This is a genomic window from Paenibacillus sp. KACC 21273, assembly GCF_028736095.1.
Taxonomy (GTDB): domain Bacteria; phylum Bacillota; class Bacilli; order Paenibacillales; family Paenibacillaceae; genus Saccharibacillus; species Saccharibacillus kyungheensis.
In genome coordinates, this window is record NZ_CP117876.1 from 4,527,960 (window position 1) to 4,585,630 (window position 57,671).

Here is a 57,671-nt window from a genome sequence, read left to right on the forward strand (position 1 = left end):
CTATATGAAAATCATCAAAAAAAGAACAGCCCTTTGATCGGGCTGTTCTTTTTGTTGTAGACATATCATCTTTTATCGTAAATCTTCCCAATCGCTAAGCGCTTCTTCAATCACTCTTTTTCGCAAAGGTTTACTGATATAGGCGTTCATTTTAGATTCTGAAAGTAAATCTACATTCAGAAGATCTGTAGAACAAGCAATAATATAAGGCTGTTTCTCATGTTCTGAAATAGAAGATCGAATTTGTTGTACAGCTTCGATCCCACCCAATTCGGGCATACGCAAATCCATAAATATCATATCATATGAATATTGAGTAGCAAGTTGTACAGCTTCTTTACCATGCTTTGCCCCTTTGACTTTATGCCCTAATTTTCTCAACATTTCCATTAACACATATCGGTTAATGTCATTGTCATCAGCAATCAAAATCTCAAGGTTTTTTGTTTTCATATATTCGGAAGAATATACCACCTCTCTCGTAAACCTGGTGATGCATCTATCCGATCATTAGCCTGCTTTTTGCTGTTGTTTTTTGTTTTTGACTTTAAGCGAAGTATCAATATCTTTGAATCCGATAAATTTCTTCGTATCTTCGTTCCAAATACGGAAACGTAATGATTGCAAGCTAGTTAATAATGTAATCGTCTGTACATCTTGCAACACCGGACTTGTATTGTGCGCGGACTCCAAGAAATAATTGGGTACACGAGAACTTAAATGATGAATATGATGGAAACCGATATTACCGGTAATCCAGTGCAAGATTTTAGGAAGTTTGTAGAACGAGCTACCATGCATAGCCGCTTTGACATAATTCCAATTTTCTTCTTCTTCAAAGTAACTTTCTTCAAACTGATGCTGTACATAAAATAACCAGATACCGCCTACACCAGACATAAAGAAGATAGGGCCTTGAATCATTAGAAATGCTTGCCAGCCAATAGCCCAGCAAAGTAAACCGATAATAGCAACAAGTGCTACATTGACCATATATGTGTTCATACGCTCTTTTTTCGGAGCGCCTTTACGGTTAAAACGGTAAATTAATAAAAACGTATAAATCGGACCGATTGTAAACATAATCATTGGATTACGATACATACGGTACACCCAACGGCGTAATGGAGATAATGCTAAATACTCATTTACAGTTAGTGTCCAGATATCGCCTGTTCCACGTTTATCCAGATTACCATTTGTTGCGTGATGCATAGAGTGGCTATAGCGCCATTGATCATAAGAACATAAAGTCATAATACCTGTAATATTACCTACAATTGTATTTGCTTTACGGTTTTTGAAAAAGGAACGGTGACAACAATCATGAAAAATAATAAAAGTGCGGACAAGGAATCCACCAGCAAGTACCATAATAGGAATGGTTAACCAGTAGGATACGGATAAACTAAGGTATGCAAGATACCAGAGGCCGAAAAAGGGGACAAGTGTATTAATCAGTTGCCATACACTGTACTTCGTATTTGATTTCTCATAAGGAGCTAAACTTTTGCGCCAATTATCTTGGTCTTTCGTCACACGCGTAGTGGACATATTTAGGTAATTCCTCTCTTGGGATCGATTCGTAACCTACTTCACAATGATTCCACAGTAGTCACTCATGGAATCCCCGAGAAAGATTAAGTTATCACATAGGGCATTTTGGACAATTTTTGAAAACTTAGTACCTGCCTATAACTCTATTGTATTACGTTCTATAGGTGCTTGTAAACCAAGCTAGCTCTTTTCACATGATATCCATACAATATGTCTAAAAACCAAACTTTTCCATATAACCATATATACATAACAAAAAGATTATTCTAAAATGATAGCTATTTTGCCTATCTTCAGAATAATCTTTTTGTTTCATCGGCGAGCTTTTTATTGATTATCTATCAGGGAAATTACCTGGGAAATAATTGATACAACGTTGGTTGAAAATCAAAATAGAATAGCCAAACCAAAACCTGATGTTATCATCTTTTGGTTTTTACCTATCAAATATTTATCTCTGTATTTTCCCACTTACTTTTATAATGTTCATTTCATAAAAAAGTAAATTTAATGCTAATTTTACAATTTTTAATCTCCTAAATACGATATAACGCTTCGCTTTCCTTATTTAATCTTAAATGTATAACCTTACATATTCTTAACTTGACTATTCAAATTTAAGACTCTATAGTTATTTATTGTAATTAAATACATAATTTTTACATTTACTCTCAGCTTCATTTTAACTACTTGTTTTCTTTTTGTAGTGGCTCAATATGCAAGTATTCGAATTCAACATGACAGCCATCTCCTTGCGGGCTACATGCGTACACACCACATTGAAAAGGTGTCTGATCATCTTGATCTTCGAATAAATGAGCGATTCGTATCTGGTTCCATTGGGGCTGTTCAGATTCATCTTTTTCTTGCTCTGCATACTCAATCGTATAATCACCAGCTTCACGACGAATACGGAATAACAATTCAGTCTCACCTGCAACAAAATTTTGCGTAGACCAATCCGAGTAGCCGTTGTTGGTAACAACCGCACCTAACTTGGCATGACCATCCGTTTCGAATTCAACAGACGTTTTGAGCCAGCAATGTTCTGAAAAACGAATCATCAATCCAGCTTGATCATATTGATGAACTGGATATGTACGCACTTTCGTTGTCATAATGATGTCACCTGTCATTTCAGCAAATAAAAAATGTCCATTGTCCACTCGAAAGTCATAATGCGTTTTTTGCCAGAAATCTGTTTTGGCGAGTGGCTTAAACGTAAGCACCTGTTTGTCGGAAGATACTTCCCATTCTTCTGGTGGGCAATGCCATTGTAATCGTTCATCCATTGCTTTACCTTGAAAATTTTCTAATAACTGACTCATTCACTATCACTCCTTATAGGCTAAATACATAGATGGCAGTCACTGTACAACGTCTGCCTTCATTCATTATGTTGATCATAGATGGAAATTTCAAGTGTATTTGATTATTTATGGAAGGGTGATGATGTTGAAAAGGATTTTTGGATTAAGTTGTGGCTTTTATTTTTTGATCGGAATTACCAGTGTTTTGTTAGGTGCTCTGCTCCCTGTTATATTGCCGCATTACGGTAAAGATTACAGCGATGGAGGCACACTGTTATTTCTACAGTTTATGGGCTTTCTTGTAGGGGTAATTGTATCGCCATCTTTATCCGCAGGGGTAGGACGTAAGTATATGTTATTGATTGCACTTGGTGCGATTACGATTGCTTATGCGTTGATGGGAACATTGCCTGTATGGGGTTGGATGGTCACTATGACGATTTTTGTTGGTTTTGGTTCAGGAATTATCGAATCTTCGATTGGAGCATTTACTATCGAATTTGCTGAAGCGCAAAAAGCGGTCGCGATGACCAAGTTAGATGTTTATTTTGGCGTAGGTTCATTATTGATTCCTGCTCTTGCTAGTCTGTATATTTTCTTAAATGTATGGCAGCTGTCTTTCTATACGGTTGCATTAGCTACATTATTGCTATTGATATTCTGGATGACGATGCCAGCAGATAGTTCTGCACAGCTTCGCCGTATTCAAGAGCATGATGCTGATCATACCGGCGCTGTCGTGAAACGAAAATACAGTGGCAAACAATTACAATTTCTCAGTATTTTTATTTTGTTCTTCTTCGTATATATGGGTCTTGAATTAGGCGTAATGAATTTTTTACCTTCTATTCTGATCGAAAGTATCTCTATTAGTGATTCAGCGGCTTCGCTCAGTGTCACTTTTTTCTGGGCAGCTATGACGATTGGTCGATTATTTGTCGGACGTATAGCAGAATCGATTCGTTATGTTCCTTTTCTAATAGGTAGTTCACTTGGCATGATGCTAATGATTATTGGACTTGCTCTGGTTTCTCATCCTGTCGCTATGTATATTCTGATTTTTGGTATCGGATTATTTATGTCAGGTCTATTCTCTATCGCTCTTGTATTTGCGAACGTGCTGATTCCGGGCATGACTGAACGTACAACCAGTATTCTGATTGCTGCTGGCGGTATCGGTGGCTCTGTATTGCAATACGTGATCGGTTGGAGCATGGCGAATTGGTCAGTCGGGCCTACCTTGTGGGTATTTGCTGGATTTGCACTGGTGTTGTTAATAAGTATTGCTTTTACTTCTCAATGGAGTTCTTCTCAAGCCAAATTAACATCAAGAGTACAATCATAGAAATCACTCTGTAAAGGAGGTGAGGAACAGCGTTCCAGTAATCGATTGTAGTTGTAGTGCTGACAGTCTATTTTGGCAGATCAAGTCTATTTGAACTTAAAATCAGGAGGCAAAACATGCAAACTTTAACTGAGAATCGGTTTCGTTATGGTAGAGGTATTAAATTAATTGACGATACAGGCACAGAATATATAGACGGTGTATCCGGTACATTCAACCTTTCTCTAGGATATAATCACCCTTATGTTGTAGAAAAAGTACAAGAGCAAGTTGGTAATCTAACGCATATGTCGTCTACTTTTACAGAGCCTTATGTAGATGAAGTGTTATCGCATTTGTTAGAATATGCACCTAATGGGATCGATGCAGGCTGGATGCGTGACATCACGGGTTCCACTGCAAACGAATGCGCAACTAAAATCGCTCAAAAATACACCGGTGATACTGATATTGTCAGCCTTTTCTACTCTCATCATGGACAGACTCAATTTGCTACAGGTATTTCGGGTAATGCTTTCCGTCGTAAAGGATTCCCTAATTCATCTGTTCCCAATTCTCTGCATGTCCCTGCACCTTACTGCTATCGTTGCCCGTTCGATGCGAACCCTTCCAATTGCGGAATGAAATGTGTAGAAGCACTAGCCGATCAGCTTGAATACGGTGGTTCTGGTTCTACCGCTTGCATGATTATCGAACCGATTCTAGGTAACGGCGGTAATATTATACCTCCACCTGAATATTTCAAAGGCATTCGTCAGTTATGTGATGAGCAAAATATCATCTTAATCGCAGACGAAGTACAGACAGGTATCGGTCGTACCGGTTATATGTTCGCAAGTACATTATTCGATATCAAACCTGATATTATTACGCTAGCTAAAGGGCTTGGTGGAATCGGCGTTCCTGTTGCTGCCGTATTAATGCAATCTCGTCTAAATGTACTTGAAAAACATGAACATTCATTTACGTCTGGTAGCAATCTGATCTCTGTCACCGCAGCTAAATCAACATTGGAAGTTGTGTCTGAACCTGGATTTATGGAAGAAGTACAACGCAAAGGCAAATTGCTTGGCGATTTACTTTTAGATTTGGAAGAGAAATATAGCTGTATCGGTGAAGCTCGTGGTGTTGGTCTTATGTGGGGTCTAGAAATTGTAGATGAATACAATGCTCCAGATACCAACAAAATGAATGCGATTATCAATTTCGCTTTTGCTGATCAACAATTAATTCTACGTGGTTCTCGTTATGGATTTGGTAATGTCGTGAAAGTTCGTCCATCCCTTACAGTTACTGATGAAGAAATTGTAGAGATTATTCGCCGATTGGATCTCGTTTTGTCGTCTTTGGATTAAAGCGCTTTTACTTAATTGCGAATAAATTATGTATATACGTTGTTAGATGAATATAAAAGAATACGCTTATAGTTAATATGAGGAGGAATATTATGTTATCACTTGTCTACAAATCAGCGTGGGATGTTGCTCTGGAAGAAAGACCTCAACCACAAATCACGCAAGACAATCAAGTATTGGTACGGATTCATGCAACAGGTGTATGTGGAACAGACCTCGGTATTGTGAGTGGCAAATATCATGCCAAATCTTCAATCATTCTAGGGCATGAATCGGCTGGAGAAGTCGTACAAGTGGGCGACAGAGTCACTACTCTACAAGTCGGTGATCGAGTTGTGATCGATCCTACCTACTATTGCGGTCAATGTAATATGTGCCGGACAGGAAGGCAGAACCATTGTTTACATAAAAGCACGACCGAGACAGGGGTAAGTAGTGACGGTACATTTACCGACTACTATGTGACTGAGGATCGGTTTCTTTACAAATTAGCAGATCATGTTAGTTATGCAGAAGCGACGCTAACAGAACCGTTGAGCTGTATGCTCACAGGTATCAACCAAATTCAACTACTGCCTAATTTCCGTACGATTATTTTGGGTGCAGGCCCGATCGGAATGTTATACAGCTATGCTCTAGCTTCCAAAGGAGTATCCGGTAGCATTGTTGATATCTCACAAGATCGCTTGCATATTGCGGATGCGATAGCCCCGGAACGTTGGGATACACATAACTCATTTGAGAGTGCTCTAGAACACATCTCTCCTTCTGATCGTCAGGTTGATCTGATTGTGGATACAACCGGTGCAGTCGGCACAACCGTATTATCGAACCTTGCTCATGGTGGTTATATGATGCTGGTTGGTTTGCGTGATGGAGTCAGTTCTTTTAATCCTAAAGAAATCGTGGATCGTAGTCTCAAAATTATCGGTTCGATCGATTCTCTAGGTACATTTGCGACAGCTCATTATATGATCGAACGCAATCTGATCCCAGCAAGCAAATTGATTACCCATACTTTTGCACTGCAAGATTATGAAGAAGCGTTCCAGACGCTAGGTTGTAATATCAGCAGTGGAACATTGACACCATCTTCAAATGCGATTAAAGTCGTTTTACAATCTACTTAATAGATCTGAGGAATGGAGGTCAATACCATATGGCATCAAAGCATCTGAATAACGCTTCATCTTCTTTGTGGCAGAACCCACCGATTCAAGCCGTTATTTTTGATATGGATGGCGTTCTGATCGACAGTGAACCGATTTATTTTGAAATTGAAAAAAGTTCTTTTCAGCATCTGGGTGCTACAGTAGAAGAAACAGAACATCATACGTATGTAGGTGTTACGTTGGAATCGATGTTTCAGCAAGTGATGGATAAACACAAGCTGGATCATGTGATGGAGGAAGTTCTGGCTTTTCATAAAGACAATGTGATGAAAGTAATGCAAGATCACAAGGAATTGCAAGCATTTGACCATGTAGAACAATGGATCGAATGGTTATCTGCATCAGGGATAAAGCTTGCGGTCGCTTCGTCTTCTCCACGTTCCTTGATCGAATTGATTTTAGAGCGTACAGGATTACGCCGCTTTTTCACAGTCATGGTTAGTGGTGAAGAAGTAGCACATGGTAAGCCTGCACCGGATATCTTTTTGCATGCGGCATCATTATTACAAGTAGAACCACAACACTGTGTAGTAATCGAAGATTCTCGTAATGGTGTACGTGCAGCTAAACTTGCAGGTATGCGTTGTATCGGTCATCAGAATCCAGGTTCAGGTAATCAAGATTTGAGTGAAGCAGATATGATCGTGGATCATTATGCAGAACTACTGGAATTACGTGATTCTTTGCATATCGGTGTCCGTCTATAACAGTTATGCATTAATGTAGAAATATCAAAAGCCTTATTCCTGTATATGGAGTAAGGCTTTTGTTTTGCAAAAATAAATAGACCATTTAGTCAATGAAATTCTGTATGTGCTTCTGTAATCACTTCTGTATGGACTACTTTATAGACTACAAATAAAAATCCTGCGCTTGCGGACTCAATGTACGAATATGTTCTAAGTAGACACTCACCTGCTGGTCTTGTACCCTATCATATTCAAAATGTAATTGTGTTGCTACATCTAAAGCGACATTTCGGAACAAATCACCTGTTTGGTGTAGAGCTTGCCAGATCTGTTCATTATCTGCTTGAGGATATGTTGCTAACAATTGTGTCCATATAGCTGGATCTACATATTGTTGTAAATACTTATGATTTTTGCCTACGCTTACTTGAAAGTCTGTATGAATTCCGACTTGCCAGGTGATCATTTGTAGTAACATAGGACGAACATACGTATTGAGATGATCGATCGCATATAGAATTTCTTGTCGCCATAATCCTTTTGCAATATAAGTCGATACCCACCACAATTCATTACAGCAATCTGCATACTGTTGCGCTGTCGGGCATTCAATATGGTAATCTTTATCTGTGGGTGGCGACAGTTCAGACATTCGCTGATCTTTATCCAGTAATACTTTAATCAACCGATCTTCAGCAATATAAGTCGCTTGAAGAGATAATGGAAATAATCTTAGATCGATCCGATTGCCATCAGCAAGCAACATCAGATAAGCATATCGTCCATCATTATTTTCAAGCGAATCTGCCATAGCGTCTGGCATTTGCATAATAATCTTCTCACCGAAATAATCTGTCCAATTCGAATCTTCCACAAAAGATGACACATCCGTCACCAGATACACGATATCGTAATCTTGAAATATATCAGTCTGTATATTGCTATTCACACGCGAACCATTCATCGCTACTACTCGCACCCGTTCATCCTGCTTGGCAAAGTTCAAAATCAAATCCATCATCTGTTGCTGATTACGTATCGCACATCATCCTTTCTTTAGAAAAGTAAAATGTCTTCGCACTATAGGAACTCTTTTGAGTACAAGCTACTTGTGATGGGATATCCAAATAATGTTGGTCTATTTATCTTTTATACTCTTGCTCATAGATTCTATGCACCTTCTCACTAATTACAGGTGCAATCTGTTTAAACTTCAATAGAGCCGATTTCCCTTTCACAATATAATCACCTGCTGCAAATAACGAACGATCCTCTCCTAAAGCCGCTTCATATAATAAAGATGCTCCACGAGTTGGTGCTGGAAAAAATAATCTAGTCAGAATTTTGATGAAAAATGGAATGCCTGATCGTTTACCCGAACGTAGCGTATTATTGCCCCCGGGATCCACACTTAACAACTTGATTCCTTTCTGATGTTCAAATTCAGAAGCACGTTCAAAAGTCCAAAGCGATAAAGCTAACTTAGCGGTTGCATAGGCTCCGAATAACGGTTTAAATTTTGTCGGATGTTCTAACTGATCAGGATCGAATGTTAACAGTGTAGCAAATACAGCACTGGATGTATTGATCACTGTGCGTAGGGTTCCCTGCTGAATTAATTGCTCAAGTTCTTTCAGAATAATATATGGAGCTACAGTCTGCGTATCAAAGTGAAGCTCACGCCCTTGCGGGGAAAAGCTTAATTCAGGATAACTTCCACCTGCATTATTATATAATATATCAATATGGGTTTCTTGGGCTTGAATCTGTGTGAGTGCTGTTCGTAACTGCTCAAAATCAGATACATCAGCCACATAAATACGTAAGCGCTGATCTTGTATAGCTTGCTGAATTTGTATATCATCAGTAGCAAATGAAGATCGAATAATCGCTATCACCTGCCATTGTTGCTCTAGTAATTGTTGAGTCAAAGCAAGACCGATTCCGTGATTAGCTCCAGTAATACATGCAATACGTGCTAAAGATGTAGTATTCATTCTATTTCCTCCTATTTACAAGTGAACAATTGGAACCCCCGTAATAAAGGGTTGAGTTCACTCTACAACTTGGAGTCGAATCGAAGTCAACAGTAAACCTAATTCAGCTATTCTATAAAGCAATCGCTATAGGGAGATTACAGATAAGTACGTAGATTGACTTGGAGTCGACTCCAAGTTATAAAATAACATTACAGTCTTAAAGGAGTGATAGGATATGTATTCATCTGAAGAATTTTCAATCAAAGAAGCAGCCAGCCAAAGTGGCTTATCTGAAGATACGATTCGTTACTATGAAAAAATTAAATTACTTCCTTACGCTCAGCGCAAATCTAATCGTCATCGTATATACCATACAATGGATATTGAAAAAATGAAATTAGTGGTATGTTTGAAAAAGACGGGTTTATCTTTAGAAGAAATGAAACCCTATCTAAACCTATCATTTGATAGTGATCTGACTGATTATCCTGATCTCTACGAAATGCTCCAACAGCATCAACAAACGATTGATAAACATATTCAATCGCTACAACAGATATCTCATTTTATTGATATCGTGTTAGAACGTACACCCTCTTTGCGTCCTCCTGCAACATCTTGTACAGATGATGCTCAAGACCACCGTGTTCCTTTGAACAGACACAACCTTTTAAAAAGTTCTGTCTCTTAATTATTATAAACTAAAAAGAACAAGTCCAAGGCATTACGCCTAGACTTGTTCTTTTTAGTTTACAGCCTTTTATATACTTTTCAAAAACTGATTAAAGCATGGTTCAGTTCTTCTAAAACAGCAATTTTTTCTTCTGTTGTTGAACTGCTTGTTAATGCATTTTTGCGATTTAGAGCCGTTTGTAATGCAGTGATATCTTGTCCAGCCGTAGCAGTATTGATCTTGGATTGAGCTTCTACAGACGCTTGCTCGATCCACGTATCTATAGTAGGAACTTTAACTAAAACAGTCATTTCCAAATCTGCCTCACCTAGAGATAAATGTAATGTCACATTATAATCTGCCGCATAAGCACTTCCATTATATTGAGCTAATCGTATCGTATCTTCTGTATCGGAAGTGGTTAAATACGTATCACCTGTTACACCTACTGGATGACCATCCACAATATGAGGTAATAATTCAATATCAGAAACAAACGTATTGATATTACTATTAATTGAATTGGATAAGCGCAATGATATATCCTCATCTACTTTGGTATCATAAGACAATTCGCTATATGATGAGATAAGTTCCATCTCACGTTCTAAGTCAAGCATATCCAAATCTCCTTGATCAGGAGTTTGATGATAAATAGAGATAGGTGGCTTATTAACTAACATATTTTGATCGAAAAAGCTGATTTGATCACGATCTACATTCATATCAAACACATGCCAGTAAGGTTCTTCTCCATCGCCTACAGGGATATGATAAGTTTTCATCGGAAGTCTGTATGCGCCATTATATACTTTTACAGTAGCTGATGATTTTCGCAATGTTGATGCTTCTCCATTATTAGCAGTCGCACTATAATTTTGTACATAAAACGTGTATATGCCATCTACACGTTTATTAATAGTGATCACTTCTGGTCCGTAAGAACTCATATTATCTGTATCTAAAGATACATAATTCTGATTCTGATAATTGTACTGTCTATTTTCGGTAGAAGTATGGAATCCATAGCCATCAGGTGTAGGTCCTAACAAATGAGCATCCTCATCGTAAGGTAATTCATCCCATGTTAACACAATACTAATTTTACCTTCTGTTGGCATTCTGGAAACAATAGCATCTTGTTCATAATTATATTTGTCTGCCAAAGATGTAGCAATCAGATAGGAAGGAATATATCCTTCTTTTTTCAACTCGCCTGTGTATGTACCAGGCGGAAGAGTAGCTATATAATCTCCATATTCATTGGTTGTAACAGTTGCTGCGATTGGTCCCTCTGTCACACCTACTCCACGACGAAAATTAATTGTCATTCCTTCTACATAAGCACTATTTTCTTCTGAAATCCACCCTGTAAATCCATTTATACGTAGATTGCCTTTTGTAGTTATTAATAAACGGCTTGCAGGTGAGGACGGTGTAATTGTAATCTCTAATACTTTATTATAAGCATATTTTAAATTAAGCGGATCGAATTGGATTACCCCTGTCACACTATCATAAATAACATTTGTTAGCGTATAAGGTTTACCATTTAATGTAGCCGTTACTTCCATATCACTAAGCAATAATTCATTTGTTGGTTGGTTTAGATGTAAGATCGCTTGTCCGTTTCTAACATCCAAACTTTGCACAGGTTGTTGCACAACGACAGGTGTGGACGATTCTTGGTGTTTGTTATCGTCTTTACGAATATTAGTAACCACTTGCTCCCCACCGACCATACCACCTTCAATTCGGGCTGTTACGCCTGCACTGGTTGTTGTCTGGTTAACTCGTGGTGTAATCGTTGTTCCGGCTACATTAATGTAGGCTTTCTCAATCGTGCCGTTACCACTCACTTTGGCTACACCATTCAAAGTTAATGATTGGATCGAGGAAGATGTTGTCGTGCTGATCTTATTATCTGTCGTTCCTGAAGCTACTGTCAGATTATCTACAGAACCTGTAAGCAATTGAGTTAGCACAGACGATGATGAAATATCCATACTATCAATACGCCCTTTTAGTGAGACTGTTGATCCTGCTGGAATCTGATTAGACAAGACTACATTGGTAAATCCTGAACCTGTAGTTAGACCCTTTTCTTCAAGTAAACCTCCAGATTGAAGGATCATCTGTTGAACACTTGTTGTACCTGTAGTGACTACACGTACATTGCCGTCTTTTTTTTTGATTACTGTTGTATTAAGTGTAGAATCTTGCAGATGAATACTGTTGATACCGCCACCATTGATCGTTGTTGTTCCTTTGACAGTAACATGATCTAGAATAGCATCGCCTTCACCAATACCTGCACCCAATAGAAGATCGCCCTCGATCACCATATTGCGCAATGTACTGCCAGCACTATTCAACTGCATATCACCTGTGATCTGTTGTTGACCGGATGCCGGCCCATAGACACCTGCTGTGTTGTATGTAGTCGTAGGCGAATTTGATTTGGACGTATTCGTATTATTCGATGATTCTAAAGAACGTTCTAATACCGTTACAGCTTCCGCACGTGTTGTTGTATCTTTAGGACGGAATCCTTTTTCATCACCATTCATCAGACCATTGTCAATAACGGCTCCAATAGAACCTTTACTCCAAGAAGGACTATGGACAGTGTCTTTCATGCGTGCGGCTGAACTCGATGATTTTAACTTTTTCAATGAAGTCAAAATAACCGCTAATTCTTGACGTGTTACTTTTTGATCAGGATGGAATGTATTGTTTTTGTATCCTTCCATATATCCCTGTGACTTAGCAATGGCTACATCGTGATAGAACCAATCAGAAGGCTGTACATCCTGATAAGCTATTGATCCGGCTTGTGTAAATCCAAATGATTTGTTGATCATAGCGGCTAGTTGCGATCTAGTGACACTTTGATCTGGTTGTAAGCTTCCATCTTGAAATCCGCTGATATAACCTTTATTTTGCCATTCTGTCAGCACATCTTTTGCCCAGTGATTTTGGATATCGCTTGCTTGAGCTAATTCTGTTGCTGTTAACCCCCATGTAGGCAAAGCAATCGCTACGCTCAGTAGTAACATCATCCACTGGCGATTTCTCTTTTTCATGTTCCCCAACATCAATTCCCCCAATGAAATGTAAGTCTGATCCATTTTTTGTACCTTTAGACGTAGGTATATAGACATATTTATTCATATTACTACATATTTTTTGTTTTGGGAATTGATTTTTCCTATAATGGAATTGTATGGATAACGATTAAAACCTTATGTCTAACTTGCCAAATTTATTATTCTCTGTTAACATACTGAACAAACGTTCAGTATTATTTCTTCTATATATAACGCTCTATACTGTATGATTCAGAACACCTCAAGAATCGGAGTGAAAACTCGTGAATAAAAAGCAATTGCAAACCGAACAGACGAAAAAAAGAATGGTGGATGCGGCTCGCGCCCTATTTGTGCAAAAAGGGTTTAAAGCGACATCGATTGAAGATATTGTGGCAGCGACTGGTAGCAGTAAAGGAAATATCTATTACCATTTTAAAAGCAAAGAAGGTCTTTTTCTTTATTTGTTAGATGAATGGAATCGAGATTGGGAAGAGAAATGGTTAGAAAAGGAACATCTTTTTCCAACTACAGTCGAAAAATTATACGGGCTTGCCGAGCATCTGGTACGTGAAGATCTGAGTCATCCACTTACCAAAGCAGCCGATGAATTTTTTAACAGCGATGAGAAAGATAATGATGTCGAAGAACGAGTCTCTACAATGATGGATTCTCATTTAAGCTTTAATCAGCAATTGATCCAACAAGGAATCGACAAAGGTGAGTTCAAAGCCAATGATGCTTCCAAGTTAGCGATTATTATGGAAAGTCTGATTATTGGACTTAGCCAAATGTCCCGTCAATCCAGTATCGAAGAAGCATTGAGTGTATATGAATTAGCTGTACAGGTGTTGCTGTATGGGATTGCACATCCTGCTCCTTCTTAGCGTTTTACAACCATACTACTATAGATAGAATAGTGTGATCTGCTTTATCAATAAGATGATAAGCAGTAACATATTCTATTAATGTCATATTACAGACCGAACGTTCAGTATTTAAAAATGATCAAAAGAATAGATGGAGGATTTACTCATGTTGTTATTACTTCGTAACAGAGGTGCTATATTACTTCTGATGATTAATATTTTTCTTATTTTTACAGGTGTAGGGTTAGTTATTCCTATTATGCCTACCTATATGAATGAACTTCATATTAACGGTAGTATGGTTGGATTACTAGTTGCTGCCTTTTCACTTAGTCAGTTGATCTGTTCTCCGATTGCCGGACGATTATCTGATACATGGGGACGTAAAAAAATGATCGTCTCCGGGATGATTATTTTCGCAGTGTCTGAATGGTTATTCGGGATTGCAAATGATCCTACACTATTGTTCGCTGCTCGTATGTTAGGCGGTATCGGTGCAGCCTTTATTATGCCTGCTGTAATGGCTTATACCGCTGATATCACATCAGATGAAGAACGTGGTAAAGGGATGGGTTATATTAATGCCGCGATTACGACTGGATTTATTATAGGGCCGGGGATTGGTGGCTATATTGCTGAATTTGGTATTCGTGTTCCTTTCTATGCAGCAGGAATTGCTGCGGCTATAGCGGCTATTATTACATTGTTAGTGTTGCCTGAATCATTAACAGCCGAGAAACGTAAAGCGACAATCGCTGAAGCATCTCTAACCAAGCAACCCAATATGTTTTTACAATTGATTCATTCGTATCGTGAATCGTATTTTCTTAGTCTGGTGATTGTATTTGTAATGTCTTTCGGCTTAGCCAATTATGAGACTGTATTCGGATTGTTTGTCGATCACAAGTTCGGATTTACACCGAAAGATATTGCCTTTATTATCACCTTCGGTTCGATTGCTGGTGCTGTTGTACAGGTCAGTGCATTTGGCTGGATCGTGAATACATTTGGTGAGAAAAAAGTGATCTCATGGTGTCTTGTGTTCGCATCAGTATTTGTACTGTTAACGTTATTCGTCAATCAATACTGGATGATATTAGTGGTTACTTTTATCGTATTCTTATCGATCGATATTTTGCGGCCTGCCATTAGTACACAGTTATCAAAAATTGCTCACAATCAACAAGGTTATGTCGCTGGTCTGAACTCTGCTTATAGCAGTCTCGGAAATATTGCAGGTCCGATTGTAGCTGGATTATTATTCGATATTAATATCGGTTTCCCTTATATGGCGGCAGCGATAGTATTATTCTTATGTTTTATACTATCCCGTAATACCAAGAAACTTGATGTATAACTAACATATTCAGCATCACCAAAAAGAGTATCTATTCAGCATCTAGCTGTAGATACTCTTTTTGTAGTTTCTTTATTGCCAATCTTCTGCTCTAAAGCAATACCGATCATCTTGCGGCGGATCAATCATTCGATAAGCTAATGGTGCTAAAAAAGGTTCTAATTGTTCTGCGGCAACTACGCTGGTTGCTGTTACTTCTACCGGATGTTCTAGATTCGTGATACTGAGCTTCATACGATCAGGATACATCCATATAAAAGCTTTTACTCCTGCAATCATCACATGTTTGGGATGTTCTATTTGTGGATATTTCCAATTTGCTGTAGTAGATGTAGAGGAATCAGATGCTAATACAATCGGTATATCTAACTGTTCAAACACTTCATGTAGTTCTTGTTCTGACTGAATCCGAATCGCAATTAAAAGAGAATCGCCATCTCCTACATGTCCTCCATAAGCTCGACAATATCGAAAATATTTCAATCGCTTAGACCATTCTAATAATGTATCCAATGAATGACGTTCAAAAAAATACCGTTCCCATAATTGTTGCTCTGATAAAGGTTTATGAAGTGATTGTTTGTTCTTTTTTCTGCCCCACATTATTGTCTCCTCCTGCTATAAAAGATTAGGTTACATTTGCTTTAGCTAAAATATTTTCTACAAAATCAGTCTTGAGTAATGTATATTGTTCCCGATCTTCTGTCTGCTTAATAAGCTGTTGCTTCAGTTGTCCATAAGCGATGACTTCCTCAGGATGTTGACGAAGATAATTGCGAAAAGTAAGGTGTCTATGTAATTCTTGATTATCTTGAGCACATACATACACATGCTGTTTCATCCAGACTCGCTGATCTGAATTCCAGGGCACATAATCATCTATTCGTCCAAAAGCTTCTCTTCCCTCGACATCCAAGTCTCCTCGATAATTGTAACCGAGAGTATGTAAAGCTGTAATAACACTGGATAATTGCTGTCTACTGGGGATAATGATGTCGATATCTAGAATCGGCTTAGCACTTTGTCCTACCACTGAAGTACTCCCTACATGTTCAATACCTATACAATATCCTGTCAGTTGCTTTGCTAAAATACATTTAATCTGTTCAAATTGTTCTGCCCACTCTGGCTGGTACGTTTGTATATCTATCATAGCGCGCCTCCTTTATTTGAAGTTAATCAGGTAGACTTTATGTATTCATTATCTATTACCTATAAAAAATAGCACTTCAAACAGAATAATACCTGCTTAAAGCGCTATTGTACTACTTTCTTAAGATCCATGTACAACTCTGTAATCTACTTATTGAGAAACTGTAATTGGACTTTTATCGTCTAACAAAGCCAGATTATTGGTTACGATAGTATCTCCATCGTTAATTCCACTGTTAATAAATACTTGTGATCCGGTTGCTTTGCCTAAAGTAACCTGTTTACGGATCGCTACATTTTTTTGTACAACATAGACGTACGATTTACCGTCGATCGTTTGGATCGCTTTGGAAGGAACAATAATTCCTTCTTTGGCACTAGCATCTACAAAGCTAATATCTGCTAACATTCCTGATTTGAGCTTATTGTCTGCATTAGAGACAGCAACTTTTACCGGATACCCTTTACCACTCTCATCCATCGGGCTAATATTTTTCACTTTGCCTGTTTTGAGAATATTGGATGAAGTGACTCGCACCTGTACAGGATCACCAATTTTAACATTGTTGATTTGATCTGCTGGAACATAGATCAGTGTATTAACTGTACTTAGATTAGCAATAACAAGTGCTGGTGAAGATGTAGATGCCATCTCACCGACTTCTGCATTTTTAGTACCGATAATACCGTTAATTGGAGAAGTAACAACTGCATCATCTAAAGCATCTTGAGCAATATTTACATTCAGTTCAGCTTGTTTTTGCTTTTGCTGACTGGCTTCAATACCTGATGTACTTTGAGATACTTCCAGTTGTTTCTGTGCATTGCTATAACCGCTGTTAGCATTCTCATAACTGCTGGTTGCATTTTCATAAGCACTTTGAGCTGTACTCAAATTTTTCTTTGCAATAACCAATGCTTTTTGCGCTGCATTTAACTGTTCTTGTGCATTGACCTGTGCATTTTTAGCATTATCATTCGCTGTTTGCGCTGTTGCTTGAGCGGTCTGTGCTTGTTCTAATTGCGCTTGTGTTGCTAGACCATTTTGAAATAATGATTGCGTACGTGTTAATGTTTTTTGCGCAGCAGACAATGTTTCTGTCGTTTGCTTAATATTATTAGCCGCACTAGAAACGGCTGTTTTGGCTTGTTCTACCGCTGTTGTCGCTTGATTAATCGATCCGTTCGCTTGGTTGATCGAACCTGTTGCTTGATCGATTGCACTTTTAGAAGAAATAATCCCATTTTTGGAACTTACCACTCCAGAATTTGCAGATACCATACCGGATTGTTGTGAATCCTGAGCGGTTTTGACTGCTGCTCCTGCCGCTGCTACATCTGCTTGTGCTTTTGCCAAATTGTTGCGAAGATCATTGTCTTCGAGTTTGAGAAGCACTTGTCCTTTTTTCACTTCTGTTCCGATATCTACAGGTAATGATACAACTTTACCGCCCATTTTTGGCACAATATTAACCGTTTCTGAAGGGGTTACTGTACCTGTATAGATTTCACCTTTGCCGATCAATCCTTTTTGTGCCTGACTGACTTTGACAGTCACATTCATTGCCTGTGTTGTTGCCGCTGCACTATTGGAAGAACAGCCGGATAACACAACCGTTCCAACCAGCAACGCTGCTAATGGTAATTCCCACTTTGTTCTTTTCATTCGTGTTCCCTTTCTTTCTATCTATATTGGATGAAAAGCTTTCGTATCTGAAAGCATATCGATATACGATTATTCTTTGATTACTTTGACACCTTTACGTCGACTAATAAACAAAAAAATAAATGGAATCGAACAGAATAGCGGAATAGAAGATACTAAGAACGTATCGGCGATTCCTCTGGAATAAGCATCAAGCGTAATCAACCCTGAAGTAATACTTGCCCAAGAGCTTCCCAGTGTGGCTTGAAGCGTTTGTGCTCCATCCAGTGTGATCGATTCTGATATTTGTTGTGAATGTAGTGCTGTACGACTTTGCATTAAGAATGTCAGAATAGCAATCGCCATTGACCCTGCTATCGTACGTACTAGATTCGATGCTGTAGAAGCTTTACCGACTTTTTCCGGTGCCACAGCGTTCATCCCTACTGTAGATAATGGCATCATACAGATTCCGATTCCCATACCGCGGAACATCAATACGACTTGTAGCCATAGATGTGAAGTATCTGGAGTCAGTGTGTGTAGATGATAGGTCATAAAGCTCGTTAACGTTAAGCCGAATAACGCAATCGGTACAATCCCGATTTTATCAAATAATTTACCAGCAATCGGCATCATTACCGCCATCGCAATCGCCTGTGGCAACAAGATAATACCGGTGTGTACAGGAGAGACCGATTGAATATTTTGCAAAAATAATGGAGATAAAAAGGTTCCTCCGTATAGCCCCATCATAACAAAACTCGAAGTAATAACACTGATCGTAAATTTATAATTTTTAAATAAAGAAATATCGATAACTGGGTTGTCTTTGCCACTTTCGACAAAAATCAAAAATACCAGTGACCAGAAAGCTACAAAAAATAATCCGACAATTTTGAAAGAACTCCAACCATCGCTTGAACCACTGGATAGTGCATATAATAATGTTCCTGCACAGGTAGCCGCTAATAAAAAGCCGGCTAAGTCAAATTTGACGATAGCGCCTTTTGGTGGTTCTTTGATTAACACAATAACCATCAAGATCGCGAACAGTGCAACAGGGATACAGACGATAAACAAAAACCGCCAGTTAAACCATTCGATCAAGTATCCACTGAGTGTTGGCCCGATAGCAGGGGCAGCCATTGCTGCTACACCCCAGATCCCAAGTGCCATCCCAATTTGTTCACGCGGCATAATTTTATATACAATCGTCATACTAAGCGGCATAATTACACCGCCACCTAATCCTGCCAGAATACGTGCAGCGATTAAAGACGAGTCACTCCAAGCAAAAATACAAAATGCTGTTCCCAGTGTAAATACACTCAGTGCAGCGATCAAAAATTTCTTATAACCAATACGCTGCTCCATAAATCCCGTAATCGGAACGATTATTCCTGATGCGAGAGTATAGCCGGTAATCACCCATTGAATTCGTGACGTTGTTGATCCCAAATCGGTGGTCAACTGCGGAATCGCTACATTGATTAGACTGTTATTCAAAATAGCGACAAAGGCTCCTAATATAATCGCTATAAAAGCAAGCCAGCGTTCTCTAGGCGAATCTGCGGGAGGAGCGGCGGCAACGACTGTGTCAGCCACATAAACCTCTCCTTACGATGTATGAATTTTCACAACCACATTTGTTCCAGGAATCAATTTGAGGTCTTTAGGTACATTGAGCGCAATTTCAACAGGAATACGCTGTGTGACTTTGTTAAAGTTACCACTTGTATTGGTAGCTGCAATAGTAGCAAAAACCGAGTTAGACGCTTCACCAATTTTGCGGATTTTACCTTGAATTGTGTAATCTCCATCTGCATCTAACGATACATCGACCACTTGACCTGCTTTGACGCGATTGATATCTGTTTCTTCGATATTCGTAGAGACATATAGATCATTCATATCCGCTACAATCGCTACAGGAGAACTTGGTGTACCGATCTCATGTTCTTTGGAATACACTTTTAAGACTGTTCCATCTATCGGTGAACGTAGAACAGACTTGCTAATCATACTTGAATCTAGACCGGATACATCTTGTTCAGCAATCGGTTCGTTGCGTTTTAATACATCGCCTTCTTCAACATCAATATGATTAAGCTCTGCTGTAATCTGTGGCATCACTTTATATTGGGTTGCTGAAATGCGGGCATCTTCTGTTTTGACAAAATGAGTACCTTGATACCAGTAATAATAACCTAACGTGCCACCGCTAATAACTAGTAACACGATGAGAATTGACAATACGATCTTCCTTCTCACTTACTCCACCCCTGTAGTTCAACTTTTTTTATTGTTACAACAAGCACTGTTTAACATACCTGTTATGAACGTCAATATGGCTATAATCATGTGTCCAGTATGCAAACACACAAAGACAAGGAATTAGATGATGTTTATCTCCAAAAGTCACCCAAATTCCTTATACATTTCTACTTAATCCTCGCTTCAACAAATCCAATTCCAACTCGTAATGTTCAATAATATCGTCTATCGGAACTTCTCTCGCAAAAAAACGAATAAAATTCTGAATCGTGATCGCTACAATAATTTTAGTTAAATGAAGAACTTCTTTCTCATCAGCTACATTCAGACGACTACGATTGATCGAGCGGATAAATTCATCGGTACGTTCTTTTGCCTCTGGATTATTCACATTCAGTGCTAAGCGATGCTCTACTTTGTAACTCATATTCAAAAAGATATTTTGAGCAAAATAGCGATATTCATGATGCTGAAATCGTTCTAACATCATTTTGAAAAATTCATTAAAAGCTATAAAAATATCCCCATCATTTTCTTTGAGAAGCAACAGCACTTTCTCACGATTATGCTTGTTATACTCTTCTAAAATATAAAAGAAAATATCAGCTTTATCGTCAAAATACTGATAAAAACTTCCTCTAGGAATACAAGCTTCTTTGATAATGTTCGAAATCGAAGCATCTGCCAGAGAGGCTCGCGAAAATTCTTTGAAAGCCGCATCGATTAACCCTTTGCGTTTTTCCTTAGGCAAATTAAAAAAAGTCTGAGTAGGCATGGATTCACTCCAAATTAAGCATTTTGTATCATATACTGTTATTTCAAGTGTAAAAAATTACATAGACAATTATAATGTGACACAGTGTCACATGTCAATAGTCTGGTGCTCCATATCTTCATATTTCTTTCCTTATCTTTATATTTACATTATGTACAGGATAATATTTGTATTTTCTGGCTTTATTTTTATCTCTAAAATAGGTAAAATCACTAATTTTTGTATGAATTTATTACCAATTTTTATGGTATTTACTTTGGATAATCAGTGCTATATTACATTTTAGAAAACGCTTTCATTACTTATTTATCAGGAGGTGGTCACGCTTACAATATTCTCATATATATGTAACCTGTCAGTGCAACGACTGTTTGTCAAAGGAAACACATGTTGTTTTCAAGATGTACAGCTCATTACGTTTACAGATTGTCCATAACTTTCACAAAGGAGACTTTATTAATGAAACGTAAATCCAAATCATATCTTTCATTGACTGTGATTGCGGCTCTACTACTTTCTTTATTTTCCTCTTCGATGGCTTCAGCAGCTTCAGATAAAGAACGTTCCCTTTCTACCACAGCCGCAACAGGGATTCAATCTTATGTTAGTGCAATGCAACCGGGTTGGAACCTGGGTAATTCACTTGATGCGACAGGTGCAGATGAGACTTCATGGGGCAATCCTCGTGTGACCAAAGAATTGATTCAACAAATTGCTAATCAAGGATACAAAAGTATTCGTATTCCTGTAACCTGGGATCAACATACAGGCAGTGCTCCAAACTATACGATTGATGCCGCTTATATGAATCGTGTACAAGAAGTGGTCAATTGGGCGCTGGATGCTAATCTGTATGTAATGATCAATATCCATCATGATTCATGGTTATGGACAAGCTATATGGGTCAAAATCATGATCCTGTACTGGCTCGTTATAATGCAGTCTGGACACAGATCGCAGATCGCTTCAAAGGATCTTCTAGTAAGCTGATGTTCGAAAGTATTAATGAACCTCGCTTTACCGAAGGTGGAACTACAGATCCGGCAACAGCTTACAAATTGCTAGATGAACTGAATACGTCTTTTCACAAAATTGTAAGAGCATCTGGTGGTAACAATGCTACCCGCGCTATCGTTCTTCCTACATTAGCAACTTCTTCTACACAAGCAGATTTGGATGCTCTATCTCAGACGATTGCCAAATTAAACGATCCTAATATTATTGCTACGGTTCACTACTATGGCTTCTGGCCGTTCAGTGTAAATATTGCAGGCTATACCAAATTTGAAGCCGATACGCAAAAAGATATCACAGATACATTTGACCGTGTCTACAATTCATTTGTAGCTAAAGGGATTCCAGTCGTTATCGGTGAATTTGGATTATTGGGATTTGATAAAAATACAGGCGTAATCGAACAAGGTGAAAAGCTGAAATTTTTCGAATTCTTTTCTAACTATGTACGTCAAAAAAATATGACTACGATGTTATGGGACAACGGTCAGCACTTTAGCCGTACTACCTACAAATGGTCTGATCCTGAATTATACAATGTGATGAAAGCAGGCTGGACAGGACGTTCTTCCAACGCAGAAACAGACCTATTGTATTTCAAAAAAGGAGCAACGATTCAGGACAAAACAGTCAAATTGAATCTAAATGGGAATACATTTAGTTCTCTTTCTAACGGCAGTACAACGCTGGTCAAAGGAACAGATTATACGATCAGTGGAGATACACTTGTTATCAAATCCAGTCTTTTAACGAAATTGCTTTCCTCTGGTAAATTAGGTGTGAATGCTACACTAACAGCTAAATTTAGCAAAGGAGCCAACTGGAACTTTAATGTAATCTTGTATAATACACCTACATTAAGTGCTACAACAGGCACAACCAGTTCATTCGCTATTCCGACTACCTTTAATGGTAACCAATTAGCAACAATGGAAGCGACGTATACTAATGGTGGTAATGCAGGGCCGCAAAACTGGACTCCTTTCAAAGAATTTGCGACTGCATTTAGCCCGGATTACAGTGCAAATGTTATCAAATTAACACCAGACTTTTTCAAAGAAACAAACGATGGTGAAGTATTGCTCAAATTCCACTTCTGGAATGGCGATATCTTGAATTACAAAATCACGAAGAGCGGATCAAACGTAGTTGGTAAAACTTCTTAATTGAGCTACCATTTTAGAATAAGATCTATATCCAATAAAAAAGACAAGCTATGGAGCTTATGCCCATCAGCTTGTCTTTTGATTTACAATAATGGTTGAAGATGTAATTCACTTATGTCTTTCCATTGACCATCTATGTGCTTCCCAAAATTAGCAAAAAAATGTGTATGATAGCCTTCGATTTGCCAGATAATACGACCTGATACTACGATTTCATCATTGCATTTCAAATGATAATATACTGTCTGATGTTCATCTTTCCAATGATCGGTTACTGTTTCGATATGATATCCTCTACGAAACATATCTGCTAATAATTCCTCAGAGTTATGTTCTTTCAAAATATCGATATCTACCCCTACCAAGTGATGTAGTTGCTTCAATACTTTGTAAATGCACTCTTGAAATTGATTAGAAACCTGATCAATGTAAGTTTCCATCAGCTTGTCCAAATTAAACATCTCCCAAACATCATATTAGTATCCACGCTTCATTATATACTAATTTTATCCATTTTAGATGTTTAATTGAAATTAATAAAGTTATTTTGTAAATGATTAGTTATATCTGTTTTATGATTTAAGTTATTGCTATTCTCAATTGAAATTTACCCGATCAGATCGCTCCAAAATGGAACATATTCTATATGATTATCATTGATAAAGTATTTTCATATCATTTCTTATTAATCAGAATGCGTTTGCAAATCGTCTTCGATAATAGCAAAAGTGATATGATCTTGCCATACTCCATTGATTTTTACATTTTTACGAGCAGTGCCTTCTTGAGTGAATCCTGATTTCAATAATACTTTGGTCGAACCGATATTGTGTGGCATAACTCCTGCTTCGATACGATGTAATTTTAGTTCCTCAACCGCATACTTCACTACTGCTTGCACAGCTTCACTCATATATCCTTTACCATTGTAGTCCTGATCCAAAAAGTATCCGATCCAACCACTTTGCAAATTACCACGCACCACTTCAGACAAAATCACTTCACCAATCACTGTCTCTGTATTTTTTAGAAAAATAAGAAAACAATAACCGGTATCTTGTTCAGTAGATTCCAAAAAACGATGTACACGTTCTGCTTGACCTTCGTATGTATAGAATAATTCATGACGTATGCCAGCAAATGCTTTGAAAAATTCTCTATTTTTCACTTCTAAAGCGAGTAAAGATTCTGCATGTGCTTTAGTAAGTGGCTTTATTGTTAATCGCTCCGAATATATACTCATATGTAAGCTCCTTTAGTTGGGAATATACTTGTTATATTATCCTTTAGTACCTGATTATTACAATGTCATATGACGTCCATGTCGTGCAAGATACTCTTCTTTTTGTTTGTAATCAGGCATAATACTACCTAACCGTCTCCAAAATGAACGATCATGATTCATATGCAGAAGATGGCATAATTCATGTACAATCACATAATCGATCACTTCTACAGGAGCCATAGCGAGACGATAATTAAACGTGATTTTTTTGCTCGAATGACAACTGCCCCATTTGGTTGTAGACTCTTCGATTTCAATACTTTTTGGCTTCACACGTAATTGTTTCTGGTAGCCTTCGATCCGTTCTAATACGATTTTTTTACAGCTGGTAAAGTAAAACTTTTTGAGTCTTTGACGTAATTCTTCTTCGTTCGCATCGCCTACTTCAATAAGCTCATGTAGAAAATACTTTTTCCCTAAATACAAAAACTGTCCTTGCTCTTCATATTCTTTTGCTTGAGGAACAGCATTTGCTCTAGCTTGATCTAGCTTACTGGTATTATCCAACAGCCATTGCTTATTGCGCTCCATTACACGTAAAATGTCTGCTTCAGGTGTTCCATTCGGTGCTTTGACTGTAATTAAGCCTATCGTCTCCAACTGAATAGCGATCTTGGTACGCTTGCTATATTGCACATTAAATTCGATTGTTCGCTCATCAAATTGTATTTTCATAACATTCTCTTTTCTATGACATAGGATATACGCTTATGCTCTCGAATCATTTTTATAGCGCATATACATCTATATTGTTTTATTTACTATATTATCATTTTAGATGAAGAAACCAAAAAGAGAGGCGTTATGCCCCTCCTTTTATTAACATCATTATTGTATTTAGAAATAAAGCCAATACGATTAAGTTATGGACTAACCATACCACCGTTAGCATTGATCGTCTCGCCACTTACATAGCTAGACTCTTGGCTTGCTAAAAATACGTAAGCTGGAGCCATTTCTACTGGCTGTCCTGCACGTCCGAGTGGTGTATTGGAACCGAATTCTTTCAATGCTTCTGTAGGTTGTCCGCCTGCTACTTGTAGAGGTGTCCATACTGGACCCGGCGCTACAACGTTAACACGGATACCTTTTTCACCAACTTGTTGTGCCAGTGCTTTACTGAACACGTTGATCGAACCTTTAGTTGTTGCATAATCGAGCAACCCTGGTGAAGGAGAGTACGCTTGGATAGATGATGTATTAATAATTGAACTACCTGGTTTCATATGCTTGATAGCTGCTTTGCATAACCAGAATAGAGAGTATACATTTGTTTTGAATGTTGCATCAAATTGTTCTGTAGTTAAATCAGCAATCGATTCAACAAACTGCTGTTTACCTGCTACGTTAGCTAGAATATCGATTCCGCCTAATTTAGCTACAGAGTCTTCGATCAATTGTTCGCAGTACTTCTCATCTTTCAAATCGCCAGGCATCGCGTAAGCTTTTTGACCTGCTTCTTCGATCAATTTCACTACTTCTTGAGCGTCGGCTTCTTCTTCAGGTAAGTAAGAAATTACAACGTCTGCACCTTCACGAGCAAAAGCAATTGCTGCTGCGCGTCCGATACCACTATCTGCTCCTGTTACGAGTGCTTTGCGTCCTGTTAAGCGACCTGTTCCGCGGTAACTGGTTTCTCCTGAATCGGGACGTGGAGTCATCTCTGTTTGCAAACCGGGTTCTGGTTGTTTTTGTTGCCAGTCTTCGTTTGCCTTAGGATATTGAGTTGTTGGATCTTGCTTTAGATATTGGTCAGCCATGATTGAATTTCCTCCTCGTAGATGATGTTTATAGTCGTCGTTCTGGAAATTAATGAGCTCTTTTTCTATGTAACCGTCATGGCTTGTCTTCAAACAAAAAGCATATCCTTTTTTTCTAAACATGTCAGAAAAAAGAATATGCTTCGTATTATGGCATCTTTGTAGGCATTATAGTATGAAATGTAATATCCAATTAATCTATTCTCTGATCCGATTTCTTCCCAATTCGAAATACATAATAACTAACAATGACAATCGCAATAAATACAATTCCGACAATTAATGAGTTATGTGTATCCGGGTTGAACCACATGCCGATCAGCACCAGTGACAAAAAGATAATCACGATATAATTACTAACTGGAAAAAATAACGATTTAAATGGATGCTCTTGGATATCATTTTTCCATTTTTTGCGAAACTTAAATTGGCTAAATGCCATCGCTAACCATGGAACCATCCCCGGTAATATACTGGCACTGTAAATGTACAAAAATAATTTGGAATCTGGAAACAGGTAATTAAATAGTACGCCGACCAACAATAAAGCAATCGTCGTCATAATACTGTTGCGAGGCACACCACTTTTTGAAATTCTAGCAAAAAACGGTGGTGCTTGTTTGTTTTGCGCCAGTGTATACAACATTCGTCCTGCACTATAAATACCACTATTACAACCAGACATCGCTGCTGTTAAAACAACAAAATTAATAATACCTGCCGCTGCTACAATCCCTACTTTGGCAAATGTTAAAACAAACGGGCTGCCTGTTGTACCAACTTCATTCCATGGATAGATCGTCACGATCACAAAGATTGCACCTACATAAAAAATCAATATCCGCCAAACGATATTTTTGATCGATTTTTTCAGCGTCACTTTAGGATTTTCGGCTTCTCCTGCGGTAATCCCGATCATCTCGATGCCCTGATATGCCGCAGTCACAATACATAATGCAAATAAGAATCCTTTTAACCCGCCTGCGAAAAATCCACCATGGACATACAGATTAGATAAGCCGATAGGCACTCCACCATTACCAAGTCCAAAAAAGATCATACCTGTGCCGATCACCAGCATCGCACTAATCGCGATCACTTTAATCATCGCAAACCAGAATTCAAATTCTCCATAAAATTTAACCGCCGCTAGATTCGCTGCCGCTATAATGCCGACACCGGCTAACGCTGGAATCCACTGTGGAATCTCCGGGAACCAGTACCCTACATAAATACCTATAGCAGTAACTTCCGCCATCCCCACCGTTACCCATAAAAACCAGTAACTCCATGCTGTCAAGAATCCAGCCAACGGACTAATATACTTATGGGCAAATGTAGCAAATGAACCTGTGACTGGTTCAACGATTAACATTTCGCCCATCATTCGCATCACAAATAACATAATTACACCTGCTACCAAATACGCCAACAGCACAGAAGGCCCTGCCCATTGAATCGTACTGGCTGATCCCATAAATAGACCGACACCTATCGTTCCTCCGAGTGCAATCAGCTCAATATGTCGTGTTTTGAGACCTCTAGTTAATTGTTTCGTTTCCAAACAAAACGCTCCCTTTCAACTGTGTTCATTATGTACAACGATTATAATATGGCTGTAAATGTATTCGCTGTGACATACATTAACGCATTACAGAATTGCTTCAACAAATTGTAAGGGAATATGTAATGAAATACAACTACTATTATCACTTTTAAAGACTTAGTAAATAATTTAAAAAAGTAGACCTTTTCAAGTCTACTTCCTTATTGTTATATGATATTATTTCTGCATTGTTTTATACGATTTTGGTGGAATGTCATATAAAGAAACTTGGTGTGGTTTTTAAATATTTATCTATTCTGACTTGAATTGAATCTGCTCTAAATAAAGCCCTTCTGCATCTGCCATACCACCAGTTTGTAGCTTTTCTTTGGATAGCAAAATCGTAGGAATATCTGAGGCTTGCTTTTCTCCTAATCCTACTTCGATCAGTGTACCGACCATTTTGCGTACCATATTGTACAAGAATCCATTTCCAGATACACGGAATTGTACAAATCCGTCTACTACCTCGACATCTAATGTGTAAATGGTACGTAATGTATCTTTTTTCTTCGACTTAGCATTGGAATAAACTGCAAAATCATGTTCTCCCAAAAAGTGAGCACAAGCTTCTTTCATCTTGGCGATATCTAGCTTTTTGGCAACATGCATACTGTACTTGCGCATAAATGGATGGCTGTATGCTTCGTTCCATATTTTATAAATATACGTTTTGTTAGTCGCATGATATCGTGCATGAAACCGATCATCGACTTTCGATACTTCAGTGATACTGATATCAGGCGGTAAATAATGATTCAGGAAGTTAAATATTTTAGACTCTGGTAAGTCTTCTTTAATTTTAAAATTAGCCACTTGATACAGCGCATGTACCCCTGCGTCGGTACGGCTAGAACCTATAATTTCGATCGGTTGATCGACCAGTACAGAGATCGCTTTTTCAATCTTACCTTGTACTGTATTGTCGCTATCTCCAAGCCGTTGCCACCCTTTATACCGCCCACCATCGTATTGGATGATTAATTTGTAATTGTTCATGTGTACTCCCTTTGTGTTGGATAAAATAATTACTTTGAAGATATCTACTGTATCATATTATGTGTATTTCGTTTGGTTTTTAAATAATTGATTTTTAGTCTTCTATTTTTGTAGGTTCCCATGCGTAATTACAAGTATCACACCTAGAAGTCATGCCACCCTTTAGTATTTTGATACATGCAAACAATGTGAATAGACCTATTAAAATAATTATTCCGAACGCTATAGGATGTTCCATTAACTGATTATCTACTCCGTTAGCTATAATTATGCACATAACGGTACTCATAAAAAATAATAAAAAAGCAGGCCATTTTCCTGATCCTGTACTGACTTTTGCTGATCCACATCTCGGACAACGTTCCCATTTATACTCCACATTTCATTCCTCCAACATTATATAATAACTCTCCATAAGCGCTTGGCACTATAAACATGACCAAGTTCAATAAAAAATATTTTTGCAAAGTAAAATATCTTACATTTATGTATTACGACATATGTAGCTGAATATTTTACACTTCACAATTCCTTCCTGCCAAAAGTGGATTATGAGCGATCACTTGCTTTATATTCTGTTGCGCTTGTGGCTGTACAGTAATGCCGCCCTGACGAGCAAGTAATATCCACCGCAGACAGGCAAGTGCTTCAAATAATTGTAATTCTTTTTCAGCTATCGGATGTTCTGCTAGATAAGCATCACGAAACACTTGAGCATATCGTTCTGAAATATAGATTTTCTGCAAAGTGATCGACCAGACCGCATCATATCGGGCATCCCCTAATTGTCCATTTGTCCAATCAATAACGGTATATCGATCCTGCTTATTTAAAATATTTCCCAGATGAAAATCACCATGAATAATACAACTCTGCTCTAGCGTAATCATAGGCATAACCTGATATAGAATATCGCTAATATCTGTATACATTGCTACATCTGGAAAAAAGTAATCTACAAAATCGTATTTTGGCAGTAAAGCATATTCGCTTTCTGTAATCTCAACATGATGGATAGCAGACAACAAGATAGCTGTCTGTACAATTTTCTTTTTGTTCATTTTGGTAAGGGCTGTTCCGTCAAATGCTGTTAGCAATACTGGATCTTGATCATCAAGCATCCCCCAACCTATCGGCTTAGAGACAGCGATCCCTTTGGCAAAAAGAAACTGTAATAACTGATATTGTGCTCCTACATCCGGCTTCGCCTGTTGATTCCATATTTTCAATACCAAATCACCTTCAGCATATGACAACTTGATCACTTGTGCTTCAAATCCTTGATCTAACGGATGCTCCGTTATCTCATATTCAGGTTGTAATAACGTATGTAAACTATTGTCTTGTTCATTCCATTTTATCGTGTGAAGAATATTAGCCAACAAGGTTCCTCTTTTCTGGCAATATGTACTACCTGTATTTTACATATATCTTATCATTTCTACAGATAGGATACATCTCAGAATAGTTAGCCAACGAATGATTAAAAAAGAAGCGGAATCGCACACTATTGTGCTTATTCCACTTCTACATGTTCGATTGAACTTGGTTATTTTATGTTTTTCAAACGATAACATAAATTAATTAGTTCGTTTTCAAATCGTCTACATCTTTTTCGAAAGCATCTTGATACTGTTGGAACAATCCTGTATCAAACTTGTATTCTGAATCATTCTCTTTAGGAGGATTTGTTTGCAATTGTTTGTAAAGTACATCGATTTCACTAGAAAGCTTAGTCCATACTTTTTTCACATTAGCATATTTACTATCGTCCAATCCTTGTATATAAGTATTATATTCCGCTTTCTTATCCATTGCTGTACCTAAACGATCTACTAAAAAGTCTATATCTAATTTATCCCCTGTAGCACTGGTTCCATTGTAAGTATACGAATTGATGTTTACAAATCCATCATTCCAAATGTCTGAAGTTACAAAATTTCTAATTTCGCTCAGCTTTGATTCTACAGTAGGTTGTTCTGCTTGAGTCGTAGCATCACTATTACTCGCAATCTGGTTGCCTGCTGCTTCACGAATAGCATCAGCAATTTTTTCCTCGTCTGTTTTTTCATTTCCACACCCTGCAAATACACTTAAAGATAAACAAGCTAGTCCAATCATTACTGTTTTTTTGCTCCAAATAGGCATCATCTATTACTCCCTTTTTTCATTTTACATACCTTTATTATTATCGGATGATTTAGGAAAATTATGAATTTTTAGAGATACTATTCTATTTTGGATAAGAACAGCATACCTGAAAGTCTATATATAGACATAAAAAAAGAGGAGCTTATCACTCCTCTCTTAGCTACATCAGTTATCCATTACGAGTCCATCACACTGATTTTCTCCACAGTATTCGTATTATCTTTATACCAGATCATCAGAATCTGTCCTGCTTTGAGATCAGATAATTGAAGTGTCGTTGCTGTACGATTATTGTTAGTTTGTGGCATCATCGCTGTGATTTGAGATATGGGTACATTTTCACCTACAGTGATCGTTTTTTTCACTCCTGTACTGCTTATATTAGACGTGTTACCATCTGGTCGAACTGTTGTAGGAGTAGAGTCGGTATTCGGTGTATTGATATTAGGTATGCTGTTATCAGCCATACGGTTTGAGCGTGGTGCAGTTGCATCGGTTGGGCTAGACATTGTAGCACTATGATCACTCGGAGACGAAGAACGGCGCTGTGCTTGCTCCATCACATCGATTGTAAGCTGACTACCGTTTACAGACACTACTTTGCCTATCAGATCAGCATTTATCATTCCACGCATGGCGTTGCGATTGCCCGCGCCACCCATTCCACTAGCATTCTTCAGCGTAATCTGTTGCGCAGTAATCGCACTACAAGATGTTAGGACTAGCATTCCGCACAGTAACAGCATAAGAAGAGATACTGAATATTTATTTTTACGCATATTAAGACTCCTCTCGAACAGAAGTACGTAATCGTAAAAAGTCCTGTCGAATCAGCCATTGATACGTATCTTTAAAGCCCATATACGATAAAATAATCAGCAATGGATAGACAGGATAGATATATCTAGACTTAATTTCCCACAAAATATAGAAGCCTACAAATCCTAAAATGACTAGAATCAACGACATTTCATCAAATCGCTTCGCTCGTAGACTACCGATCAGACGAATTAAAATAAAGCAGTACATTAAGAAATTCATCGTATATAAGAGCCATAATATGCCACTACGGTAAGGTGAATTACCTGCAAATAGCTCGGTAGCAAATGTAGGATAACTATACCCACCCATAATAAAGCCTGTACGTGAACCACCTGAGGAACCGTCGTTACCTATACCATATCTTTCAATTTGGTACGTTCCTTCTGTCCATGTCCAGATAATTTTTTTATAATACATCGTGACAAGATCTGTTAAGCTTGCTGTCGATAATTTCTGCGCAATCGATTCTTTGAACAACTCTGTACTGAGCGCTTTGTTATAATCTGCATCTCGCTGGTAAATATTATAACTTTCGCGGTTATCCCAGAATCCAAATGTTTTGAGGTTAATCCCCATATTCAGCCACATATAGATTGGTGCCGCATTGGTCGTAGTCGAAGTCTGCACTTTACCTGTTGCTTGTAATAGCGCATTTTGTGTCCAGCTCGGAATATTGAACAAAACAGCAAACAAACATAACGACAGTACAACCTTTTTCCAACCGATCTGCTTCATATGCAGCAGAAGTGAAATCACAATCGCCAGTAAAAAGATAATGCCTATACTTCTAAAATAGTTACCAACAGTCACTAAAATAGCGGCAAAGATCAAATATTTAACCGACTTTTCTTTCATAAAACGAATCCCAAAATACAGTGCTGACGTAAGCAATGTCGTCGCAATCACATCATTGTAGATAAAATTGCTCATAAATAAAGCAGGAAGATACGTTGCGGCAAATACCAGTACTCCATAATCATGGCTTCTGGAATTAGGAGTAAGCTGTTTGTAGATTAGATAGATCATCAACGTTGTGATCAGAGCAAAAACAATATTGGCTACCTTAATCGTTACATAATTATCTGGAAACATCGCTAATAGTGCTTCAATATACAACACAGTCGAATAATTAAACGGGAACATATGCAAATACCCGGTCTGATTAAATGTAGAATAATCGCCTTTATACAGCATATTCATCGCCAGTGAAACAACGGTCTGTGAATCATCTGTAGGCAAACGGGTAAACAGAAAAATAATAACCACCTGAATCGCACATGAACAGAGCAGAACAAGTGGAATCACGATCTGAGGACGATACTTGTTCAACTTTAAGCATAAACGGTACATGATCACACTGAATATCAGCAACCCAATAATCAATAATAGAAATGTACCTAGATGCTGTTGTTGCAACATCGGTGTATCTCCATACACCACATAATTATACTGTGCCCGAATAAAAAACGAAGAGGCGATAAACAAGCTGACAAAGAAAATCAATAAGAAATAAAACGTTTTTTGAATACCTTTCAACATTGAAAAACTCCTTTGCGGTAACATGGTAGTAGGCATACTAAAAATGCCAGCGATATTTCAAAAATTGAATGCAAACTGTTCCCGTCCCATTCGGTGTCATCTATCGCAAGCAAGTCTTATTCCCACTCAAAAATAGTGATATCCGCAATGTCGATCTACTATTTTTTGGTTTATCGGTGCTATTGGTAGCATACGTATTCTCTCTTTAGTTGCTTCTGGAATCTTATTATAAAGGCTCAACCTGAATTATTGATGAAAATTGAAGTCTGCTGTAGACAATTTTTTAAGTGTTCTCTTATAGGTACTGTATGTATTTTTAATCTAAGGAGGTTTTAGTATGGATTATGAGCAATCCAAACGTCATATTGTAGAACAAGCTAATCTATATATATCTAATCACCGCCATTATAAATGGTTTCAACATTCCGGTTCGGTCTATGAATTGGAGACACTTAAATTATTAGATATCAAAGGCATTACCACTTTTGCTCCTTTAAAAGAATTTCCTTATCTTAAAAGTCTAGAATTCGGTACAACCAATAGCACATTAACGATCCCGGATCTGGTCGGTTTGGAGCAAGCCAGTCATGTAGAACGATTAGCTTTTGTCAGCAAAACAAAGATCAAGCATAATATCGAAGTCATCGCCCAGCTCTCCAACTTACAATCGCTAGGATTATACAATGTACAACAGACGTTGCCAGCACACTTGCTATCTGAGCTCACTTCTCTGCAATCTGTTAGCTTATCTAAGCACAATTATAATAGTTCAGCTTCTCTTCCTGCTTCTCTAGAAGAGATCAGTATCACTGTAGATGGTCTAGATACATTACCATCTATTCCTCCTGCAACTGGTGTAAAAAAAGTATTATTAAACGGTAATCGTTGTCAGATCAATACCCTTCATTCGTTTGCGATTTTTCCAAATGTGGAAGAAATCAAAATCACTGCTCCCAAAACCTTAACAGACCTTGCTTATGTATCGAAGCTTCAGCGACTTAAAGTGTTGGATATTAACTTTGCACCTGTAAGTGATCTCACCGCTCTAGATCAACATCCAGCGATAGAAGAAGTAAGACTACGCGGATCATTGGTAGAACAATTAGATTCAATTACAAGTTGTCCTGCACTCCGAACGTTATATTTAGAAAAATCGAAGTTACAATCTATCGCAAATATACGTACTCAATTCCCCCAATTACAACAATTATGGATATGGGGTACCAAAGTGAAAGATTTAAGCCCTTTGACAGATATGAGTACTCTGCAAAATCTAGATGTAACGATGCTCAAACCGAAATCGTGGGACTTTTTAGCAACATTAACCGGATTAGAGATATTGGATTTATGCAAAACATCTTTTGCCGATCCTCAGTTGTTGTTGGAACTTCCGAATTTGAAAAAAGTACGGTTAGCCAATAGTGCTGTAGATGTGGAGTCGGATGCTTATCACGCATTGGAACATGTTATTTTGGCGCGAGGTGGGGTTCTTACATAAGAAACAGATGTGATGGTTATTCTGCTTCATATGCAGGGGTATAAACATGTTTAATATCCATATCAATCACATAATGGACTTGTCTCTCTTTTGTAGACGCAACAACATTAAACTGATGTAATTTACAAAAGACTTCAATCTCCTCTTTCATCGTTGTTGTTTCTTGAAGAACTTGAGCATACATTTGTTGTAATTCATTCAGACTACAATACTTGCCGTAAATTATAGCTTGTTGAAAATATCCATCCATTTCTATAAATATCATTAGATCACGATTGAGTGCTAATCAATCTATATAGCTTAGAGTAGGTAAATCATGTGCTGAGATCGTTCTTTTCTATTTTAATTGTAACTCTACCGTTTATCTACATCGACTTATGTGTAATGGTTAGCAACGTTGTTTATACACATTTCAACGATTAGGAAAGGTGGGAAATGATATGTCTGAACATTTAACTACAGATCCAGAAGCGATTGAAACGGTCAAAGAACTGATTAAAGATATTGATACCGCTATGCTCACAACGATTTCGGGAGGACGTCTGGTATCCCGTCCGATGAAAACACAAGAAATCGAATTCGATGGCGATCTATGGTTCCTAACGAAAAAAGATACGTCCAAATACGAAGATATTTTACAAGACCCTCGTGTTAATGTATCGTATGCAGGCAAGTCTTATGTATCAATTAGCGGAACTGCCGAATTCGTCGATGATCCTGCTCGTAAAAAAGAAATGCTTAATAAAATCATCGAAAAAATTCTGGATACCTCTCCAGACGATCCGAACCTAACATTGATCAAAATCCATACCGAAACCGCAGAATACTGGGAAAGTGGAAGTGCGATCAAAATGGTCACTCATTTGCTCAAAAAAGCAGTCGGCAAAACCTCTGATCCGAAATCCGAACCAGGATTGAACGAGAAAGTAGATTTGAGTCATGCACCGAAGAGTTAATAAATAGTAAAAAGAGCCACCTTGCAGAAAGTATGCGAAGTGGCTCTTTTTTGCTCATTCTATATTTTTATCATACATGTCAGCAAGAGTTTTAACGTTTAAAGGTGGTTCAGGTCTGTCTGCACAATAACAACAATGATCGTCTCCACATGTTGGCTTGATCCATTGATTACAATAAGGACAGAAGTCATTATCATATTTATCGTAATAAATAACGATTCCTTCACATTCATGACACATCTTATTTGGAACAACTGCTCCACCAATATAGAAATAATTATCAATAATGATTATGCGTTCTTTTTCTTTTGTTCTTATTTTCAACAGATCACCTATAGTACTTTTTATGTGTAAACAAGCACTTTATTATAAATCATTTTCATACGGATTGGCATACAAATCAATAGAAAATTCCGCTCCTATAGCTGAAGCAAACTGAATAACTTCTTTTTCTAAAACCAACCCAGGCGTATAACCTTGTTCTATAATAATAACGATAACAAATATGCACTCCATATTATATCTACTTTTTAGTTCATTTATGTTTGTAATTTTATCTTTTAATTGGAGAATGATTTGCTGTAATTGTTCGTTAACATCAAAAGATTCCTGATTGCCTGTATCAATCTCCCAACTTGTATTTTTTCTATAGCGAACTGTCGAACGATTAGGGATAACATCACCTTTATTATAAGTTATAGTAGGTATAATATTTAAGTTCTCTGTTACATCATGTACGGAAAAATAGTCACCATACAAACTAAAATAAGTCCTTACTGTAGTTTTGTTTATCTGACTCATTCCTTTTAATAATTTATGTATTTGTCTTATACTCTCCGATCCAAACATCCCCCATTTTAATGCTATACAATACATTTTTATCATTCTTAGATTGTATAATCTCTTGCTTATACGCTTTATTTTGAATGCATTTAACTTCTTTTTCTGTTCTAAATTCTAATGCAATATCTTCATTCAGCTCAGATAATGAATAATAGTCTGCTTCTATTGCAAGTTGCCATTCAAATTAGGCATAAACTCTCCTTGTCTATCTAATTTGTGTTAAAGAGCAAACATTTTAATATCATCCAATGCGGAATCAGCATGACCTCTTACGATTTCACTCTCATCTTGCAATCCAGCATGTACAATAGGCAATACTAATTCTTTATCTATCATTCCAAATCGTCGTGCCAGATGACCAAAACCTAGTATAGCGACTCCTCTTACATTGTCATGAGGATGCTGACTGTATTGAATCATCGTATCTTGGATAAACTCCGGATCGTCTACATATAACGCTAAAGAAACTAATCCCCTAACAATAGCATCAGGATCATCAGAATAAATGAATGTAAGCAATTCTTTATGATTTTCTAAAATATGATTATCGTACATGCCATGTTTGTAAGAAATACAATTTAATTCTTGTTCAAGCCTATTGATATTTTCCCATATTTGCGAATTCAATTTATTATTTGAAGTTTGCAATTTCTCAAATTCATGAATTGCATCTTTTTTAATACGAAGCTTTTTCTGATTTTGGATGGAGTCAAAGTTTGTTTCTCTATACATTGTATAATTGTGTTTAAAATTATGTCTTGCTTCTGTTAATGAATAATCTGCATTAGGGCCGCCTTTTACTCGATCTGCATCCAAATCATTTTGACCATCATCTTGCCAATTACATAGCCAGCAAATATCGTGTCTTCCTTGTTCGTCTAGTGTAAGACAACCACAACAAGGGCATTGAAATGTATTCATATTGCACCTACCTTTCGAATATATACTTCTACTGAATATATTTTTATATTTAATACTTATTAACTATTCTTATATGTAGTCTCCCTTCAAAAGCTATACCGTTATATCACTTTTAAAGGGAGATTTTGATATTTCAATCTGTATAAGTCAATGTTCTCTGTTAGCTGTAGCAATCATAGATGATTAACCATTAATGTACGATAACCTGAACTAACGATTTTCTGACGTTTGGACTGAGACTTATCATCGTTCATTATCATCTATGCTACTTCAAGTCGCTAGACCGTTTTAGTTGATTTCATTATATCGCTCAATTGCCTTGCTAAGCAGGTAATTGAAGTTCTCTGGCGTTCCATCGGTTGTATCCAAAAACTGACCGCTTAGATCGGAATCAGATACCGGTTCTTTTTTATTGATATGTTCAATAATTTTGGAAGCAGCGGCTTTGGCTTCTGTAGCAGAATGAACGTAATTCTCAATACTGAAGCTGTTCATGCCTTCTTTTTGAATCTGTTGCTGGTCTTTGGAAAGAGTCACAATTGTATTCAAGTCAGCAGTCATAAGATCATATTTGGCTTTGAATTTCTTCATATCGAGTTCCAGCACATTACTGGCATTAATCCCTTGCTCACTCATTTCGATAGCTGTCGCTTCAGCATCAATCATGAATTTCAAAGCATTATACCGAATCTGCTGTCCTGAATCTTTAAAATTTTTAAGATCAGCTAGACGTTGCTCGGCATCCATTTGTTGCAAAGCTTTAAAGTATGCTTTAGCCGCTTTCTCGTAAGTCAGATTAGTATTGATCAGCTTGGTATGTAGCTGTTTTCCTTTAGCAAAATTATCATCGACATAACCTTTGCTATCATAGTAGACTTTCATCTCATCAAGAATAGCTAACAGCTCTTTGATCACTGGTGTTAGTTGAGTCACTGTAGCGTCCGCACTCGCAAAAGCAGGCTGTCTTGTCGTATAACCTTGTGCTTGATCAATCACTTCTCGCTGTGATGCCGGGACATCCAGCATGATAAAGCTTAGGTTCTTCTCAATAACAGGCTTCTTCTCGGTACCAAACTTCTCAAAGTAATGAAGCAACACCTCATTGATTCTGCCTGTCATCAAGTTGTTAAGCATGACATAAGAATTATATTTTTCAATTTTTTGGCTCTCGCCTTTGTTCATACCTGAACCTGCTTGCTTGATACTAGAGGTCATGCCCGAACAAGCAGACAATACTGTAACTAACAGGATACTGGTAATAATAAAAGATAATTTTCGCAAAATCATAATTCCCCCGATTGATTATTTGACCTATTTGTTTGTCTGTTTATGTATGTACATATGGTCTACTCTATATTAGAGTTCTTTGACGAGTTGGTCTTGAGTCTGGAGTAGGGTAATTACACGGTGTTTGCTGTGTTTTGAGGAATAGATATAGGATTACAGTAGGTAAAAACGGAAATAGAGAAAACTATATCTTATCTTCTAATAATAAGGAGTTGTTAACATTAGATTATGATTCACAAGTATAATATGAAACACTTTGCTTTTCTCTATAAAAGTTTTTTTATGATCGACAATATTTGGCTACTTTATATTTTTAAAGGAAATACTATTGGTATTTATTTCAAAAATACTATCTTGATTTAGGATATTATTTATAATGAAAATAAACTTAAAAAATTAATAGCACTATAGCTTTTCATTTATGTTATCTTTCTCTGAATGTACTTCCAGATGAATCATATGTACTTCTAAATAGAAATAAAATACTTACAAAATTGTAAATGAAAAAACTCTAATCTCGAAAGGAAATAAAATGATACATATATCAGATGTAAATAGCATTGTTCAACGCCTTATCCAAATAGATGTAATCGATTCTCATTCCAAACTGAATCATAAAATGAACGGAACAACAGATGGATTAGTATACACGCTTACCGTCTACGAAGAACCCAAATATATATTAAAAATAGATAGCTCTGAAAACATATCTATAGCAAAAAAATTTTATTCCACTTATGAAGCTAATTCAGTTCTACCTAAACTTTATTATACTGATCCTGCTAACAGATTTATCGTATATTCTTATATCAAAGGAACAACTCACTACAATCGTGGTTCGAAAATAAATTGGCTTTCTCTATTAGTGACAGAACTTTTGAATCATTATCAAATGGATGAATCTACTAAGACATGGGGTAACTTTGTAGCACCATATCATTCTTGGCGTGAATTTAATGAACGAGGTATAAACGATGCTCGCAAAAATCTAGGCACACTTTTACCGACTGAAGATTATGATAAGGTGAAGTCTTTACTGGATAGCACTTCTACAGTAAATAAAAAATACTTACTGCATGGTGATACTGGTGTACATAATTTTGTATTTGATAAAACTATACTAACTGGTGTAATTGATCCTTCTCCTGTGTCTGGCCCACTCATCTATGATTTTGCTTACGCATTTTGCTCATCGCCTGACGATCTGAACTTAGAAACGTTATTTACTGCTTTCGATTTACTACATGATCCCTCTATCGAAAAATCCAGACTTATCGAAGAAATCATTCTTCAACTTTATTGCAGAATAGGAGTCTGTGTTAACGTTCATCCTCATGATCTCAAAGACTATTTAAAGGCTTGGGATTATTGGAAAGTATTTATTTCTTAGCGGTCATTTTCAAATAAATGAGTAGGTGAATAAAGATCAAGTAATACCACCTGCATCTATAGTGACAATATACTTTTTTTACATTTTATACTTTTAATGTTAAGTTAATTCATTATAGACGAAGGAGGGCTAAAAATGATTTAAGACTCACTAAAAGTATAGATATTAATAGTAATTCACTTCATTATTTTATAAAATTCAAAGTTCTTTATGATTGAAAGGGGAACTAATTTGAACCAATCATCCGAACGAATAATACGTCATTTTCAGCAGCAAGACATGCCATTGCTCGAAGAGTTATACAACTCAGTTAAAACGATAGAAGATGCAATATTTTGGTGGGTGGGAGATGAAGATAATTGGAGTAACGTTTATTGTGCTTTTGAACATGGAAAAATAGTCGCCAAAGGGCAAGTGAGTATTATTAGCATTGTATCTACAGGTTGTACAGAAAAGAATAAGCATTCTATCTACATAAATCTTAAAACTATATCAGAAAGACAACATGATTATATATTGTTAGATGAGGTATACAACTATCTTTTCAAAAGAGCGATGGAATTAAAAGCAACATTACCTCAAGAATATAAAACTATTCTTTGCGTAGGCAATGATTCCAAAGAAACAGCGAACAATCAGTTTTTTATTCAAAAAGGATATCATCCTTTAAATAGCTTGTATCATATGACAAGAGATTTGACTCAACCTATACTTGAATTGAAATTATCCGAAGAGTTGGAATTTTCCTATTGGAACATGAATACCCCTAGTGAAGAAAAAGAGTATCTTGAAATAGATACTGAAATTTGGCCTGAAGCTCCATTAGGATTAACAGCATTGTCTGAACATAAAAGTAACGCTTTATGGACATCTATGATTGTCAGACAATCTTCAACCATATTGGGTGGATTGATGGCATGGCAAGAAGAAGATCATGGTGTGATCGAAGATGTATTTGTACGTGAACTGTGGCGTAAGCGAGGAATTGCAAAGTTCTTACTAACAAAGGCTTTAACTTATCTTCAAAATCATCAACTGCCTTTTGCTGAGCTTACGGTTTTAACGACTAATCAATCGGCGTTACATTTATATGAATCGGTAGGATTTTATACAGAAGGAGAAGAAGTTAGATATTTTGTAGCACTTGATTAAGGTGTCTTATTCCTCTCTACTTTCTTGCTTTTGTATGATGATGTTTTATCTATTTCTTTTAAAGTGAACAATTTGAATATATATACAAAAGAGCCACTCTACGATAAATGCGTAAAGTGGCTTTTTTAATGTCGTTTATTTTCAGACAAAAGTTAAAAAACATAGTTATGTCTAAAGGCGTAGCTCATGAAAATACTGCACAATAGGATGCTTTAATTTAACACTGTCTGACATGCTCAAAATTCGCTTTTTCCCTACTCTTCGATCCATCAAAGCCAAAATATTCAACAAGATATCCTGACTTTCTAGACTCTCATCGATCGGTGTGGCTAAGAATTTGGTCGCGGTTGCTGTAAAGTTCGATTTACTAAGTGCAGTCTGCGCGGATAACAGTTCTTTGGCAAGACTGTTCATTTTGCGATTACGTGCCATGACGTGAAGACGATCTTCGGGAACAGCCCCATCGGTTTCTTTACGAAGGGCTTCGATCTCTTCTATGCTGACAGGAATGCGTAGATTGGGATCGTTTTTGATTTCTATTTCACTTTGGTACCAGGTAATCGGACTGGTTTTGTCGTTCATATTAAAGATGTTCTTCTTATCTACCGTTATATAACAGTTGCCTGATTTGCCGGTCAGATAGCTGTAACTGGTTGCACGGTATTCCACTTTTCCTTGTAGTGATGGAGCGAGAAAACCTTCTAAATTTTGCTTTAATTTACTCCAGGACATAGTTCCTCCTATATTGTGAAAGCCTGACGACCAGTTGAATGGCTGTCAGGCTTTATTTGTATATCTGTACTACATACTAAAATATGTGCATACGATATCTAAAAAATTTTTTCTATCATTATATCCCTACTACACTTCTACACTGTCTATTTGCTTCGCTGTAAATTCATCAAGCAATGCCCGCACTTCATCGGTATTCTTAGCGCTCATCAATTCATTTCTTAACTCACTGGCTCCACGAAATCCACGAACGTAAATCTTGAAAAAGCGAGGCAGTGGCTTGAACGAACGAGGTTCAATTTCAGAATATTTGTCATGCAGATCCATGTGTATTCTGAGTAGATCCAGTAGTTCCGTACTACTGTGTTCTCTGGACTCTTGTTCAAACGCAAAAGGATTACTAAATATTCCGCGCCCGATCATCACACCGTCCACACCGTACTGCTCCACTAATTTCAAGCCAGCTTCCCGATCAGCAATATCGCCGTTGATCGTAAGCAGGGTATGCGGTGCGATGGCATCGCGAAGCTTTTTGATCTCTGGAATCAGTTCCCAGTGTGCAGGCACTTTGCTCATTTCATCTCTGGTACGCAAATGAATCGACAGATTCACAATATCTTGCTTGAAAATATGAGTGAGCCAATCTTGCCACTCGTCCACTTCTGCGAAGCCAAGACGTGTTTTGACACTCACAGGCAGACCGCCTGCTTTGGCTGCTTGAATAATCTCTCCTGCGAGTTCAGGACGACAGATCAGCCCGCTTCCTTTTCCATTCTCGGCTACATTTGGTACAGGACAACCCATATTGATATCGATCCCTTTGAAGCCTTGCTCTGCCATACCGATACTCATCTGCCGAAAAAACTCAGGCTTATCTCCCCAAATATGAGCCACGATCGGCTGTTCATCTTCGGTAAACATCAACCGACCACGCACACTATGATGCCCTTCAGGATGACAATAACTTTCCGTATTCGCAAACTCCGTAAAAAACACATCTGGCCTAGCCGCCTCACTCACGACATGACGAAACACTACATCCGTCACATCCTCCATCGGAGCCAGTATAAAAAATGGCTTCGGTAAATCACGCCAAAAATTGTCTGTCATGTTAAAAATCCTTTCGGTTAAGCTATTCTGTAATAAAGAATAATCGAATAGTTATTTTGTTCTTATTTATTCTTATAATCTATTGTTAATTTTATTGATTCTATCATAAAAATACCTGCAAGCGTTCAACGACTGAACGTCAGTCTTAAACCCTAACAATATCAGAATAGTTTAAAATTTATTTATTATTCCATGATTTTCCGAATAGTTCATTTCCATTAGGAGAAAGTTCTAGAATTTTCGTTTCTATTAAGATTTTTTGGCTACCTGCTGAATATGCTTTTTTCTTATCAAATGAAATAAATATTTGTTTATCTGATTTAAGATATTTTTTCAATATTTTTTCTACGGCTATATCAGCAATTTGTTTTAAGACTATAGAATCATGAATTAATATTGGTAATAATGTTAGCTCTAGTACACTGAGATCATACACCACCATGTTTTTATAGGATGTACCTGTACCAGTATCATCAATAGTTTCAAACTTATATTGATTTTTATCAAATGTAATAACAGGCGGTTTCTTTTGTTCAGAGTATATATAATCATTGATTTCCTGCATCTTAGTATTAATTTCTATTTGAAGTATATATAATTGATCTCTTCTGATTTGATCCCTGCGAGCCTTAGTATCATCTCTAGATATTTTAAGATTTATTGAAGTTATATATGCTTTATTTTCATCTTCTAATTTTTCGCTCATTTTTTGTATCTCTGAATATTTTTTTAGTATGGTTTTTGATAAATTTGGTATTTTAATAATTTCCTTAATATTTTCTTCAATAATATTGATTTCATTTTGTGATACAGAAATTATTTTATTTAACTCTTCTTTCTTTGCCTTTAATTCTTTTCTTAAAACGTTCCTTATCTCCGAATGAAACTTCTCGATTTTTGTAATATTTTGTATATTAGCATTAGGAAAAAACCTTAACAAATCGTCAAACTCTTCACCTTTTATTTGTGAAGTTTCTTTCATATTATTCTCAATAGTTATATATTGAGAATAATATTTGCTTCGCTTTCTCTTTGCAAGGGAAAGTCTTTGTTTTAATTTGATAACTTCTTCCGCTTTTTCTGAATCAATATCTAATAAATTATTATTCAAATCTTTTGAAATTCTTTCTTTTATCTCTTCTAATTGTTGAAGTTCTTTCAAATTTTCTTTGTATTTTCGTTTACCAATCGAAGCTACAAAGTTATACTTCTGTGCATTTCTATAAGCACTTAGTTCTGTTTCTCTTTGTTTTAATAAGTCTTCCAATTCTGAAACTACGCTAAACAATCCGAACAACTTCAATAGTGCATTTATTGGCGCTCCAGCAGCCTCATTATGAATAATATCTAAAGGACGCTTTTCATTAAGATTTTCTTTACCATAAATTCGTGAATACCTTCCAACTATATCCCGGAAACTAATACTTGGAAGGTGTATATCATAATTATGCTTTAAAAATTCACAATATTGAAATAGAGAGATTTGTGATACAACATTATATAATTCGTCACACTCATTTACAATTTCTAAATCTTCAGTATCTCTCGAAAAGTAGTATTTTTTCTCTTGGAATATGAAACAAAACTTTATAGTATGTTTACCCACATGTCTTTGAATCTCTGTGGACTTTAAAATATAATCTTTACCGCCAAACACAAAATCTATAATCATTAGAAACGTAGATTTTCCAATAGAATTATTTCCAAAGTCATCTCCTAATACTGTATTTAATGTGGGAAGGAATTCAACTCTTTTTTGTTTAAACTGATTGCATATAATCTCAAATAACATTGCTAACTCTCCTCGAATCAAAACTATATTCTATTTTTCCTAATGCGTATAGACAATCGAGTGCATCTAGAAATTCGGTGATGTTTTGAAATTTACTAATTACACTAGAATATAAATTATAGATAGAACAGTTCTCGTGATTTTCAATTTCATTCATGATAATAGGGAGTTTACTAATAATACTTTCATTGTAAGTATATAATTTATTAGGAAATTTCATGGAACACCTCACAACTCTGAACAAAATACGATATAACTGCTTCGCAAGCTTCACTTGATGAATCATCTGCTTTAGATTTCAACCATTTTACGAGTGCTTCAAATATTTCACTTTTACTAACAATTTCTTCTTCACATTTTAAGAAACTCGATCTAACTTCAGAAGCAACTAAATCAAAACTTAATTTATTCTCTTGGTCTAAGTTCTGAAATGTTTCTTTGATAAGATTGAAATAAATACAAACATATGTTTCTATTTTAACTTTCAAAATAGAATATGTCACCTCAATCTTACTAGAAATTTTTAATGCTTTATATTCTAGTTCCATTTTTTGTAGTGTTACAGGATCAATACTCATTAATGAGTTAATAACTATAACTATTTCTTCTTCTATATCTTGATGTGAGGCAGATATCTTCGCTTTAGACGTTGCCAATAGACGTTTCTTGATCTTAATTAGTCTCAAATATTCTTCTTTGGTTTTGTGATCATCATAATATCCGTGACAATCCTTGCAAAGAGCTACTTTATTTTCAAAATCTTCACAGTTAGTACCTAACCTTTCCAGACCATAAAGTTCTCTTACTTCGTGGAAGGTTGGACTATTCGGATATATATGTGCGATTTGATACTTTTTGTTCATTCGTTTACCTTTTGGCATGAGCAAGTAATTTCCACATAATGGACATATTCCATCTACCTCTAGTAAATGTGCATTATCCGTATTTTCTGTAATAGAGACTCTTAGTATAAGGTAAGGATCATTTAATTCTGGCATTTCCAATATAGACCCTCCATTAAGTTAAATTATTGCTTTGCATTACTTTTCTCAAAGTGAATTTGTTTTCTCAACACTGCAACTCCTCTAATATTTTTATTACCATCCTTTTCATATCTTTCAATTTTCCCAAAGAAAGTTATCTCGATGGTCTCATTCTTACTTTTTGCTTCATCTAATTTTTTAAAAAAATTGGTAAACATAGGTTTAAACAATTTAATTTGAGTAAATGTCTGAGAAGTTATTTTCGAGGATATAGATGTCTTCATTAATCTAATATGAATCCACTCGTGACCATTTTTATCTATATACGATTGACCTGTAGAAGCATAAACTCCTCTTAAACAAACCAATTCTTTTGGTGATCTTGTCTGGAATTTTTCATAAACTTTATCCCACTCTTCAAAATATATATCCATCCACATGGCAGTAATTCCAAAAAATTTGAATTCAAGATAGTTCTGAATTTTATTTTGCTGAAAATGTTTTGCTATTTTCGCGAAAGCTCTTGCTGAATTTATGTAGTCTGATAGTTCACCCTCAATTTTCAAATAATTCCCTGGTGATTTTTTATTTTTAGGAGTCTCCAATTTTTCCTTTTTAGGTATTAAGTCTTGAGATAATAAATCCATTAATGATTTTTTTAGTTCAACAGGTATGTTAACTCTAATAATAGTTTCTTTATCTAGGATAACACCTGCCACTTTGCTCTTACGAAGTGTCTGAGTTTGATTGTTAGATTTATTATAAGGACATTCTCCTCCATCATATTCTAAATGGTTTTTCTTACCTTTTTTCAATCGTAAAATTGGAGCAACATATTTATCCTGCTGTATATGAGTTCCTACAAAAGTTAAATCAACATAACAAAACTCACATTTAAGTGAATCCTTTAAAGTTTCATCCAATTGAATATCATCGACAGATACTTTTCCAGCAGTAGGGTGTAATGCCCAACTCATCTTCATTTTTGAACTCATATTTATCTCCACCTTTTAGTTTAAATATTTGAGACTTCCTTTTACATTTTGTTACTGAAACTACAATTTATTAATATTCTATATTTACAATAATAATAATAGACTATTTGAGTTTTAAACTCTATAAAAATCCTATTTTTTACATATAGAAAAAATAATACAAGCGTCAAGAGATTTATTTTAAATTAGTTCTATAGAACTTAATTAGTTTTAATATATTATGTAAGCCTAATTTAATATTATTCTAAGCAGAAGATTATCTAATCCACCAATGATTTTCTAAAATAATTGCTTCTATTTACAAATAGAACCTTCATTTAAAACGCTCTAATATTACTCAATTAACTACTTAACTATAATACATATAGCCCGAACTTAAGAAAGTTCAGGCAATTTAAGTATTAAAGGAGACAGATATGGATAAAATAACTAATCGCTTCCTCCAAAAATGCTTCTTTCGTCAAATCAATAAAATACCACGATTTAGAACATACAGAAACTTTTATTGATTTCCAAACCCACGAGCTGAAGAGTTAATACTCGCATATCATCCATACTCATATCTATATTATTACCATGAATAGAACTAAACTGGCTATTTCAAATCCATCAGCTAGTTTCCTATATCTCATAAATTATCCTTAGATTTGTGATTGAAGTATAAGTGATTTTATGACGGAAGGCATCCCTATTAATTTTGGTGTTTTCCATGATGCTATTATTTACATTAGACATCCTTGACCTTCAACGGATGGAGATGTATCCGGCAAGCCTCAATTACGTTAAAAAAAGGGACGTGAATGGCTCACGTCCCTAACTCCTCTATTCACTCTCAAACCGTATAGAGTCTATCTTGTTATACTCCTAAAATGAAAATTTATATTATATCAGTTAGTATTAGCAATGTTTCCCTCAAGATAATCAGATAGAAAATTCTTTGACTATTTACTTGTAAAGGACATCGTTATCTAGCATGTCTTTGAAAGCTCTACGAACCTCTTCCCTAATCGCTTCAACATAGTACGAGATATCATTTCTGTTAGCGAGGTGTCTATTAACTTTTCGAATATAGGCCTGGAACTTTGCACCAAAGGAATAGTAAGGTTCAGTCATTACTGGCCGGAATGTCTTCAGATAAACAAGCGTAGCCGTAATTTTTCGAGTATTAAGATGTGATATTAGCTGATTAAATAGTCGATCCTCAATCTCTGAATCCAAATAAATCATACCTTCAAGCAAGATGCACTGTCTAAGGAGTATAGACAGTTCCTGGTCAATTGAGTTGAGTGAATTTTTAATTGTACCTGGAAACGTAACTTTAAAAGATTGCACATTTTTGAAGCGCTCGTGTAATTCAACCTTATAGCCTTCACCATATGCCAATTTATTCGGTAAAGCATTAAAACTATTGCCGTGAGGGGTTTTCCATACGTTCTCATCACAATTCCTCTGTATATTCTCAAATAATACTGGTTTGATTAAGTTCTGCAAACCTTTTTCAATGATGTCCTCCTTAATCTTGAGGCCGATATCTGTCCCATATTCCGGGTTTATTTTGACTGTGATTTTATCAACAGTTTTCTTTACTGATGCAAAACTACCAAACATTGATATAATCGTACCCGGCACATTTTCTATATTTTTAATTCCGTAATTATCGAATGTAGTTGGAGAAAATGAAGTGGCTTTATGGCCCAGAATATGAACGCGACCATTACCACGCTCGTTAACATTATCAATCAACTCCTTTCTAATCCTACCCATTGAATTGAAAAGTTGCTCTTGAATGTATTCTGATGTTGGCTTTGAAGCTACTATATTCTGTGCGAATGGGTCATAGGTGTTATTATCTCTGATCCATTGAGTTTCAAATTGATTAACGGCAAGATCTAATTTATTACTTACAATAAATATATTTAAATCAAAGGGGACACTGCGAAGAAACTCTACGGAAAGTGGTATGAATTTTTTCTCGTTCGCCGATTCTTCCAGTGGAGTCAGTAAAATCATACCTTCAAAGTCATAACTACGTAGTAAATGATTATAGAACTCTTTGTTTTCCAATTTGTCGCCAAATCGGTGAAAAGCCCCCATCGTGTCAATAATCCCTACTTCAAAATGTCCGTTTCGATTACGATATTGAGTTGCATCCATACCCAATTGGGAGACAATGGCTTTATTAATGCCTACATAAATGACAATATCTTTGAATAGAACCTCCATTGAGATATTACCGTTGTTATTATTGCAAAAGAACATATCCTTTTTTTGTTGAATATTGTCATCAGTTTCATCAAGGGGAAAATCGAAGCTGAGGTAACCGTCTTCAGTTAAGTAACCATTTTCAAAATACTCATATGCAACATTTAATAATTGTTTGTTGATATCGATATATTGAGCAGCTAGCTCTTCACCGATTTCTTTACCTGACTGATGATACAGCGTCCCGTCCAAATACTCTCGAAATACTTCGGCGAGTTTTACTTCTACAGAAGACTTATTGGTATGTGATCCCCCTTCTATTGGCTCTGCCTGGGGATCTTCCATTCTTACCTTTGCCAGTTGGTGTAATTCTCGCATCTCATCTCGATTAATCTTTTCGATGATTAGTGCAGTATCATTAATCCAAGCATCTCCACTGTCGTTCAATAAACGAAGCAAAGCAACATAATTTTCTCCGTTGATGAATTTTTCTTCCAACAGATCTCTAACTATTTTAGGACGTTTTACAATTTCCTTAGCCGCATCCACGCCTAAAGCAACTAGCACTTCCACGATCACCTCATCAAAATCCTTACGGCTCAACGGTTGCGTATCTGGCTTTGCAAATAAAGAAATTTTTGAATCATATTGAGGATCATTAGACAAAACAAATACTTTCGGTTTTAACGTCGAACTTCCGGTCCCTACCATTTTTCCAATTGTTTTTGTTGCTGTGGGAATAATAAGATTCAAAAGGTAAGTCGTCTTTCCTGTTCCCGTCGTGCCGACGAGTAGATAACAATCTCCTCCGTAACCACCATACATCGGAATTGTTTTTAGATAATTATCAACCATAAAAAAACCTCCAGTTCTTTAGTCGATTACACGATCCAAGGAAGGAATGTGCGTTCGCCTAATAACCCGAGGGAATTATCAGATTCGTCACATTCGCTACTTCATGGTCGCGGGCGGTCAGCCAGCTACAAATAACGAATAATCAACGTTTATTATGTTTCCTATTTAAGTTAAACTCAAAACCTTATTTTGTCAATTTAACAAATCGAGATCCAATCAAATTATATGTAAAACTAAGTCAATATTGCGCGTAAATATGTTGGCTCTTTTTTGAACTTCGTTACTCATTTGAATAAACTCCGTTGGCTATTCTTTCTACTGCAATATTTCAGCCATATCTTGTTTTCGGTATTTCATTTACCTCAATCATTAAAAACAGGGACGTGAATAGCTCACGTCCCCATTTCGTCTCCAACTCCTCTATTCACTCACTCAAAACCCTTATAAATCAAGGAACAAACTGTTTCGATATGTGTCGTATGCGGGAACATGTCCACTGGCTGAACTTCCATCGTCACGTACCCACCATCTTCCAACACACGCAAGTCTCTCGCCAGTGTCGCTGGATTACAGGACACATACACCACACGCTCCGGTTGCATCGCTAGAATCGTCTCCAACAACCTCGGATCGCATCCTTTTCTCGGTGGATCGACGACGATCACGTCCGGTGTAATGCCATTCTCTTTCCAACGTGGAATCACATCCTCAGATGCGCCCACTTCAAATTCTACATTCGTCATCCCGTTCAATACCGCATTCGAACGAGCATCTTCGATCGCTTCTTTCACAATCTCCACGCCATACACTTGCTTCGCATGTTGCGCCAAAAAGAGTGAAATCGTTCCTATACCACAATACGCATCAATAACTGTTTCTTTCCCTGTCAGTCCAGCATATTCAACGGTTTTGCTATATAACACATCCGTCTGCACCGGATTCACTTGATAAAAAGAGCGAGCCGATATCGCAAACTTCACATCACCGATATAATCGTGGATCACTTCGCGTCCCCATAATACTTTGGTGGTATCGCCGAAGATGACATTGGTCGTCTTGGTATTTACATTCTGGCAAATACTAACCACTTGTGGCATTTCAAGACGGATACGATCGATCCATTCGCTTGGGCGTGGTAGACGTTCTCCGTTGGTGACAAGAACGACCATCATCTCGCCGGTACGGAAGCCGACTTTGACCACGACATGGCGCAATAGACCTGTACCTGACTCTTCATTATATGCAGATACACCCAGCTCTTTGCCGATCTGTTTCACTTTAGCGATCAGTTCATCGTTGCGTGTATCTTGAATAAGACAGGTATCCATATCAATAATGCGATGACTGCCACGCGCGTAGAAACCAGCAACCAATTGACCATTGATTTCACTGATTGGCACCTGTGCTTTGTTCCGATAACGCCACGGTTCAGCCATTCCCAGTGTTGGCAGTACTTTGATGCCTTTATTTTTGGATTCGTTCTGTGTATCTGCGTTATGATCGAGATCAAGCTGAACCTGCTTTTCTACCGTTACATTCAGCTTGCCAATCCGTTGTAAATTATCTATCACATGCTGACGTTTCCATTCCAATTGAGCATCATAACTCATATGTTGTACCTGACAGCCACCACATTGATTATAGATCGGGCAAGGGGCTTCTACGCGATCTGGGCTGGCTTCTAGGATGGCGGTCATTTTGGCATAACCGTATTGTTTTTTCGTTTTGAGTACTTTTGCTTGAATCTTTTCACCCGGTAGAGCGCCTTGAACGAACAATGTATATCCTTCTGCTCGACCTACGCCTTCTCCGTCATGATTCATACCGATAATCTCTAATTCCAACTCGTCATTTTTGGCAACAGGTAGGTTCCCTAGCGCAAGAGCTGTCGCTTGACTCGGTTGTTGCCGGTTGTTGCTATATTTTCTGCCGCCTCTGCGGTCTTTACTCATCTCGTTTGGCTCCATTTCTTTATACACATGACTGCATTTCATTAATTGCTCAAAGCTATCCAACATCTCAATTCACAAATACATTGTCCACTACGAATGGACATTCCGAAGAACAATTACTCTAAAGATTGTATAGAAAATTACCTATACTTACAATAACTATCCGTGTTTTTTCATAGAATATTTAACAGTTTTATCTCAACAAGCTCCAATTGAAAATAGTTCATGTGCACACACCAATTCTATTATAACGCAATAGTACTTCTACAGGAGATGTTAGGTTCATTTTAAAATAACGATTAGAATGTATATGCCCCTTTGATCTTGTCATGTAAAAGTGATCTCTGTTAAAATTTATATAGCATTTAACGGTTATACATACACAAGTTTTAACCGTATTGGCGAACAGATATAGTATAAGCAGATGAAATCATATCTGTTTGTGCGAAGAGTACTTGCTATACATATAACAATAGCTTCGGCAAAAGGAGTACATGATGAAAGCGACGATTAAAGATATTGAACTGGATTACGAAATGTTTGGTGAAGGTACAACGATTTTATTTTTACATGGCAATGCTCTGGATAAAATAAGTATGAAGCATTCGTATGAACCTATTTTTCAAACGATCTCTGGATACCGACGTATCTATGTAGACTTACCAGGGATGGGCGACTCTCACAGTAGTCTGTCGATCAACAGCACTGATGATATGTTAGACATCCTTCTAGCCTTTATCGGTCAGGTTATTGGTCATGAAGATATTTTATTATTTGGACATTCCTACGGGGGATATCTCAGTCTGGGCATTATGAATAAACTGCAACAGCGGGTCAAAGGAGCCTATCTTACTTGCCCTGTGGTGATCGGACAATTTGACCAACGACGAGTCGAGCAGCAAGTTCCTATCATAGAAGAAGAGATTCATACCGATACAAGCAACAGTGAATATCAAGACTATTTGAGTATGAATATTCGGATTAACCCTAAGACATGGGAGCTGTATCAACAATTGATTGTTCCGGGAGTACGCCGGGCAGATCATGACTTTATGGATCGGATTCAACGAGAAGGTCAACAATATTATCGTTATGCATTAGAAGAGCAACTTTCTTTGCATCATGACACTGTTCTGCATGTATTGTTAGGCAAAAGAGATCATGTAGTTGGTTATCAAGATCAGATTGATTTCTTTACGAAATATCCTTATTCTACCACCACTATCTTAGGAAATAGCGGTCATAATTTGTTTATTGATGTAGCCGAAGATAATCATGAATGGGTTACGCATTTTTTGAACAAAGTAAATCAATAATCTTCTAACTAGCATTACATGCTGAAGAAATTGGAATGAACGATCATTTGCTCTGTAAAAATGAAATGGTATCTGATTATACTAGGAAAATTAGTACTGATTTTGTTATCGTGCCCAGCACTTATTATATGAATATAAACGTTATAGCTAATATGCAACATTCAAAAAAGTGCCTATTTCCCAAAGGAAACAGGCGCTTTTTAACGTTGAGATCGTTTATTTCAAATCCGAGAATACTTGTAATTTCTGTGGCAAAATCTCAAAAATCCCCGGTAATGATCCACCGAGTTCACCGTCTAGATTAATTTGTACATTATTACTAGGAGCTTCAATCTCCAAGCGATTGGTCTGGAAATAAATAATCTTTGGATCGTTAAGATGTTCTCCACGAGCGGCGATAGAGATTAAGCGAATAAATTCGGCGATATTACACTTTTTAACACCGATAAAATCAAACAATCCATCATCTATTCGTGCTCCCGGCGCTAACTTTTCAAATCCACCGACTGAATTGGTATTAGCAACTAGAAAAATCATAAATTCTTCGTGTAGCGGTTCTTGCCCGGCAGCTGTAATTTTCAATTCGGTTGGTGTTAAGTTAACGACTTTCTCGATGCCTTTCATATAATATGCCATCTGTCCGATCATCGTTTTGAGTCGACTCGGTACTTCATAAGTCAGCTCGGTCAATGATCCTCCACCAGCAATATTAATAAAATAGCGATCGTTAAAGCGACCCACATCGATCGGTCTCGCATTCTGACGAATCACCAGATCGCAATAATCTTCCCAATGTCTCGGTACGCCTAAAGCACGCGATAGATCATTGGTTGTACCTAGTGGAAATACGCCAAGTGGCGGTGGATTATCATATTCAGCCATGCCGTTAATGACTTCATAAATTGTACCATCGCCACCAGCGGCAATAATCAATTCATATCCATCTTCGATCGCTTTGGCGGCTGAAATGGTTGCATCGCCTTCACCTGTTGTCGCATGACAGCTGGCTTCGATACCGCCTTTGTCTAACCGATCCAAAATATCCGGCAAACGGCGCTTCATTTCCTCCCGACCTGAAGAAGGATTATATATCAGTCTCGCTCTTTTCATTCCATCATGCCACCTAATATGAATTATGTTGTTATGAGTTGGTTCAACAGTGACTGAATCTGACGCTCCATCCAGTGAGATAACAGTGGATGTGGCAACAATGCTGTACCTGCATATTCATAGCTTAACCCTTCTACACGCCCCGGAATCACTTGATTCAGGAATATCCCTTTGCTTAGAAAAAGTGGCGCAATCAGCACTTTATAGCCGCGTGCTGTCCATTCTTCTGTTTTGGCGCGCAGACTATCTGGATTAAGTAATGCATAGTCAGTATGAGCCACTTCACTAACCTGTCCTACCCGCTGAGCTAACGAAGAAATACCTTTTTCCCAGCGTTGTCTGAATCCGTCATGAATACTGCCGTGACCGACGACTAACACCACTTCATTTTCAGGTGCAACCGATAAATCTTTCACTTGATCCCAGACCATCCGAGCGATATCTTCATCATCGTCGGCTGGATACCCGAAATGAACATTCGCTTGAATCGTAAAAGGTTCCAGATCGGTCTCGCGATCAGGAGTTTCTTTGACACCCAAAGCATACGCAATCTCATCCATATGTGTACTACCAGAGGACACAAATAGCGGAACAACCAAAAGATCGGTTACCCCTTGCGCTTCCAATTCATCGATTCCATCCTGAATAAATCTTCCCGGAACATTGTCCAGGAAGACTGCATTTACAGGTAGATCGCTTGGCAGATGAATATGAGATACCGCTTCATCAATCTGCTCCATCCAAGACGTTTCCGGCGAACCATGACTAATTATTAATACACCGGGCTTCATAGAGATTACCTCCCTAGACGTTCCAATGTCATTTTGTATCCATCATTACCATAATTCAGGCAACGTTTTACACGAGAAATGGTTGCTGTACTTGCACCCGTTTCTGCTTCGATCTGATTATAAGTTGAACCTTTACCTAGCATACGTGCGACTTCAAGACGTTGTGACAGCGACTGAATCTCATTAACTGTACACAAATCATCAAAAAACACATAGCATTCTTCTAAATTTTTTAGTGTCAAAATCGCTTCGAATAATTGATCAACACTTTTATCATCAAGTTTTTTAAGTTGCACGATGTGATCATCCCCTACTACGGTTACTGTACCTACATTGTATAGATTACTGGTTATTTTTTCAAGCATTAACGATGTACAGCATTACAGGATACCAGATTTTGTTTGAGCAGAACAATTATTTAAACCATCCACGCTTTGTAAAAGCAGTCATCATGCCTGCTCCCAAAGCAAACATCAGCAATAATACACCGAAATAACCATATTTCCATTTAAGCTCTGGCATATTTTCAAAATTCATACCATAAATTCCGGCTATTAACGTCAGTGGCATAAATATAGTCGTAATCACCGTTAACGTTTTCATAATCGTATTCATCCGATTGGAGTTGAGTGAGATATAACTATCCCGTAGATCAGATGTCATTTCACGATTAGATTCAATCATATCAGACAATTTGAGCAAATGATCATAAATATCACCAAAATACGAATGATGCTGATCGACTTTCTGAATATGTTGTGAATTAATAACCCGATACATCAGATCACGCATCGGAATAATAGTACGTCTTAACTTCAGTAGACGAGAACGTAATACAAATACTTGAGCTAACAGATCATCAACCGGTTCATCTGGCCCTGTATTTTCAAGTTCATTCAACTCATCTTCAATCTCATATACACAGGGGAAATATTCATCAACAATTTTGTCTGTCACGATATAAGCCGCAGCAATAGGGCCGTTCGCCCATTTGGGACGATTGCCTTGCTGACTGTAACTAATAATTCGTTGCCATGCGGATTCAATTTCTCGTAGATCGCTATGATGAAATGATACCAAAAACCGATCACTGACAAACAAATCGACTTCTTCAACCAGTAACGTCTCAGGATGCATCGCATGTAGTACCAGAAATTGCACATCTCCATAATAATCAATCTTCGGACGTTGAAGCACATGCAGACAATCTTCTACGGCTAGTGGATGAAAATGAAAAAAAGTACTTAATAACTTGGACTCTTCTTCAGTAGGCTGATTAAAATCTACCCAGTACCATAAGTAATCGCCAGACTCTATCTCTTCTAACTGTATATTCTGTACAATATCATGTTCTTGAGTAACACCGATAATGCGAATCATTGACCACATTCACTTCCTTTGTATCAAATATAGACGGATCATCTGCGAGAACGTCCACTGCTATCCCTATTTTACTTAGAATCGCACAAAAAACCGCCGTTCGCAAGAAACGGCGGAAGTGATCTATCATGATCCGATTTATATTAGAACAAATCGAATAATACTTTGAAAATAAGGCCAGATAATACAGCTGCAATTGGAATCGTAACGACCCATGCAATCACGATACGTCCAGCAAGTCCCCATTTTACTTCACGGAAGCGCTTGGCAGAACCTACACCCAGAATAGCAGATGTAATCGCATGTGTTGTACTTACAGGTAAGTGAGTCAATGTTGCTGTGAAAATAACCGATGCTGCTGAGATATCCGCTGCAAATCCGTTAATAGGCTCGATTTTGAAAATTTTGGTTCCCATCGTTTTGATGATTTTCCAACCACCGACAGAGGTTCCAAGAGCCATCGCAGTTGCTGCTGAGATTTTAACCCATAACGGTACATCCAGATTATCTTGCACACCAGCTGCTACAAGAGCAAATGTAATAATACCCATCGCTTTTTGCGCATCATTCGTACCATGTGTAAATGATTGAATCGCTGCTGTCAAAATTTGCATCGTGCGGAATCCTTTGTTAACAGTATGCGGGCTACGTTTGGCAAAAATCCATTTCAGAATCGTCATCACAATATAACCAATCGCAAAGGCAATCAAAGGAGACAAAATCAATCCTTCTACAATCTTGATAAATCCGCTCCAGTTCACAGAACTTGAACCTGCTCCAACAAATACAGCTCCTGCTAGTGCACCAATCAAAGCATGT

53 protein-coding genes (1 of these 53 only partly in view) are annotated in these 57,671 nt (G+C 37.1%); 13 read left to right on the forward strand and 40 right to left on the reverse strand.

Going from position 1 to position 57,671, the window contains the following annotated elements:
* Nucleotides 1–72 precede the first annotated feature (72 nt).
* The 3 genes from PQ460_RS19815 to PQ460_RS19825 form a co-directional block, all read right to left on the reverse strand.
* Entirely contained in the window at nt 73–453 is a 381-nt protein-coding gene (locus tag PQ460_RS19815; RefSeq protein WP_273614959.1) for a response regulator, read from the reverse strand.
* Between the two features lie 57 nt (nt 454–510).
* A complete protein-coding gene (locus PQ460_RS19820; RefSeq protein ID WP_273614958.1) occupies nt 511–1,554 on the reverse strand; it encodes a Delta(5) desaturase DesA in 1,044 nt (347 codons plus the stop codon).
* Between the two features lie 689 nt (nt 1,555–2,243).
* Nucleotides 2,244–2,885 (reverse strand): DUF1349 domain-containing protein, encoded by a 642-nt coding sequence (locus PQ460_RS19825; RefSeq protein ID WP_274170902.1) that lies wholly within the window; start codon nt 2,883–2,885, stop codon nt 2,244–2,246.
* A 127-nt stretch (nt 2,886–3,012) separates the two neighbouring features.
* Between PQ460_RS19825 and PQ460_RS19830 the strand changes: the two genes are divergently transcribed.
* From PQ460_RS19830 to PQ460_RS19845, 4 genes are all read left to right on the forward strand, one after another.
* Entirely contained in the window at nt 3,013–4,212 is a 1,200-nt protein-coding gene (locus PQ460_RS19830; RefSeq protein ID WP_273616233.1) for an MFS transporter, read from the forward strand.
* A 116-nt stretch (nt 4,213–4,328) separates the two neighbouring features.
* Nucleotides 4,329–5,567, forward strand: a complete 1,239-nt coding sequence (locus PQ460_RS19835) for an aspartate aminotransferase family protein (protein WP_273614956.1) — start codon at nt 4,329–4,331, stop codon at nt 5,565–5,567.
* A gap of 92 nt (nt 5,568–5,659) precedes the next feature.
* Nucleotides 5,660–6,697 (forward strand): zinc-dependent alcohol dehydrogenase, encoded by a 1,038-nt coding sequence (locus tag PQ460_RS19840; protein ID WP_274170903.1) that lies wholly within the window; start codon nt 5,660–5,662, stop codon nt 6,695–6,697.
* A gap of 29 nt (nt 6,698–6,726) precedes the next feature.
* Nucleotides 6,727–7,446, forward strand: coding sequence for an HAD family hydrolase (locus tag PQ460_RS19845; protein WP_274170904.1), 720 nt, complete (start codon nt 6,727–6,729; stop codon nt 7,444–7,446).
* Between the two features lie 145 nt (nt 7,447–7,591).
* On the opposite strand, the gene PQ460_RS19850 is transcribed toward PQ460_RS19845, so the two are convergent.
* Nucleotides 7,592–8,449 carry an aminoglycoside 6-adenylyltransferase gene (locus PQ460_RS19850; protein WP_337993947.1) on the reverse strand — a complete coding sequence of 286 codons (858 nt, stop codon included), beginning with the start codon at nt 8,447–8,449 and terminating at the stop codon, nt 7,592–7,594.
* Between the two features lie 121 nt (nt 8,450–8,570).
* Nucleotides 8,571–9,425, reverse strand: coding sequence for an SDR family NAD(P)-dependent oxidoreductase (locus tag PQ460_RS19855; protein ID WP_274170905.1), 855 nt, complete (start codon nt 9,423–9,425; stop codon nt 8,571–8,573).
* A gap of 217 nt (nt 9,426–9,642) precedes the next feature.
* Here PQ460_RS19855 and PQ460_RS19860 point away from each other — a divergent pair, with 217 nt between their 5' ends.
* Complete coding sequence (locus tag PQ460_RS19860) at nt 9,643–10,098, forward strand: MerR family transcriptional regulator (RefSeq protein WP_273614951.1); 456 nt, start codon at nt 9,643–9,645, stop codon at nt 10,096–10,098.
* A gap of 80 nt (nt 10,099–10,178) precedes the next feature.
* Here PQ460_RS19860 and PQ460_RS19865 read toward each other — a convergent pair whose 3' ends face one another.
* Nucleotides 10,179–13,166, reverse strand: a complete 2,988-nt coding sequence (locus PQ460_RS19865) for an S-layer homology domain-containing protein (protein ID WP_274170906.1) — start codon at nt 13,164–13,166, stop codon at nt 10,179–10,181.
* 287 nt (nt 13,167–13,453) lie between these two features.
* Here PQ460_RS19865 and PQ460_RS19870 point away from each other — a divergent pair, with 287 nt between their 5' ends.
* Both PQ460_RS19870 and PQ460_RS19875 read left to right on the forward strand, forming a co-directional pair.
* On the forward strand, nt 13,454–14,056 hold the full coding sequence (locus tag PQ460_RS19870) for a TetR/AcrR family transcriptional regulator (RefSeq protein WP_274170907.1): 603 nt from the start codon (nt 13,454–13,456) through the stop codon (nt 14,054–14,056).
* Between the two features lie 148 nt (nt 14,057–14,204).
* Nucleotides 14,205–15,395, forward strand: coding sequence for an MFS transporter (locus PQ460_RS19875; protein ID WP_273614949.1), 1,191 nt, complete (start codon nt 14,205–14,207; stop codon nt 15,393–15,395).
* Nucleotides 15,396–15,467: 72 nt separating this feature from the next.
* Here the strand turns inward: PQ460_RS19875 and PQ460_RS19880 are convergent, their stop codons facing one another.
* From PQ460_RS19880 to PQ460_RS19905, 6 genes are all read right to left on the reverse strand, one after another.
* Nucleotides 15,468–15,998, reverse strand: a complete 531-nt coding sequence (locus PQ460_RS19880) for a hypothetical protein (RefSeq protein WP_274170908.1) — start codon at nt 15,996–15,998, stop codon at nt 15,468–15,470.
* Between the two features lie 25 nt (nt 15,999–16,023).
* On the reverse strand, nt 16,024–16,548 hold the full coding sequence (locus PQ460_RS19885) for a GrpB family protein (protein WP_274170909.1): 525 nt from the start codon (nt 16,546–16,548) through the stop codon (nt 16,024–16,026).
* 150 nt (nt 16,549–16,698) lie between these two features.
* Nucleotides 16,699–18,213, reverse strand: a complete 1,515-nt coding sequence (locus PQ460_RS19890; protein WP_273614946.1) for an efflux RND transporter periplasmic adaptor subunit — start codon at nt 18,211–18,213, stop codon at nt 16,699–16,701.
* Nucleotides 18,214–18,282: 69 nt separating this feature from the next.
* Nucleotides 18,283–19,800, reverse strand: a complete 1,518-nt coding sequence (locus PQ460_RS19895; protein WP_274170910.1) for a DHA2 family efflux MFS transporter permease subunit — start codon at nt 19,798–19,800, stop codon at nt 18,283–18,285.
* A 12-nt stretch (nt 19,801–19,812) separates the two neighbouring features.
* A complete protein-coding gene (locus tag PQ460_RS19900; protein WP_273614944.1) occupies nt 19,813–20,466 on the reverse strand; it encodes an HlyD family secretion protein in 654 nt (217 codons plus the stop codon).
* A 160-nt stretch (nt 20,467–20,626) separates the two neighbouring features.
* Nucleotides 20,627–21,244 (reverse strand): TetR/AcrR family transcriptional regulator, encoded by a 618-nt coding sequence (locus PQ460_RS19905; RefSeq protein WP_273614943.1) that lies wholly within the window; start codon nt 21,242–21,244, stop codon nt 20,627–20,629.
* 459 nt (nt 21,245–21,703) lie between these two features.
* Between PQ460_RS19905 and PQ460_RS19910 the strand changes: the two genes are divergently transcribed.
* On the forward strand, nt 21,704–23,425 hold the full coding sequence (locus tag PQ460_RS19910) for a cellulase family glycosylhydrolase (protein WP_274170911.1): 1,722 nt from the start codon (nt 21,704–21,706) through the stop codon (nt 23,423–23,425).
* Between the two features lie 83 nt (nt 23,426–23,508).
* On the opposite strand, the gene PQ460_RS19915 is transcribed toward PQ460_RS19910, so the two are convergent.
* The 10 genes from PQ460_RS19915 to PQ460_RS19960 all read right to left on the reverse strand — a co-directional run bounded on the left by PQ460_RS19915 (nt 23,509) and on the right by PQ460_RS19960 (nt 33,587).
* Nucleotides 23,509–23,865 (reverse strand): MAGE domain-containing protein, encoded by a 357-nt coding sequence (locus PQ460_RS19915; protein ID WP_274170912.1) that lies wholly within the window; start codon nt 23,863–23,865, stop codon nt 23,509–23,511.
* Nucleotides 23,866–24,110: 245 nt separating this feature from the next.
* Nucleotides 24,111–24,668, reverse strand: a complete 558-nt coding sequence (locus PQ460_RS19920; protein WP_274170913.1) for a GNAT family N-acetyltransferase — start codon at nt 24,666–24,668, stop codon at nt 24,111–24,113.
* Between the two features lie 57 nt (nt 24,669–24,725).
* Nucleotides 24,726–25,385: a M48 family metallopeptidase gene (locus tag PQ460_RS19925; protein WP_274170914.1), complete on the reverse strand. Its 660-nt coding sequence runs from the start codon at nt 25,383–25,385 to the stop codon at nt 24,726–24,728.
* A 188-nt stretch (nt 25,386–25,573) separates the two neighbouring features.
* Entirely contained in the window at nt 25,574–26,470 is an 897-nt protein-coding gene (locus PQ460_RS19930) for an SDR family oxidoreductase (RefSeq protein ID WP_273614938.1), read from the reverse strand.
* A gap of 193 nt (nt 26,471–26,663) precedes the next feature.
* Entirely contained in the window at nt 26,664–28,034 is a 1,371-nt protein-coding gene (locus PQ460_RS19935; protein WP_274170915.1) for an amino acid permease, read from the reverse strand.
* A 294-nt stretch (nt 28,035–28,328) separates the two neighbouring features.
* Nucleotides 28,329–29,075: a tRNA pseudouridine(38-40) synthase TruA gene (truA, locus tag PQ460_RS19940; protein WP_274170916.1), complete on the reverse strand. Its 747-nt coding sequence runs from the start codon at nt 29,073–29,075 to the stop codon at nt 28,329–28,331.
* A 515-nt stretch (nt 29,076–29,590) separates the two neighbouring features.
* Nucleotides 29,591–30,457: an aminoglycoside phosphotransferase family protein gene (locus PQ460_RS19945; RefSeq protein ID WP_274170917.1), complete on the reverse strand. Its 867-nt coding sequence runs from the start codon at nt 30,455–30,457 to the stop codon at nt 29,591–29,593.
* Between the two features lie 202 nt (nt 30,458–30,659).
* Nucleotides 30,660–31,223: a hypothetical protein gene (locus PQ460_RS19950; RefSeq protein WP_274170918.1), complete on the reverse strand. Its 564-nt coding sequence runs from the start codon at nt 31,221–31,223 to the stop codon at nt 30,660–30,662.
* A 179-nt stretch (nt 31,224–31,402) separates the two neighbouring features.
* Nucleotides 31,403–32,005 (reverse strand): hypothetical protein, encoded by a 603-nt coding sequence (locus PQ460_RS19955; RefSeq protein WP_274170919.1) that lies wholly within the window; start codon nt 32,003–32,005, stop codon nt 31,403–31,405.
* 1 nt (nt 32,006) lies between these two features.
* Complete coding sequence (locus PQ460_RS19960) at nt 32,007–33,587, reverse strand: glycosyltransferase family 39 protein (protein ID WP_274170920.1); 1,581 nt, start codon at nt 33,585–33,587, stop codon at nt 32,007–32,009.
* Nucleotides 33,588–33,924: 337 nt separating this feature from the next.
* Here PQ460_RS19960 and PQ460_RS19965 point away from each other — a divergent pair, with 337 nt between their 5' ends.
* On the forward strand, nt 33,925–35,085 hold the full coding sequence (locus PQ460_RS19965) for a leucine-rich repeat domain-containing protein (RefSeq protein WP_274170921.1): 1,161 nt from the start codon (nt 33,925–33,927) through the stop codon (nt 35,083–35,085).
* 16 nt (nt 35,086–35,101) lie between these two features.
* Here the strand turns inward: PQ460_RS19965 and PQ460_RS19970 are convergent, their stop codons facing one another.
* Nucleotides 35,102–35,350, reverse strand: a complete 249-nt coding sequence (locus PQ460_RS19970) for a hypothetical protein (RefSeq protein ID WP_274170922.1) — start codon at nt 35,348–35,350, stop codon at nt 35,102–35,104.
* 175 nt (nt 35,351–35,525) lie between these two features.
* Between PQ460_RS19970 and PQ460_RS19975 the strand changes: the two genes are divergently transcribed.
* Nucleotides 35,526–36,041: a pyridoxamine 5'-phosphate oxidase family protein gene (locus PQ460_RS19975; protein WP_274170923.1), complete on the forward strand. Its 516-nt coding sequence runs from the start codon at nt 35,526–35,528 to the stop codon at nt 36,039–36,041.
* 54 nt (nt 36,042–36,095) lie between these two features.
* On the opposite strand, the gene PQ460_RS19980 is transcribed toward PQ460_RS19975, so the two are convergent.
* The 4 genes from PQ460_RS19980 to PQ460_RS19995 form a co-directional block, all read right to left on the reverse strand.
* Entirely contained in the window at nt 36,096–36,365 is a 270-nt protein-coding gene (locus PQ460_RS19980) for a hypothetical protein (RefSeq protein WP_274170924.1), read from the reverse strand.
* Between the two features lie 42 nt (nt 36,366–36,407).
* Complete coding sequence (locus PQ460_RS19985) at nt 36,408–36,842, reverse strand: DUF4279 domain-containing protein (RefSeq protein ID WP_337993948.1); 435 nt, start codon at nt 36,840–36,842, stop codon at nt 36,408–36,410.
* Between the two features lie 261 nt (nt 36,843–37,103).
* On the reverse strand, nt 37,104–37,805 hold the full coding sequence (locus tag PQ460_RS19990; protein ID WP_274170925.1) for a CPCC family cysteine-rich protein: 702 nt from the start codon (nt 37,803–37,805) through the stop codon (nt 37,104–37,106).
* Nucleotides 37,806–38,093: 288 nt separating this feature from the next.
* Entirely contained in the window at nt 38,094–39,086 is a 993-nt protein-coding gene (locus PQ460_RS19995; protein WP_274170926.1) for a YiiG family protein, read from the reverse strand.
* Nucleotides 39,087–39,711: 625 nt separating this feature from the next.
* Here PQ460_RS19995 and PQ460_RS20000 point away from each other — a divergent pair.
* Nucleotides 39,712–40,482, forward strand: a complete 771-nt coding sequence (locus PQ460_RS20000) for a phosphotransferase (protein WP_274170927.1) — start codon at nt 39,712–39,714, stop codon at nt 40,480–40,482.
* 279 nt (nt 40,483–40,761) lie between these two features.
* The gene (locus tag PQ460_RS20005) at nt 40,762–41,634 is read left to right on the forward strand and encodes a GNAT family N-acetyltransferase (RefSeq protein ID WP_443147222.1); all 873 of its coding nucleotides are present in this window, start codon (nt 40,762–40,764) and stop codon (nt 41,632–41,634) included.
* Between the two features lie 171 nt (nt 41,635–41,805).
* Here PQ460_RS20005 and PQ460_RS20010 read toward each other — a convergent pair whose 3' ends face one another.
* The 8 genes from PQ460_RS20010 to rlmD form a co-directional block, all read right to left on the reverse strand.
* On the reverse strand, nt 41,806–42,366 hold the full coding sequence (locus tag PQ460_RS20010) for an SF0329 family protein (protein ID WP_274170929.1): 561 nt from the start codon (nt 42,364–42,366) through the stop codon (nt 41,806–41,808).
* 129 nt (nt 42,367–42,495) lie between these two features.
* Nucleotides 42,496–43,476: a tRNA dihydrouridine synthase gene (locus PQ460_RS20015; RefSeq protein WP_274170930.1), complete on the reverse strand. Its 981-nt coding sequence runs from the start codon at nt 43,474–43,476 to the stop codon at nt 42,496–42,498.
* Between the two features lie 178 nt (nt 43,477–43,654).
* Entirely contained in the window at nt 43,655–45,268 is a 1,614-nt protein-coding gene (locus PQ460_RS20020; RefSeq protein ID WP_274170931.1) for a DUF2326 domain-containing protein, read from the reverse strand.
* Nucleotides 45,258–45,554 (reverse strand): ABC-three component system middle component 7, encoded by a 297-nt coding sequence (locus PQ460_RS23575; protein WP_443147172.1) that lies wholly within the window; start codon nt 45,552–45,554, stop codon nt 45,258–45,260. The genes PQ460_RS20020 and PQ460_RS23575 overlap by 11 nt, the downstream gene beginning before the upstream one ends.
* The gene (locus PQ460_RS20025) at nt 45,475–46,266 is read right to left on the reverse strand and encodes an ABC-three component system protein (RefSeq protein WP_337994013.1); all 792 of its coding nucleotides are present in this window, start codon (nt 46,264–46,266) and stop codon (nt 45,475–45,477) included. Before PQ460_RS20025 ends, PQ460_RS23575 begins: the two co-directional genes overlap by 80 nt.
* 29 nt (nt 46,267–46,295) lie before the next feature.
* Nucleotides 46,296–47,246 (reverse strand): hypothetical protein, encoded by a 951-nt coding sequence (locus PQ460_RS20030; RefSeq protein ID WP_274170933.1) that lies wholly within the window; start codon nt 47,244–47,246, stop codon nt 46,296–46,298.
* Between the two features lie 945 nt (nt 47,247–48,191).
* Complete coding sequence (locus PQ460_RS20035) at nt 48,192–50,303, reverse strand: hypothetical protein (protein WP_274170934.1); 2,112 nt, start codon at nt 50,301–50,303, stop codon at nt 48,192–48,194.
* Between the two features lie 428 nt (nt 50,304–50,731).
* On the reverse strand, nt 50,732–52,321 hold the full coding sequence (gene rlmD, locus PQ460_RS20040; RefSeq protein WP_443147173.1) for a 23S rRNA (uracil(1939)-C(5))-methyltransferase RlmD: 1,590 nt from the start codon (nt 52,319–52,321) through the stop codon (nt 50,732–50,734).
* Between the two features lie 431 nt (nt 52,322–52,752).
* On the opposite strand from rlmD, the gene PQ460_RS20045 reads away from it, so the two are divergent.
* A complete protein-coding gene (locus PQ460_RS20045) occupies nt 52,753–53,571 on the forward strand; it encodes an alpha/beta fold hydrolase (RefSeq protein WP_274170936.1) in 819 nt (272 codons plus the stop codon).
* Between the two features lie 216 nt (nt 53,572–53,787).
* Here PQ460_RS20045 and PQ460_RS20050 read toward each other — a convergent pair whose 3' ends face one another.
* From PQ460_RS20050 to PQ460_RS20070, 5 genes are all read right to left on the reverse strand, one after another.
* A complete protein-coding gene (locus PQ460_RS20050) occupies nt 53,788–54,681 on the reverse strand; it encodes a diacylglycerol kinase (protein ID WP_273614919.1) in 894 nt (297 codons plus the stop codon).
* A 23-nt stretch (nt 54,682–54,704) separates the two neighbouring features.
* Nucleotides 54,705–55,472: a sirohydrochlorin chelatase gene (locus PQ460_RS20055; RefSeq protein WP_273614918.1), complete on the reverse strand. Its 768-nt coding sequence runs from the start codon at nt 55,470–55,472 to the stop codon at nt 54,705–54,707.
* 5 nt (nt 55,473–55,477) lie between these two features.
* Nucleotides 55,478–55,768 (reverse strand): YerC/YecD family TrpR-related protein, encoded by a 291-nt coding sequence (locus PQ460_RS20060; protein WP_069327488.1) that lies wholly within the window; start codon nt 55,766–55,768, stop codon nt 55,478–55,480.
* A gap of 118 nt (nt 55,769–55,886) precedes the next feature.
* Nucleotides 55,887–56,852: a magnesium/cobalt transporter CorA gene (gene corA, locus PQ460_RS20065; RefSeq protein ID WP_273614917.1), complete on the reverse strand. Its 966-nt coding sequence runs from the start codon at nt 56,850–56,852 to the stop codon at nt 55,887–55,889.
* A 143-nt stretch (nt 56,853–56,995) separates the two neighbouring features.
* Nucleotides 56,996–57,671, reverse strand: partial view of an inorganic phosphate transporter gene (locus tag PQ460_RS20070; RefSeq protein WP_273614916.1) — the 3' portion only. 326 nt of this gene lie beyond the right edge of the window; the window shows 676 of its 1,002 coding nt (coding positions 327–1,002); its start codon lies beyond the right edge, outside the window — the gene reads right to left on this strand; the stop codon is at nt 56,996–56,998.

Bases quoted from the DNA above. Each gene is read 5' to 3' on its own strand.
- PQ460_RS19815 (WP_273614959.1), bottom strand. From the start codon at position 453: ATGAAAACAAAAAACCTTGAGATTTTGATTGCTGATGACAATGACATT.
- PQ460_RS19820 (WP_273614958.1), bottom strand. From the start codon at position 1,554: ATGTCCACTACGCGTGTGACGAAAGACCAAGATAATTGGCGCAAAAGT.
- PQ460_RS19825 (WP_274170902.1), bottom strand. From the start codon at position 2,885: ATGAGTCAGTTATTAGAAAATTTTCAAGGTAAAGCAATGGATGAACGA.
- PQ460_RS19835 (WP_273614956.1), top strand. From the start codon at position 4,329: ATGCAAACTTTAACTGAGAATCGGTTTCGTTATGGTAGAGGTATTAAA.
- PQ460_RS19840 (WP_274170903.1), top strand. From the start codon at position 5,660: ATGTTATCACTTGTCTACAAATCAGCGTGGGATGTTGCTCTGGAAGAA.
- PQ460_RS19845 (WP_274170904.1), top strand. From the start codon at position 6,727: ATGGCATCAAAGCATCTGAATAACGCTTCATCTTCTTTGTGGCAGAAC.
- PQ460_RS19850 (WP_337993947.1), bottom strand. From the start codon at position 8,449: ATGATGGATTTGATTTTGAACTTTGCCAAGCAGGATGAACGGGTGCGA.
- PQ460_RS19855 (WP_274170905.1), bottom strand. From the start codon at position 9,425: ATGAATACTACATCTTTAGCACGTATTGCATGTATTACTGGAGCTAAT.
- PQ460_RS19860 (WP_273614951.1), top strand. From the start codon at position 9,643: ATGTATTCATCTGAAGAATTTTCAATCAAAGAAGCAGCCAGCCAAAGT.
- PQ460_RS19865 (WP_274170906.1), bottom strand. From the start codon at position 13,166: ATGAAAAAGAGAAATCGCCAGTGGATGATGTTACTACTGAGCGTAGCG.
- PQ460_RS19875 (WP_273614949.1), top strand. From the start codon at position 14,205: ATGTTGTTATTACTTCGTAACAGAGGTGCTATATTACTTCTGATGATT.
- PQ460_RS19880 (WP_274170908.1), bottom strand. From the start codon at position 15,998: ATGTGGGGCAGAAAAAAGAACAAACAATCACTTCATAAACCTTTATCA.
- PQ460_RS19885 (WP_274170909.1), bottom strand. From the start codon at position 16,548: ATGATAGATATACAAACGTACCAGCCAGAGTGGGCAGAACAATTTGAA.
- PQ460_RS19890 (WP_273614946.1), bottom strand. From the start codon at position 18,213: ATGAAAAGAACAAAGTGGGAATTACCATTAGCAGCGTTGCTGGTTGGA.
- PQ460_RS19905 (WP_273614943.1), bottom strand. From the start codon at position 21,244: ATGCCTACTCAGACTTTTTTTAATTTGCCTAAGGAAAAACGCAAAGGG.
- PQ460_RS19910 (WP_274170911.1), top strand. From the start codon at position 21,704: ATGAAACGTAAATCCAAATCATATCTTTCATTGACTGTGATTGCGGCT.
- PQ460_RS19915 (WP_274170912.1), bottom strand. From the start codon at position 23,865: ATGGAAACTTACATTGATCAGGTTTCTAATCAATTTCAAGAGTGCATT.
- PQ460_RS19920 (WP_274170913.1), bottom strand. From the start codon at position 24,668: ATGAGTATATATTCGGAGCGATTAACAATAAAGCCACTTACTAAAGCA.
- PQ460_RS19925 (WP_274170914.1), bottom strand. From the start codon at position 25,385: ATGAAAATACAATTTGATGAGCGAACAATCGAATTTAATGTGCAATAT.
- PQ460_RS19930 (WP_273614938.1), bottom strand. From the start codon at position 26,470: ATGGCTGACCAATATCTAAAGCAAGATCCAACAACTCAATATCCTAAG.
- truA (WP_274170916.1), bottom strand. From the start codon at position 29,075: ATGAACAATTACAAATTAATCATCCAATACGATGGTGGGCGGTATAAA.
- PQ460_RS19950 (WP_274170918.1), bottom strand. From the start codon at position 31,223: ATGCCTATTTGGAGCAAAAAAACAGTAATGATTGGACTAGCTTGTTTA.
- PQ460_RS19955 (WP_274170919.1), bottom strand. From the start codon at position 32,005: ATGCGTAAAAATAAATATTCAGTATCTCTTCTTATGCTGTTACTGTGC.
- PQ460_RS19960 (WP_274170920.1), bottom strand. From the start codon at position 33,587: ATGTTGAAAGGTATTCAAAAAACGTTTTATTTCTTATTGATTTTCTTT.
- PQ460_RS19965 (WP_274170921.1), top strand. From the start codon at position 33,925: ATGGATTATGAGCAATCCAAACGTCATATTGTAGAACAAGCTAATCTA.
- PQ460_RS19970 (WP_274170922.1), bottom strand. From the start codon at position 35,350: ATGATATTTATAGAAATGGATGGATATTTTCAACAAGCTATAATTTAC.
- PQ460_RS19975 (WP_274170923.1), top strand. From the start codon at position 35,526: ATGTCTGAACATTTAACTACAGATCCAGAAGCGATTGAAACGGTCAAA.
- PQ460_RS19985 (WP_337993948.1), bottom strand. From the start codon at position 36,842: ATGAGTCAGATAAACAAAACTACAGTAAGGACTTATTTTAGTTTGTAT.
- PQ460_RS19990 (WP_274170925.1), bottom strand. From the start codon at position 37,805: ATGAATACATTTCAATGCCCTTGTTGTGGTTGTCTTACACTAGACGAA.
- PQ460_RS20000 (WP_274170927.1), top strand. From the start codon at position 39,712: ATGAACGGAACAACAGATGGATTAGTATACACGCTTACCGTCTACGAA.
- PQ460_RS20005 (WP_443147222.1), top strand. From the start codon at position 40,762: ATGCCATTGCTCGAAGAGTTATACAACTCAGTTAAAACGATAGAAGAT.
- PQ460_RS20010 (WP_274170929.1), bottom strand. From the start codon at position 42,366: ATGTCCTGGAGTAAATTAAAGCAAAATTTAGAAGGTTTTCTCGCTCCA.
- PQ460_RS20015 (WP_274170930.1), bottom strand. From the start codon at position 43,476: ATGACAGACAATTTTTGGCGTGATTTACCGAAGCCATTTTTTATACTG.
- PQ460_RS20020 (WP_274170931.1), bottom strand. From the start codon at position 45,268: ATGTTATTTGAGATTATATGCAATCAGTTTAAACAAAAAAGAGTTGAA.
- PQ460_RS23575 (WP_443147172.1), bottom strand. From the start codon at position 45,554: ATGATTCATCAAGTGAAGCTTGCGAAGCAGTTATATCGTATTTTGTTC.
- PQ460_RS20025 (WP_337994013.1), bottom strand. From the start codon at position 46,266: ATGCCAGAATTAAATGATCCTTACCTTATACTAAGAGTCTCTATTACA.
- PQ460_RS20030 (WP_274170933.1), bottom strand. From the start codon at position 47,246: ATGAGTTCAAAAATGAAGATGAGTTGGGCATTACACCCTACTGCTGGA.
- PQ460_RS20035 (WP_274170934.1), bottom strand. From the start codon at position 50,303: ATGGTTGATAATTATCTAAAAACAATTCCGATGTATGGTGGTTACGGA.
- rlmD (WP_443147173.1), bottom strand. From the start codon at position 52,321: ATGTTGGATAGCTTTGAGCAATTAATGAAATGCAGTCATGTGTATAAA.
- PQ460_RS20045 (WP_274170936.1), top strand. From the start codon at position 52,753: ATGAAAGCGACGATTAAAGATATTGAACTGGATTACGAAATGTTTGGT.
- PQ460_RS20050 (WP_273614919.1), bottom strand. From the start codon at position 54,681: ATGAAAAGAGCGAGACTGATATATAATCCTTCTTCAGGTCGGGAGGAA.
- PQ460_RS20055 (WP_273614918.1), bottom strand. From the start codon at position 55,472: ATGAAGCCCGGTGTATTAATAATTAGTCATGGTTCGCCGGAAACGTCT.
- corA (WP_273614917.1), bottom strand. From the start codon at position 56,852: ATGATTCGCATTATCGGTGTTACTCAAGAACATGATATTGTACAGAAT.